Source organism: Paenibacillus sp. D2_2 (assembly GCF_031199965.1).
Classification (GTDB): Bacteria; Bacillota; Bacilli; order Paenibacillales; family Paenibacillaceae; genus Fontibacillus.
Genome location: NZ_CP133605.1, coordinates 4,192,109 through 4,249,779 on the forward strand (window position 1 = coordinate 4,192,109; position 57,671 = coordinate 4,249,779).

The window sequence follows — 57,671 nt, forward strand, 5'->3', positions numbered from 1 at the left end:
TCAAGGGAAGCTCTACGGATATAAGTACTCGCACTCTCAGCTTCGAGGCTTATATAAATTTTGTTATTCTGAACGCCATCAATATCTTGAACCCCAGAGTCTTCCTGAAGCGTAACATCCACTTTTTCTGCATTTCCAATTACTTTAAACTTGACATTCAGTACTTGCTTATCCTCGCTAACGGAAGATCCCTCAGGTCTGAGTACCTTAAATTTAAGGACTCCAGGTTCATCATCACTCAATTCTAAAGTTGCTAATCCACCTGCATTAAAATCACTGGCTACGGAAGCATCTACAACCTCGAGTGTAGTTGGATCATAGGCCAAGCTTCCAAAGGCGGTCTCTACATCAATCCCACGGGTGAGCAATATCTTAGCTTCAATAAGCTGGTTTGCTAAGATCCCGGTTGGCATTTGCAAATGCAGAGTGCCTGGCGCCTTTTCTTCCTGTGGCGAGGTTAAAGTAAAGTCATCGTAAAACGCACCGGACTCAGCCGTAAAATAGTTGGATATCGAAGCGGCTACCCTTGCATATGCCGCAGTAGCTGGGGCAACACCGGTCACTGTTACTCTAGTCCATACCCCAACTTGTCTTAAATGCACAATGTTCTCGCCATCTTTATCTGTATTTACCTGCTTGCCAGTGGCATCATAGAAGCGCAGCACCAAGCTTGCACCAGCTGCATTTCCCGCATTTGGAGCAATATACATCATAGCTGATCCGTTATACGTATATCCGGGTGTGACGGATCGCTCATTACTCTGCAGATAGATTGGCAATGAATTTGATTTGTCTACCAGCTTCAGACTGGAATTGCCATAATAGCGTACATCCTGCGTTATCTCATAGGATGTTCCGTCATTAGGCGCAAAGAACATGCTCCACCCCGGAATCGTCCCATTTGCATTCACCGGCAATTCAAAGCCATTGTTAAAAAGAGGTTCAACAGTATACACCGTCTGGGTCACCGACTCAGCTAATAGATCTACCTCACCGTCTTCCGCAGCCTGCGTATCATCTTGCTCATCCACATTCTCTTCAGGTTCAACCCCCTCAGATTCTCCAGTAGGCGCCTCTACGTCATCCCCAGCGTTCCCATCAGTCATACTGTCAACTCCACCAATCGGTTCCTCTGAGGTACCAAGTTGCGAACTTCCCGCCTGATCATTCTGTCGATCCGCAATCATGTCCATCTCCCCTGCAGAAGCCTGAATCGGAGCGGGTACAACCATAAAGGACGGCAGTACAAGCAGTAATGATAATGCTGCAATGCTTCCCATTCTCCCAAGTTGCTTAAATTTGGAGTTTATCATTCGCACTTTTCCCCCTTAGTTCAATTGCTGAAGCATTTTCCAGATGAATACCGCGGTATCTGCGCGATTTGTCGGTTGTTTCGGCATAAAGCGGTTCTGTCCAGTACCTGATGCAAGCTGCATCTCTCTGGCCATATTCACGGAATCCCTTGCCCAACTGCTAATCGTCTCATCGTCCGAAAACTTCTCAGTAGAAACGCCACTGTTGTTCGGGATCAGTTCCAGACTACGCAAGGCATTCATGACGATCACAACCATCTGTTCACGGGTCACCGAATCGTTCGGTCTGAAGGTGCCATCGTTGAAGCCGTTAATAATGCCGAGCTTATTTAATATAGCTACATCATTGGAATACCACGCCTCTGCTCCTACATCAGAATAAGCGGTTTTAGCTTGATTAGCGGAATCAAGCAAATCAAGATTAAGTGCTCTCACGATCATCGAAGAAAATTCAGCGCGGGTCACTTGTTTGCTAGGAGAAAATAACGTATCTGATGTGCCATTCAAAATATGTCTTGCTGTCAATATCTCAACCGCATATTTGGCTTCTGCATAGATTCCTGCGGTATCCATATACAGCTTGGAGTATTCCATGATGCGATAAGTGCCCGCCTGCTTCGCGGCAATTGTAAATTTCCCGGCACTAGTCTGATGCACAGCTCCACGTACATAATCCCAGGTTCCAGAAGTCTCGTTATAATGGTATACGCCTAGCTTGTTAGCATCCCGTCCAGACAACGTATATTCCATCACCGCTATTAGCTGTGCGTTAACAATTTGAGGAGAATCTATGTTCCATTTATGCAGTGAAGCTACAACGCTCTGAAGCAATGAATCGCATTGAGACAAGTCGGTAGCGGAAATGACGAAGATGGTATCTACACCTGTTCCCTCTTTACTCACTGGAACTTCGGAAAGCCTTGCAACCGTTGTCTCAGCCGCCTGCAGTAAAGCCTCCTTCTCCACTGCTGATGGCGCGGATTTCAATCCGTTAAGTAGTGCTTGCAGCTTCTCCGCAGCCTTGGCCGGGTCCTTCTCATTCAAGATATCCTTCGTCGCATCGATAGTATTAGTCGATGGAGTTACTGGCTTATCACTTGAACCCGTCTGTCCACTACCATAATCCGGCGCCTTATTGTCCTGCTTCGCGATCTTAATAGTTATTGCTTCGCCACCCCCTGATGTAAGCCCTTTCAAGTCTTTGTATCCTTGTTGATTTGTCCAGCTTTCACTGCTTACTGCTTTAACATTCTGTATTTGAACCGCTACGCTCTGATCCTTCAGTGCTCTAAAAGTGACATCCGCCAGATGTACTGAAGCTTGTGGGTTAGGCTGCAACTGCTTCCTTGCTAATGGCAAGTAAAGCTCTCCTTTTGCAGCGTCAATCTGATAAGCATCAAAGGAATCATATTCCTTCCCAGCATTGACACCCTGCACCTGCAAAGCTTGTGCATCATAAGTTAGCACAACCTCAGCAGCAAATAGATCCTCGAACTGCTCCCGTTAATCTGCAGTTTGAACGTATCTCCGACATGAATATTGCTTACATTGCCGCTGATTGTAATCTTTGAGCTTTCTGCTGCCCGTACACCAGTACTCCCATAAGTAAATACGGTTGAGCTAAGTAAGATCAGGCATAGGGCAAACATCATTTTTTTCATCCCAACTTCCCCTCTCTTCGGTTTGAGCTTGGAATCCATAATCATGAATCTATCAATTCACCCGGTCTATCACCTCCCTTCCCAGCCTCGCAAACAGCTTACATTCAACGAAACTTCAGCTATTGCGAGGCACTAAGGAGATAATCAAATCAAATTAATTATTCATTCGGATTTTGCTTACGATATTCACTCGGAGAAATACCGTAATATTTCTTGAAGGTCGTTGTGAAAGTGGAAGAATTTAAGTACCCCGTCTTCTCCCCAATTTCACCGATCGTCAAGGAACTGTCCTTTAGTAACTCTTTGGCATGTGACAGCCTTACTTTGTTGAGATATTCCACGTAGTTGACCCCAAATGTCTTCTTGAAATAGCTCGAAAAATACTTTGGTGAAGTTTCCACGATTTCTGCGATATGATCCAGATATAAGTTCTCCATATAGTGCAGCTCGATGTACTGCGAGATAAAGCTAGGATTAAGCCGATTCGTATCCTCGGGCTTACTATGCTTAGCAATATGCTTCGCCGCTTCTATAAGGGCATTCTCTATATCCAGATAATCATGAGCAAAATCGATTCTCTGCAGAAATTGCTGCTCTAGATTATGCAAATCATCATCTGTGCCCGCTGTCTTATTAGCGTGCCTGAGCATGTATAGGAACATCGTCTTCGCGATATGCGCCATCTGATGGTGATGAACATTCCGATTCGCGTTCTCCCCGAGCGTCTCGGAAATGATCTCCTTCGCTTCCTGCAGTCTGCCGTTTGACATATAGTTCGAGAGCTTCTCGATTTTATCGAAAGGAAAATACAAGCTCCATCCGAATTGAATCTTCTCGGCATCCTGTACATGCGACGACTCATTCACAGCTCTGTACAGCAGGCCATCCATGGCGCAGCGATAAGCAAGCTTATAATTTTTCAGCTCGGTCGCATACGACTTACTCACACTTGCCCATACGGAATAACCCTGCAGTTCATTCTGTTCGAGATTTGCGCACAACCTCTTGAGCTGCTTCAATAGAACCGCCCGATCACCGGGTTGTTCAAGACCAATTAACACTACGAAATGCAGATTCTTGTCATAGAATACCAGGACATCATTGCTCACCTCGCGCAGAGCCGCAGTCAACATCACTGTAATGCTCTCCACCGCCATAGACGACGACTGATCCTTGATCTTCTGATCCAAATGCATCATAGTCAATACAAAATACTTGCTGCATACCATATCACTATATCCGCTATGCTGAAGCGAATCCTGATTACTAGAGTAAGCGTGTTCATCGATCGCCTGAAGAAGACGCTACGCCGTGCTTCCGACTCGGCCTGCTTCAATTGTTCCTTAGAGGAGTCGATCTCCATTTGCATTTTAACAACACCGCTTAGAATTTTACGGAAATCATTGCCCGACTCGTGCCTCCAAGCTGACGGATGATTTTCTTGACCGGGCGATTTAAATAGAGGCTCAAGAGCACGGACAGAAGAACCGCGCAAATAATCGCCGACATCATAATCATCTCGTTAGCTTCGACTACGGAATCAATATTCTGGAATTTATACGGTACTTTATTGATATAAATAAAATCGTTAAACTCCGATTTATAGAAATTGTATTGATAATCTTCTTTCTTCAAGGAAGCTTCCTGTGACGAATTGAAATAGACCTCGTCAAGCACCCCCGATAGATCAGAGTCTGCATCTGTGCTCAGTACTACGCTGCGGTCCTGATCAAGTACAATTAGCGAAGCCCCCGGGATCATCAGCTTCTGGTTCACATGCTTCAACAGAGCGGCTTCATCGATAAGAACAATGATATTCTTATTCGAGATACGGATCTTATTCCCGCCAACGGCGACCATCAACTTCTTCCGCTGCCACGATGAATTCGTTGCCACTTTGAAATATTGTCCAGGCATCAGTTTAAAGCTGTTTTTACCCCGGATATACGAACGCCAATAGTTCTCGTTATACATGTCATGCTTGTATTTGTTCTCGAACAACTGACTTAGGCTGCTCGTGCCAGCCGAGGTAATGGCCAGATCCATATCATCGTAGAACACGATTACATCCTCAATGAAATCCACGGAAGATGCCAGTGAAGCGATGCTGTCCTGCATCGTATACACCTTAGCCATATCAATACCCCCATCCTCCTCCGATTCCAGACTACTGTAAGGAAGACCATGAATCGTATGGATGATGTTGTTGACCGAGCGGAAGCTGTTATCGAAGGACTGAATCATCGTTCTTACCGCCAGCGTATTGTTCTGTGCAACCTTCTCATAAATGCCTGAGATCGAATTCTTGAATACAAAATAATTGGATACATACATGATGCCGATGACTAAGAGCAGCGAACAAAAAATTTGCACGATACCCAGATTAGTAAAAAAACGCTTCAAGTCATAGTCATCCTTTCTCCTAGTTGTTTATCCAATTAATTATACATGAAATCGACTCATCCCTTCTCGGCACCGATCATAACACCCGAAGCAAAATATTTCTGAGCAAACGGATAGATCATCAAGACAGGGATCATGGACAGGATAATCGTGGCATTCTTCTTCGCCTGAGGCGCAAGTGCTGCCGCATCGACCAAGCTAGAACGATTACCTTCATCAAAGATGAGCATATCTCGAAGCACAACCTGAAGTGGATACAAAGTTGCATCATTCAAATAGATCATCGGCAGGAAGTAGCTGTTCCAGTGCCCCATGAAATAAAAGAGTGCGATCGACGCCAGCGCTGGTTTGGATAAAGGAATTACGATATTGAACAGTATCCGATACTCGGATGCACCGTCAATGAGTGCCGCTTCACGGACCTGATCAGACATGCCCTCATAGAAACTTTTCAGAATAATTAGCTCCATCGTCCAAATCGCATTCGGAATAACGAGCGCCCAAACCGAATTAGTAAGACCAAGCCCATTTACTATCAAATAATTCGGAATGATACCCGGATTGAGGAACATCGTTAGTACAATACCAAACATCCAATATTTGCGCCAAATAAAATTAGGACGGGACAGCGGATATGCCGCTATCGCAGTTAATGCTAGATTAATGAAAGTACCAAAGAAAGTATAGAAAATAGTATTCAGATACGCTCTCGGTATTCGTTTGTCTTTTAAAACATCCACGTAGGCATCAAAGTTAATGCCTTTAGGAAATAAAGTGATTTTACCCTGAACAACGGAGGCCGTATCACTTATCGATATCGAGAAAATATAAAAGATCGGATAGACTGTAATAATGCCAACGCAGATTAGGAGCAGGGCGTTGATGACTCCGAACAGATTAAACTTTGATTCTCCTACCATAGCCCCTTACCTCCTGCCCTTTTGCTTATGAAGTTGGCCGACAACAGCATGATCATAGCGATTAACGCCTCAAACATACCAACGGCGGCAGCATAACTGTAATTGGATTCAATCAGACCTTTTCTGTATACATAAGTTGAGAATACATCCGCTACCTCGTACGTATTCGAATTGTAGAGAAGTAATACTTTCTCGTATCCGATTTGCAGCATTTTACCTGTTTTCAAAATGAACATAATAAGAATCGTTGGCATCAAGCTAGGAAACGTAATATTCCACAGACTCTTCCACCTGCTGCATCCATCCACCTTGGCTGCTTCATACAGCGTCGGGCTAATTCCTGCGACAGCAGCGAGATAGATGATGGCGTCATAACCGGCGGTAGCCCAAATATCCGACGCGACGTAAATGGTACGGAACCACTCAGGTGCAATCATAAAGTAAATTTTCTCAAATCCAAGCGCGGCCATCATCTTGTTGATCAAGCCTGTGCTAGGTGATAAAAAGTCGATGACCATACTACAAATAATGACGATAGACAAAAATGCCGGCAAATAGGTAAGTGTCTGAATCGATTTCTTTAACCACTTCACTCGAAGTTCATTAAGCGAAATTGCCAAAAGAATCGGAATCGGAAACCCGAATATTAACGTAAAAAAACCTAATGTCAGCGTATTTTTGAATAGTAGAAGAAAATCATCACCTGAGAAAAATTTGACGAAATGCTTGAGACCGACCCATTTGCTGCCGAAGATGCCTTCAAATACGTTATAATCCTTGAACGCAATCGTTAATCCGAACAACGGACCGTATCGGAAAATAATATAAAATACAAGGCATGGTAGAAAGAGAACCAATAGCTGTCTGTCCCGTTTGATGTGATCCCACGTCGAACTAAGCGATGTAGAGAACCGGGAGCCTCGCGGTGGCTTATTCAGTGTAAGGACCTTCTCCGTGTTAGGGTTTGGCACGTTTCTTCTCCTCCTGGATGTTGGCGAATGGCACTTGGAACATAAATGTCCTTCGTGCCATTTCACCATCCTAATTATCCTGTTTGTTCTATTTATTTACTGGCGTCAAAACGCTTTTGGGCCTGATTGTATACATCAGCATATTTGCTTGCGCCCATCTTCTCAGCCGTTGTCAGCCAATCATTCCATTCCTTATCTCCATAGTTCTTGTTAAGGATGTACTTCGCGTTAAACTCATTCATCGATTTAATAATCGAGGTTTGCAGCTCTGCAATCGTAGCGATCTCATCCTCAGTTAGATTAAGGACAGGATCAAGTGGTTCAAATTTGTTGCCTGTTAGTATCTTATCCTGAGCCTCTTGTTCTTTCTCTGTGTAGTTGTAGTATACAGAGCGATGATCTGGATTCAGGTACATACCTTCAACCCACATACCATAATGATCTTCCAATGCTTTAATATCTACATTAGCAAGGTCAGCAAGTTCTGGATATACCGGCTTACCGTCCGCATCAAAGTTAAAGTTAACACCCTCAACACCAAGCGTAATCAACTCAGAACCAGATGGGCTCGTTAAGTAGTCAAGCAATTTAAGTGCAGCTTCTTTATTCGAATTATTGGCAACTGCCATCCCGAAATCCGCATCGATTCTAGGCAGTGTCCGGACGTGGCCCGTAGGTCCGATCGGATTGCCGTAACGCAGATCATACTCTGGATTTTGTGAGCTGACTTGGTTATAGAACAGATCCATACGTCCGATCCAGTCCCATGTGACGAACGATTTGTCAGTCGTCATCTTGGCTGTCCAGGATTCCGGCGTATCAGTCAAAAATTCTTGATCCAGCAAACCTTCGTTATACAGTTTTTTCAGAAAATCAAGCATAGCTTTATGCTCTGGCTGTGTGCCTGCGAATTTCCAGGTACTAGCTGATTCATCATAATAAGCAGGATAGCTCAAGCCGCCGATCCCCCACCCGTAAGAAAGATCACTAAAGATATTTTCTTTCGTTTTGGAAGCCATCGGATAGGAATCCGGGTAAATTTCTTTTAGTTTTTTGAGCGCTTGATAGAATTCTTCATCATTCGTCCACTCCGGAATGTTGTTCTTTTCAAAGATATCTTTTCTATACATCATACCGTGGTTAACGTCGCGGTTCATGTTATAAAGCGGCCATGTATAGAGTTTGTTGTTCTCATCACCGTAGGAGCTAGCTACCCATGGGTTCTCATCGATGTACAGTTTTTTGAAGTTCGGTAGCATATCCGCATAGTCGTTAATAGCTACAACCGCTTTTTGCTGCCCGATTTTCTTCAATTCATCCGGTCTAAGTCCGCTAAAAATATCAGGCAGTTTACCGGATGCGACGACTAAACGAAGTTTGTCTTGGTAAGTAGTTGCAGAATAGCTTTGGAAATCTACTGTTATCCCCGTGCGTTTCTCAATTTCCTTGGCAATCAGCTTATCGTTAAGTTGGAAATCACTAACGAGCATCCATGTAACCGTTGTCGGCTTATCTACCAAAGGAAGCTTTAATCCACCAGTATCACCATATTGATTGCTAGTGTCTTCCACTACCGCGTTGCCTGGAGTGTTACTTGCTCCTCCATTCTTATCTCCGTTTGAAGCGCTCCCATTTTTGCCGCCGCCAGAACCGCATGCAGCCAGCAATGCACTTGCCATAATCAGAACAAGCACCATACTGAGAATTCTCTTTGACATTTTTTTGCCTCCCCTTGTGATAAGTGATGATTCACTGTGTCCGAGTCATCTGTATCGGACAATTCAAATTGTAGGATAGGGGTTAACACCCCGTAAATAAAGCGTTTTCAACGACCGCAATTTTTTCGCTGCAAATAATCATCTAAAATCGTAAAAACCTTGATATATCAAGCAATTTCGAGTGTGGAAAATGCTAAATAGGTGGAAAATGCTATATATTCGTTTTCGTTTTTTTGTTTTTTTCGCTTTTTCCGGATTTCTCCCCCTTAACAATCGAAGAAATAACAAGTAGGGGGTGGTAATTTCTTACAACATAACGGATTCTCCTGACCTTCTGCTCTCCTCTGCAGCCTCAACAAAGCGAATAACCTCTAGTGTCTCCGGCCATCTAAGTGGAGAAATACGAGTCTGGAACAGTACCATAATCTGTTCGAGCAGACTGGCATAGAAGGGCTTGGCTGCAAAATCGATCTCAATCGATGAGGTTTGTGCCTGTCGGTGGATATCTGCACTAAACGGAGTTCCTGGCTGGCGGCTAAGTCTGACCGTTCCCTCACGTCCATCTCTCCAGACAGCTGATATATACTCTACCTCTTCCACTCTCGTTACATTTACTTCCACGCAGCCACTGCCCATAATGCCATACAGAAGCTCCACTGAATGTATTCCGTACCAGTAATAATAAGATTGCGTTGGCTCGATATCCAAAGGTCCGCCGACATCCGCACGAATCACAGATGTGGAACCATGCAGTGCCAGATCATCGGTAATTTGCTGGGCATATCTTAGAGTAGAGCTGCTCATCAGCGGAACCTGATGCTCCCGTGCGATTCGGAAGATCTCCTCCGCTTCTGCGCTGCATAAGGCCAACGGTTTATCGATAAAGACCGGCTTGCCGAAGGGAGCGATCCTCTTGAATTGCTCCATATGTACCCGCCCATCCGCTGATGTAAGCAGAATAGCATCACAACTTGCTGCTATCTCCTCAGGACTATTCATTCGGCGTACGCCGAATTCAGTTTCGAGTGTAGTCATAAAGCCCTGGACCCGATCTGCACTAAGTGCAAAATCCCGGACCCGCCTAAAAAAGCTGCTACAACCTTCCCGCCCGTAATGTGATTCGCATCGGACGGGTCGTTGAGCAGCCTGGTGAATGCAACGGAATGGGAGGAATCTGTACCTACAATGCCTATATTTAAAAGTTCCACACTTGTTCTCCCCTTTCTAAGACACATCTGCTATTCAGTAGCTAGCTTCTGCCAAGCTATGGCCGCAAGTAAAGATGCGCCAAGCGAAATACAATCTTCATTTAACTCATACCTCGGATGGTGAAGCCCATAGGCACTGCTCGCGTCTATGGTAGGACCTGATCCTATCCAGAAGAAGCAGCCCGGCACATGCTGCAGATAGACAGAGAAGTCCTCGCCAGCCAAAGTCGGAGGGGCCTCAATTCTGCGTTCAGCGCCAATAGTATAGTCTATCACCTGTTCGACATGACGGTTGCAGTCCTCATGATTGATCAAGACAGGAGTCTGCTCAATATATTTCAGCTCCGCCTTGCATTTATAGCCTTCGGCGATTTGCTTAACGATCCTCTCTATTCTCTCTGGCATCTGCTTCTGAACCTTGGCATCGAAAGTACGAATCGTTCCGGTCATTTTTGCATAATGCGGTATGACGTTGTTCGCTTCGCCTGACTTAATGCTACCAATTGTAACGACAACGGGATCAAATGGCGATACCTCCCGACTGACAATACTTTGCAGAGCCATAACGATATTCGAAGCACATACAACTGGATCTATGGATTGATCGGGAATCGCTCCATGTCCGCCACGTCCTTCCAGATGAATCTCGATGCGATCTACCGAGCCCATCAAGGAACCGTACCGTGTAGCCGTCAGCCCCGCTGATAATGTTGGAAGGTTATGCCATCCGTAGATTTCATCGACCCCATCGAGAGCGCCCTGTTCAATCATCGCCTTTGCTCCCGCATTAATCTCCTCAGCCCCTTGGAACAGAAATCGAACGGTACCCTTTATTTTTTGGCTCACTAGTAGCTCTGCAGCACCTAGCAAGATGGATGTATGCGCATCATGTCCACAGGCGTGCATAATCCCCGGACGTGTCGAAGCGAACTCCAGCCCCGATTCCTCATGAATTGGCAGAGCATCCATATCAGCCCGTAGCGCAATCGTCGGCCCCGACTGCTCACCCTTTAGCTCTGCGACGATGCCATATCCGCCGATCCCGCTGCGAAATTCAATTCCGAGCTGGCTAAGCCGCTTCGCTACTTTCTCAGCCGTCTCCGACTCCTGCAAGCTTAACTCGGGATAACGGTGCAAATCCCTACGAAATGCGATTAGCTCCGCTTCAAGCTGCTTGCCTGCTTGAACGAATGATGACAAGATCATCTTCATCCCTCCTCTTTCTCATACAGTTCTTTCATAATCTTCTTGCCCGTAGGGGTCTGCGCTAGCCCTCCCAATGCTGTCTCGCGATGCTTCTCGGGCATCATACTGCCGACCTCCAGCATCACATCAATGACCTCATCTGATGGAATAACACTTCTTATACCGGCTAATGCCATATCTGCCGCGGCCATCGCCGTAACTGCGCCGAAGCCATTCCTCACGATGCACGGAATTTCTACCAAACCAGCTACCGGATCGCAAATAAGGCCGAGCGTATTTTTCAGCGCCAGACCTACCGCATGCACCGCCTGTTCAGGCGTCCCGCCGCGCAGCTCCACCAGAGCTCCGGCAGCCATGCCGATTGCCGAGCCTACCTCAGCCTGACATCCACCTTCAGCCCCCGATACGAAGGAGTTATTAGCAATAACGTAACCGATTGCCCCCGCACTGAACAGACCTTGAACTAGATGTTCATCGCTCCAGCCAAACCGTTCCTGTGAGCTGACGAACACTCCTGGTATGATACCACAGGAGCCTGCCGTTGGAGTGGCAATAATTCTCCCCATTGAAGCATTCACCTCGGACACCGCCAGAGCATAAGCCATTGCTGTGCAGGTTTCCTCTCCTAGTGATGGGACGCCTTGCTGCATATAAGTATGAACCCGCTTAGCATCTCCACCGGTTAATCCGCTGCGGGGCTGCATCTCGCTCTCAATCCCTTTATGAACCGCCTCTTTCATAACTTCATAGTATTCGGTCATCTGCTGGATGACTTGCTGATCTGTTTTCCCCGTCTCAGTAGCCTGCTCTGTAATCATCAGCTGCCCGATCGTAACTGCTTCTTTCTCACAGAGCCGAATCAATTGCTCTAAATTCGCGAACCTCATCCCCTATCCCCCTTAGCGCCAAGATGAATAAGACGAACCCTGTGAACATCCGGCAAGCCGGAAATTGTCTTAATAAATCCGCTATCTAATATCTCATCGCACTCAATCACGGTCAGAGCATCTCCGCTTCTCGATTTCCGGTCCACTTCCATATAACCGATATTGGTGTTGGCATGCTTGAATATATCAGTCATCTCAGCCAAAATACCGCGCTGGTCAGCATGAAAGATCAGCAGGGTCGGATAGATCGCCGTAAATTTAACGTCGAAATCATCAATGCTCACGACCTCTATATTTCCGCCACCGATCGAGCTGCCCGTTACAACGATCCGCTGATCTCCCCGCTCTAGGATCATTGTTGCGGTATTGGGATGGACCCGGCCTTCTGCGCAGTGCGGATCCTCACCTTCATCCCGGCTTCTTCGGCCCGTGCAAAGGCTTCTCGGATTCGTAGATCATCTGTATCATAATCGAGTAGTCCGGCGATCATGGCCAAATCTGTACCGTGGCCGCGATGCGTTGTCGCAAAAGAACCATAGAAGATGATCTCCACCTGCTCCGGCAGCTCCCCAAGAACATGACGGGCTGTTCTCCCCAGTCTTACAGCGCCTGCGGTATGAGAGCTGGAAGGGCCCACCATGCTCGGACCGATAATGGAGAATACATCCTTGAATCGCATGTTTGAGCCCTCCTTAATTATTGATCTTCAAGCCATTCGGTCAGGTGCGCAGCCACAAATTCATCATCGTGCAAATGCGGATAATTGCGATACATACGATCGATTTCTTCCATCTGACCCGGAGACAGCGTCTCATGTGGGTTCAGACACCAGATGCCCTGCAACAGGCCTTGGCGGCGCAGTACTTCATGAATACCTGGTATACAGCCTGGCAAATTGATGCGCAGGATCAAAAAATGCTGCATTGGTATCTGTCACCTGTATATTGCGAGTTAACCATTCTTTTGCGATTTCGCCATGAACGCGGGCAAGCTTGATTTCTTCCAGGAGTTCAACGGCTTTTTTCGTCCAGACTGCCCAATGGCCAAGCAAGCCACCAACAACCGTCTTTTCCACAAGTTCACCATCGACTTCAAAACGGTAGGTAGTTAGCAAGTCATTGATGATATTGTCATCATTGCCTGTGTAAAGTGCGATTTCATCCCGTCTGCTGGAATAGCAAATGGCGCGTGCAACATCGATCGACTGGTAGCGGTTGAACGGCGCCATCTTGATCGCAACCACATTCTCAATTTCAGCAAACTTACACCAGAAATCGAAGCTGAAGATTCGTCCGCCAACAGACGGTTGCAAATAGAAGCCGATCACAGGCATCAAGTTGGCTACCTGCTTCGTTCTCTCCAGAATATCCTCTTCACTCCAGTTAACCAGACCGCCCATACTGAGTAGAACAGCGTCGTAGCCCAGAGATTGTGCCAGCCGCGTCTCATTCAACACCTGCTCTGTAGGTCCGCATACGCCAGCTACTTTAATAAACGGACGATCTATATTGGCTTTAGCGATTTCCTCGGCGGCCATTCTAAGTACAGGCTCAAGCAGATCATGCTCTGGATCACGAATTTCAAATTGTGTGGAATGAACACCGATCGCAATCCCACCGGCCCCGATGCGGCATAATAACGGGTTAATGCCCGTTGATGTTTCTCGTCCAATTGACGGTTTTCATCAAGCGCCAGAGGGTGGGCAGGGATGACTAGGCCCTCGTGCAGCGCTTTCAGAAGTTCAGGTGAAAGTGTTGTAGTAGCCACTAAAATTTCCCCTTTCTTTCCTGGAAGTGAGTCGGTTTATTCCATGTTGCTCCGCCTGCTTCAACCCATTCGGCCATCCAATCGATCATTTGTAGCAGGGATACCGCCGGGTAGCCAAAACGCTGATGCGATTTCGATGCATTGTTCAGCAGTGCTAGCTCGGCTTCTGTACCTTCGAAGATCGCTTCTTTACCGAGGCGCTTGGCGAATTCCTCAGCAGCCCAACGGATCGACATCGTCTCCGGTCCGGTAATGTTCATAATGCTTGGCGGACTCGTGCATTCCGTCAGACAGCGCAGAGCCATCTGATTGGCATCCCCTTGCCAAATGACGTTGGCATGGCCCATCGTCAGATTGATCGCCCGCTGCTCATTGACGGACTTGGCGATCTCGAGCAGTACACCATAGCGCATATCAATCGCATAATTCAATCGATAGAACAGCATTGGCGTTCCGTTCTTGTGCGAGTGGTATTCAAAGATGCGCTCCCGTCCCAAAGTCGATTGAGCATATTCGCCAAGTGGCTCCGGTGTGATCGATTCGCTGGCTCCGCCGCTGCCAACCGGCATGAAAGGATAGATGTTCCCCGATGAGAATACGACGATCCGAGAATCCTTATATTTCTCAGCCACTCTGCCCGGTAAATAAGTATTCATGCCCCAAGTGAAATGCTCTCGGCCTGTTGTCCCAAATTTATTTCCCGCCATATAGATGATGTTGTCCGCATGTGGCAACTTCATTAGCTCCTCGTCATTCAACAGATCACAGGAAATCGTCTCGATCCCTGAATCCTCCAGCTCGCGTCTTGCCTCTTCATTGGAGAACCGTGATACGCCGATGATACGCTTATTCAAACCGCCCTCGCGGACCGCATTTTGCGCCAGTCGAGCTAGACTAGGGCCCATTTTTCCGCCTACACCTAGAATCAGGATATCTCCCTCAATGGTAGATAAGTCTTTGACCAATGCCTCGGATGGCTCAGCCAATTTTGCTTCCAATTCCTCGATTGTTTTCAAAGCATTTTCCCCTTTCATCCGTGGATCTGTCTCCATCATAACGACAAGGGATATATAAAGACAAATCTTTAAATCGTCTTTAAATAGTTGAAAAATTTAAATCATCGTCTTATCCTTCAAAAAAGAAAAACGGTAAATTTGCCGCGGCCGCCCCTTGGGTACCTTCTCCATCCCGGCAATATCAACGAGTCCATTATCGATCCAGAGTAACAGCAACCGGTGAGTGCTCTTACAGTAATATCAAGCAGAGCAGCAAGCTCATGTACCGAGTATTCAAATTTACCGGATTTCGCAGTATGGGATAACAGTTTGCTTAAATAGGCGCTTGTCATTCCCGCCTCCTCCGCTCGTCTGATCAGTCCCGTATATGTTGGCGACAGTACGGTCTGTATTGGATCCGACATTTCCAGTGGCCCGATCAGCGTCTGATCCTCACGGATAATAAAGCAGGTATTCCCGCCAGCTTCCCTCGATTTACGCAGCGCAGCCCGCGCATTGGTTCCCGCTTCATTGGCTGAGGTTCCGAACCCGACTCCGAAGCTTAAGGAAATTCCGAACGACTGGCTAGCATCCTTGGCCAACGGAATCGTCTTATAACCGCCAGTTCTCTCTCGAAGATGCCCCGCGTCGTAAAGAATAAATACTCCTCGCCGCCGATTGGCGTCAGGTAGCCGTCCAGCGACTCGACATAGTCCAATACCATCCGATGGATGTCCAGCTTCAGCTTCTGCACTTCATGCTCACTACCGCGCTTCATGACAAGCTTCCCGAAGTCGTCAACCTTGATCATACCCACAACAATTTGCGATTCCTTAATCCGCCGTGATTCCGTGGACAGCAGTGCACGCTCCAAGGTCACGCTCATATCCTGATCCGATGGAATCAGCCATTCATTGGCAGCACCAACGACAGCTAGTCTACGAGCGACCGATTCTACTCCAGTAATCGCAAGTGAGCAAGCTCCCGTATTCAGCTGCTGCTGGTGAAAAGCAAACAGCTTGTCCGCCGAGGCATGAGCAGGACCATTATAAAGGACAATCTTCGTGTGCTCGATGCTAAGATCCTGCAGCGCGTTCATGACCATCGTCTTTGTCAACGAATCGATCGAGATGCCGCCATCCAGGTGTCCAGTCTGCTGGGCTCGGAATAATGTTCTATATAGTCCTGCACCTGTCAGTGGAACATAGTGGACCGGAATCGTAATATTTACCTTCTCCTTCACCTTACGATGCGATTGCGCGCCGAATAGAATAAGCGCCTCCACCTCTGTCATCAACAGCTCAGCTGCCGCAGGAATTTCACCTTCATCCTGCACGATCTTCACAATAGGCATGAACGTGGGGAATGCCTTGATCACCTTGAGTAGTTTGTCTACAACCGGCTGAATTCCAATAATGCCAATCTTGATTTGCATCTGATTCGATTCCTCCTCTCTAAGAAGTTGTTCTAAGTCCGTTCAATCTCTAACGAAACTACGGATCGTTATTTCCTCCAAAACAGCAATAAATTATTTCTAACGAAACTACAAATCGTTATTAGGGTGAAAAACAAACTTTTAGCCACTCTTTTGCCGAAATAGCGGTACCCAGTTTCGTTACGATTTTTAGCAGCCCTTTTTCAGCTTAAATAGAGTTGCTCAGTTTCGTTAGAAATAGTCTTAATCGTCTACAGATAAGTTTAGGAATTTTCCTTTTGAATTTTAGCAGGGTTGTTGATTTTATATGCGACCGGGTGCTTCGTCAGCTTTTTGGCAACAATTTTGGCTTCAAAAGTAATCGTATCCCCAATGGCGAGCTCAAGCTTTTTGAGTGTCGCGCTGTGACTTGACCATGCTTCACCGATTTCGGTCTCCGGTTCAAGAATCGCAACCGACTCATAGATAACCACTTCATCGTCATTATCGGAGAAATGATTCGGCACCGTTGTGAACTCCTGTACAGTTGCCGTCATTTTCACTTTGCCCTCAGGCAGTTCAATCTTTGGCTTCTTCGCTTTTTTCACTTTACTCTGCGGTGCAGGCGCATAATCTGGATCCGAAATATCAACGATTGGCGATTCAACTGCTTCTATTTTCTTGGAGGACTCTTCTTCCAGCTGTGTTCCGATCGTTTCCGTTTCAGGAGAAGTTACTGCCTTAGACGTTTCTAGTCCCGAATTTTCTGGATCGGCTACAGTCGCCTCATCTGCAACTGGCTTCTGTCCATAGCTCGCTGCCTGCATCTCCTTCAAATACGAAGGATGAATACAGTGCAATTGCTTATTTTCCAATTCAATGACTGCCGTAATCTTATCAACCATTCCAACGATATTGCAGGGCAGATTCTGGCCATACCCCTTGTAGAAGAACGCTTTTGTCTTGGTAGCTTTGCCGGACAATAATCCCCATTCTTTGCACTGCTCCAGCTGCGCCGTCTCGTCTTCGAAGGCGATATAGCTTAGAGGTTCGATCACAAATTCATATTCCATTGCCCCTCCACCTTTCAAAATCCATAAATTTATATTATCATTTCTTACCATCCACAAGCTGCTGATACTAGGCGTTAGGGATAACTCTGTTATCTCGTTCCTGAACATATCTATTTAAAAACTTCACATTGCACACTTTTGGCAATCTTGTTTAGATCCAATGCCATCCACCATTCACCCAGAACGCAATCAGCATTCCAAGCAAGACCGCCGTATTCGCTGCAAAAAACATCAATCCGACCGTAGAAGGAATATCTTCTCCATTAAGCTCGCGAGTTTTCTCTCCCATATGGGCACGGACCGATACAACGCCATGATATGAATTTTCTCCGCCAAGCTGAATACCGAGCGCACCTGCAACTGCAGCTTCCGGGTAACCACTGTTCGGACTGGGGTGCTTCGGAGCATCGCGCCTTACGGCCCGCACTGCCCCTTTCACATCAAGCCTCATTAGCCAAGCTCCAAGGAACAACATCAGGGCCGTTATACGTGCCGGAATATAATTCGCGACGTCATCCAGCCGGGCCGAAGCCCAGCCCAGATCGATATATTTGTCGTTCTTGTAGCCGACCATCGAATCTAGTGTATTCACGGCCCGGTATGCGATCGCTAGCGGGGCACCGCCGAGCAGAGCGAAGAACAGCGGCGACACGATTGCGTCGACGATGTTCTCGGCGACCGTCTCTACGGCGCCGCGGGCGATCTCCGGCTCGGCGAGATGGCCCGTGTCGCGGCCGACGATCATGCCAAGCGATCGTCTGGCTGCAGGGAGGTCGCCCTTGCACAGCTGGGCGCACACCTCCATCCCGGCGTCCCGCAAGCCCTTGGAAGCGATCGTCGTCCAGATGACGATCGCCTCCGCGGCTGCGGACAGCCACGGGCTCACCTGGGCCAACAAATACAGCATGGCCCAGGTGAGAGTGAAGCTGCCGCCGACAACGATCAGCGGCAGCAGCAGCCCCGCCGCCCGGTAGTGGCGGGGCCTGAACAGGCGGCGCAGCAGCGCCTCGACTGCGGCGATCGCCTTCCCCATCCCGATAACCGGGTGGGGAAGCCATCTTGGATCGCCGAGCAGCCGGTCGAGGGCATACGCCGCCGGCAGCACCCACCACGCCGCCATCATCGGCGCTCACCCGCTGCGGCGCGCAGCGATTCGCTCACGGCGGCGTACACCAGGCGGCCTATCGTGCCACCCAGATCGGTCGCGGTCCCGGCATAGGCGTGCAGCAGCGGCCAATCGGCCCGCTGACTGGCGCCGAGCACGACCGCGTCCGTTGTTGTGCCAGTGGCCGCCAGTCCATTCTCGGCGTCAAGCACGCCGAGGTCCTGCAGCGCTGCGGTCTTGGCCTCCGTCGCCGTGATGACGGCGTTCACCAGCGCTGCATCCGTCATCCTGCCGTCCACCACCAGCAGGATGTTGATCGTCCCGGCGTCCATACCGCCGGGAATGTCGTCCTCTGAACTCCCGCTCGCGCGGAGTTCGAAGCCCCCGCCGTTGCGCAGCAGAATACGGCGTAGTCATTGCAGCGCTCCTCGGCAACCGCCGCGTAGCGCAACCTCACCGCCGTCAGCAGTCCGGCGGTCTCCTGCTCCGAGATATCCCACTCTTGCAGCAATCGCCGAATATCGCTCTCCGGTTCATCGCAGCGATAATGCTTGTCCACATATATATTCACGATTTGGTGCAGCTTGCGCATACCACCTCCGTAGACAGCGCTGCTGACTCCTTGGAGTGGGGTCGGTGGTGTAAGCAGCAGATGGCGCTCACTCCGCAACAGCTTCAGCCCCGCCCAGGCTTCCGATTCATAAAGCCCCTTCTCCGCTCCATCTATAAATGGCATTGTCATTGGGTTTGACCTCCCAGCACAGCGCTCAATTCCGCGAGCAGTCTCCGGCTCTCGCGTTCTCCCTTAACCGCTATCCGGATATCGCGCTCACCAAGCCCTGCGTACATCGCACAACTGCGAATTAGCACCCCACGGCTTCCGAGCTCCGCTTGAACCCTAGCTGCTGTCCAACCCTCAGCTAGACGGACGAGCATGAAGTTCGCCTCTCCTGGCCACGTCTCACAACCAAGCTCCCGTAAGGCAGCATGCAATAGACCGCGCTGTTCTGCAATTATAGCCATTGTCTCCTGCTCGTAGGCATCATCTGCCTGCAAGCACACCTCTCCGGCGGCCAAAGCCAACGAATTGACGCTCCAGGTTACCTGCTTGCCGCGCATCCTGGCTGCAAGCTCCGGTGAAGCAATCGCAAACCCGAGTCTCAGCCCGGGAATCGCATAAAATTTCGTCATCGAGCGGATGAGCACCAGATGACTATACTTGGTTAGCTCTGGCAGAAGCGACTGTCTCTGATGCTCGGGAATGAAGTCGACAAAAGCTTCATCAACAATCAAGTACGTACCGCTCCGCTCGGCGGTCTCCGCAAATCTACGCAGCTCATCGAGCGGATATTGTACGCCGTTCGGATTGTTGGGTTGTCCTAGAAATACTAGATCCGTCTCCATTATCAAGCGTTCAATGTCCTGCGGTGCCGCCCTGAACGCTCTCTCCTCTTTACCGAACACTGAGCTAACCTGTGCTCCGAACTGCTCAGCCAGCGTTCGATATTCAGAGAAGCAAGGCTCAATAATGCCCACTTTTGATGGAGACAGAGCTAAGAGGGCTAGTGCCATATTCTCCGCAGCTCCATTCCCAATCACAAGACATTCCGGTTCCACGGTATAGCGACGGCTTAACAAAGATACCAACCGGCGGTGGCCTGGATCCGGATATTTCACAATTTCCGGCAGAACTTCCCGTAATTTATCCAATAAACCGGGCGGTGGACCAAGCGGGTTAATATTGGCGCTCAAATCCATCATCTGCTCCGGAGCAATCCCATAACGTTCTGCAGCGGTTTGCAAATCCCCGCCATGTCCGTACACTTCCAGCAACATATTACGACTCTCTTCCTCTCTATCAGAAAGGTTCAACAGATTTGAACTGCTCTCAGGTATGATTAAATATGATTATACCATTATGAAGATAGGCTCCGATTCTCGTCAATCGCCTGCGAGAAAATACCTCCGATCCCCCCTATTCCAGCCTCGACACAATACGCGGCATAACGATTCCCCTCATGCGGCGTGGGAGACACTCTTCCTGCTGACAGGTACATAGATGATTACATGCATTTTTCATGAATAAATGACGACGATACTTTGGTTTGACTAATAATTAGTTTACAATAGATAAGGAATATACAAAGAACAAATCTCATAGGCAATGGAGGCTGAAACATATGCTGTTTATTGACAATCAAGGGATTAACGATCCAACGGTTAACCTCGCTATTGAAGAATATACATTAAGGCATCTTCCGCTCGAGGATGACAGTTATTTGTTGTTCTATATTAACGCTCCTTCGATCATCATCGGCAAGCATCAGAACACGATCGAAGAGATCAATCAGGAATATTGCAAGGAGAACGGAGTACAAGTCGTTCGCCGACTATCAGGAGGCGGTGCAGTCTACCATGATCTCGGCAACCTGAATTTCAGCTTCATTACGAAGGATGACGGCAACTCATTCCACAATTTCCGTAAATTCACACAGCCTGTTGTCGAAGCTCTGAAATCACTGGGCGTTAATGCCGAGCTATCAGGACGCAATGATCTACAGGTCGGCGAGCAGAAAATATCCGGTAACGCCCAATTTTCCACACGTGGTCGGATGTTTAGCCACGGCACACTGATGTTCAACTCCGATTTAGATAATGTCCAGGCCTCCCTTAAGGCCAATCCGGAGAAATTCAAATCCAAGAGCACCAAATCGGTTCGCAGCCGTGTTGCTAATATTAGCGACTTCATGGATCAGAAGATGACGGTTGAAGACTTCCGAGCTGAATTGCTTCGTCATATTTTCGGAATGGAAGCGGAACAAGTACCACAGTACAAACTGACCGAAGCCGATTGGGCTAAAATCAACGAAATTTCGCAGCAACGCTACAAGAACTGGGATTGGAACTATGGTCTGTCCCCAGCCAGCAATGTGAAGCATGCCAAGAAATTCCCTGCGGGTATTATTGACTTGCGTATGGACATTGAAGAGGGACATATCCGTAACATTAAAATTTACGGTGACTTCTTCGGCGTCGGAGATGTTGTGGATATCGAAGACAAACTTAGAGGAATCCGTTACGAAGAAAACGCGGTTCGTGAAGCGCTTGCTGACATTGATGTGAAATACTATTTCGGCAACATTGACAAGGATGAATTTATCGGTCTGGTGTTCCTAGAAGAATAGTATCTGGAAAGAAACCACATATGTATACGCCCGGAGTACGAGAACCCTTCAACAGGCTCTCGTACTCCGGGCTTTTTATTTCTACTCGCAATCCCCAATTCTTCAATTCATTGCTACACTTAGATAATTTGAGCTCGAAGGTGTTATTTTGCATGTTTCTAGCCAAGCAAGAGATAAGCCCAAGAACGATATTTCCTCGCTTACGCTCCCTCATATAATTCCTTAATGATACGCTCAATCGGCAGAGCATTCAGCGCCATGTCCCGTATCGTATACCGCTCGTTCACCAAAGAGATGAACCCCCGAAGCGGCATAATATCCGTATCCAGCTCCAGTTCAGCTTCTGTAGGAGAGTCCTGCTTCAGCACGCTTACTCCTTCGATTCCGCTCCAATCTGCGGCCAATTCTGTCGAGAGATGAACCGTCTTCTTCGCTCCCAGAAATCCGCGCAGTGCCTGGATAGAATCGTCGAATACGATCTCGCCGTGATTCACAACGATAACTCGCCTAGCCAATTGCTCAATATCCTCCAGATCATGCGTTGTCAGAATGAAGGTTACACCTCGCCGGTTCATTTCCTGCACAAAAGAGCGAATTCTCTCCTTAGCAATCACATCCAGTCCGATCGTCGGCTCATCGAGGAAGACGACATCCGGACGATGCAGCATCGCCATAATGAACTCGCATTTCACCCGCTCTCCGAGAGACAACTGCCGAGTCGGCTTGCGGATAATCTCCGCTACGTCCAGTAACCGGACTAATTGATCCAGTGTCTCTTGGAAGGCCTCATCCTCCAGGCTATAAATTGCCTTATTCATATAAAACGCATCGATCGGCGGAATATCCCATAGCAGCTGTGACTTCTGTCCAAATACCGCTCCGATTCCGCGGACATATTTCTTCCGATGCTTCCATGGGGTGAAGCCAAGGATATCCACCTCGCCCGAAGTAGGGTGTAACACTCCAGTCAGCATCTTGATCGTCGTAGATTTACCCGCTCCATTCGGACCGAGGAAACCAACAATCTCCCCTTTTCTACACTGAAAGTGATCCCTTTTACCGCTTCTACCACCAGCGTCTTGCGTCGGAACATACTTGCTACCGTCTCTCTGAACGAAGCACCGCGCTGATAGGTAGTATAGTTCTTACTCAGCTCTTTAACTTGAATGATCAACCGTGTCATCCTCCTGCGCTTGTATAGTTCTTGAGCATGTAATTCCAGTACGTAAGACCGGCGGTCAGGAACACTAGACATACTAACGCAGCGACCCATGAGCCCTGAACAGGCCTGCCTAGCAAAGAGGCTGCTGGCAGGAAGCCAATCATCGTCACCGGCAGCAAATAAGTTAATATATTTTGAAACGTCTTGGAGAATATCGTCCGCGGATACATCCCAAACATCGATACAGAGTCGAATACATCGTATACCCGGCTGCTTCCAACCCATTTGAATAACATGCCGGACAGAAACAACGAAATCGCAAACAATACAATGAGCGAGCAGACAAACAGTGCCGCAAACAGCATCCATTCGTGAGCCCCCGGCATGCCTAACTTTGACAATGCCCAACCGGTTAATATTCCACCGCTGATAACTCTACCGAAGTCATCAATCGAGAAGGAATTCACCGCAGTAATGAACAGCACAGAACGCGGCTTTAGCAGAAAAATATCAAACGATCCTTCGCGTACATGATAGAGTGTGGTCGAGACAATTCCGAAGAAAAACGGGAAGGCAATGCCCTTGGCCAGTGTGAATATGCCTTGAATCAACAGTGCTTCGTGTAACGTCCAGCCGGGAAAAGAAGCCCCGGTGCTATATAGCAGCACCATGAAGAACGGAATCAGCAAATCCCCGATCAGCATCATTAATAGCGTAATCAAAAAATCCGCGCGATACGCCATCCGCTCCGACAGCTTTGTCTTCATCATGACACGATAGCAGGCCAGAATCGACCTCATACGCCCACCCCCGTAAACTTACGAATGCCTAGTCGAATCAGCAGCGCGGTGATTCCCCACATAGCAACAACGGCAATCCCCTGAAGACCGACGATCTGCGGTACGGTCAAAGCGATACCCGCCAGTTCATAATCACCAAAGACAACCCTCGCAGGAACATACTGCATAAATTGAAAGGGCAAAAAGAATAAGACACGCTGGATAGCATCCGGGAAAAAGGTTAGTGGAACTAGCGTTCCTGCAGATATGCTGCCGATCAGATGAAACATGTTTCTGACCCCGTCCGCATTGGTCAGCCAGAAAGCGGTCAAGCCGATGCAGTAATTGACCAGAAAGGTCATTAGAAATCCGAATACGACTGATATGAGTGCCCAGAGTGGTCTCTGTGGCAATATATCAATACGGAATATGAACAAGTAGATTAGAAAAACAGGTAGAAACTCCATCCAGAAGCCAAGAAATCGATGACCGATCTTCTGGGACAGTGCGAAGAACAGGTGTGAAACTGGACGGAGCACAAAAGTGACATATTTACCGGTGCGAATTAGCATCTGTAAATTCCAGTCGGCAAAATCAAAGGTTAGATAATTAATGCAGGACATCACCCCGTAATACGCCAGCATCTGCGTCAGGGTTAGCCCTCCCAATGTATCGCGGGTAGTAAATACGGCGGTCCAGATAAAATATTGCACAAGAAAATAGACGGGTCCGATCAAAATCGAGACCGCCATATGGGAGCGGAAGGCCGCCCACTCTTTATAAGTGGCCAAGCCCACCGCCTTAATCACGTTCATTGTTCGATTCATTGTAACCCCGACCAGATGATATTCTTAACATTGATGATCGATTCGGTACCCAGCCAACATCTGATGGTACAAAGAAGCTCACGATCAAATCCTCATCCGGATCAACCATCAACGCACAGCGTCCTGCCCCTTCATGATAAATCGTATGCGGCTTGAAGGGCTCGTCCTCCTTGCCCAAGTAGGTGCTCAATCCGAACTTGTTCGCCTTGCTGCGTTCTCCCCACCCGAACGCAGGCAGTCCTTTCGGATATTGAGCTCTCGACAGTCTCTCTACCGATTTGCGGCTCAGAATACGCACGCCGTTATAGGTCCCTTGATTCAGCAGCATCTGACCAAAGATATGCAGATCATCTAGGGTAGAATACAGACCGCCACCAGACCTCGGAGGCGCCCAGTCCGGCTCCGGTTCGGCTTGCAGCCGCTTCTCTTCCCATTCATTGGTCAAGCATACTTCGCCATGAAGATGCTCTGGAACGGTGAAGAATGTCCTCGTCATCCCAAGCGGCTCCAAAATCGTATGCTGGATATAATGCTCATACTTCATACCCGTGATTCGCTGAATAATCTCTCCAAGTAGAACAAAACCGATGCTGCAGTAATCCCACTGTTCTCCTGGTGAGCATACCGGTGGGCCAGCCAGCATCGCCTTGATCCATTTGGATTTGCGATATTCGATCTCCTCCGCAGGGCTACGCTGCGGCCTGTCTTCATTCCACTCATCCCCGTAGGCAAATTCGATCTCCCATCGTCCAAACGGATACGGCTCCAGAAAATATCCGGAATCAGGCGACAATCCAGAGGTATGCGTCAGCAGATGAAACACATTGATCTGCTCATAGGCACGTTGGTCGAATTCCGGAATCCAGTCCTTAACAGGCTGGGTCAAATACAACTTCCCTTCCTCCATGAGCCGCAGCACAGCGGTTAAAGTAAACCATTTCGTTAGAGAGGCTACTCTACGAATAGAATCCGATTTCAGTGGCACCAGTGGATCATTATATTTAAGACTCCCCATCGCTTTGCAGGCAAAGGTTCTGCACCCCTTGGAGAGTAAATAAGAGGCTCCCTGCAATCGATGGTCACAGATAAGCTGCTGGAGCATCGCATCCAGCCTCTCAACAGCCGCCTCGCGAAACCCCGCTTCCCCCGGCGTCATATCCAGTCGTCCCTGATGAATAACAGTACTCATGTACCCATCATTCCTTTCCCACTATGAATTAGCTAGAAATTCAAATAGTTAGTTTTTCAGCACCGAGAAGGTTGAATTACCTTTACTTTATACAAGTGATGACCATACGATTGCACGGGGATTAATAACCGCTTCAGCAACCCAGCCTGTCTGACTAGGTACAAAAAATACGTATATCAATCTTTCTTTCGGATCTATATACAGACCGCAATGACCTGCCCCTTCATGCGAGTAAGTTCCCGGCGAGCAAATGTCTTGATGGTTCAGGCTCCAGCCCAGGGACATTTGATAGTCCTTATTGTTATCCCCCAGCATTTGGAGGGCACACCGCTTAACTGATTGGACACCATGTTCTCGACTGTTCTTCTGCCCAGTAGAGTATGTCCATTAAAGGTTCCTCCGTCTAACAGACATTGACCGAATTTCCATAAGTCATGCAGTGTAGAAAATAAGCCGTTCCCTGCAGCTGGTGGCATTTCATCTACTGCGGTGTTTCCCACATCCGCCCTGACTTCCGTGTGTTCTGCCGATTCTTTAAGCCCGTTCTCCTCCCATGGGTTGACATAGCAAACCTTGGAGTGAAGCTGCTTCGGAACATCCATGAAGGTATGCTCCATTCCCAGCGGCTCCGTAATGTACTCTCTGATGTATTGCTCATACGACATGCCACTGACTCTGGCGATCACCTCTCCCAGAATCGCATAGCCTGCCGTACAATAGTTCCACTGCTCTCCCGGTCGTGCGGCCATCCTTCCCCCAAGAATCAGCTTGATCCATTCGCTTGCGCTCCATTGGTCCGATTTGTCCCTCTTCTCATGAACCCACCAACCATACCAAGGGAAGGGATATGGTTCCTGTAGACATCCTGGATCCGGCATCAGCCCCGAGGTATGCGTTAACAAATGCCACAGTGTAATATCCCGATGGTAGTCAGTATCAAACTCTTTAATCCATGTGCATACCTGCTGTTTATAATACAGTTTGCCTTCCTCAACTAGGCGGGCAATCGCAACGGATGTGAACGCTTTCGTAATCGAGTACACCTGACGGATCGAATCCAGCTGTAGATCAGCACTGTTATTATGGTAAGTTAGCTTTCCCAAAGATTGATGGGCAACGATTTTTCCGTCCTTTGCTACTAAATAACTGGCTCCCTGGAGCTTCCCTGCCTCAATGAGACTGGAAAAATGCCGGTTAGTTCTGTAAGCCGGTTCTGATCCAGGCCAAGCGTTTCTGGCTGTGCATCGATTACCCCGCTATGGATGGATACTGTATCTAGCATACTTCGTCCCTCCTTGATTTGGTTTATTTTGTCATGAGTGTCTATTCCATTCTAACCAGGAACATACATTCCCGTAAATAGAAAAGTTGATTATATTTCTTTTTTCTGGATTGGAATTGAATTATACAGTCTGAAAGGTACAATAGAGGTAGTCAAGCTATCGATAGATAAAGATATCACCAAAGGAGAGGGACCATGTACAAGCTGATTGCCATAGACATTGACGATACTCTAATTAACGACAGCAAGGAAGTCACCCCAGCCACCCAGCAGGCACTGGAGCAAGCGATTGCTAAGGGGGTCATCGTAACGCTGGCCACCGGACGTGCCTACTCTTCGGCACAAGCGATTGCCCGCCAGATAGGAATGAATGTACCGATTATCACCTATCAGGGATCCCTAGTTAAAAACCTTATCGATGAGAAAGTATTATATGAACGTTACGTGCCTATGGATGCGGTCCGTAAGGTGTTCGATTACTGTATTCAACATCAGTTGCATTTGCAGACCTATATTGATGACAAGCTCTTCGCCCGGGAAGAAAATCAGAAGCTGATTGATTACACGAACCTTAACCGGACGGAGTATTTTATTGAAGCGAATGTCGATAAGCTGGCTTCTCATCCTACACCAAAGCTACTCATCATTGATGAACCTGACTATTTGGATGAAATCGCTCCTCAGCTACGCGAGCTTCTTGGAAAGGATGTCCATATTACGAAGTCGAAGCCGAATTTCCTTGAGATTATGCACCGCGAAGGTACTAAAGGCCATGCCCTGAAGTTCCTGGCTGCTCATTTTGGCTGCGATATGTCTCAGACCATGGCGATTGGCGATTCATGGAATGATCATGAAATGCTTGAAGCCGCCGGTCTGGGTGTAGCGATGGGCAATGCGATTCCAGCCCTGAAAGAACTCGCTGGTTATGTAACGCTTAGCAATAATGAAGATGGAGTTAAAGCAGCCATCGAAAAATTTGTGTTGAATCCGCAGTAATATTGAGGATCTTTGGAAAATATAAAAGGCCCCATCTCCACTTCACCGTGGATTTGGAGCCTTTTTCTATTTTTTCTATTAAATCGTCGAGCGTTAAGCATCTAATCCCTACCAAGCAGCAAGGCCATTCCTGTCCTAGCATAGGATACACCCTCAGGCAAAGAATAACCCTTGCGATGATCGATATCATGAGACATATGAGTAAATATCGTACGCTTCGGTTTAATTTCCTGCAGTAGATCCAGTGCCTCTGTTACATCATAGACAGAACGCGTAGAGAATTCGGCCAGCTCTTTGTAAAAGCTTGTTCCAAGGATCAACAGATCAAGCCCTTGGAGTGGCCTTTTTTGCTCTGGCGGCAGATCGATGGAGTCCGAACAGTACGCCCAAGCATAATTCGGCTTATCAAACCTATAGGCATAGGAGTAGCCGTTCTTACCGTGATTTACTTTCCAGCCATATATCTTCCATCCGGCCAATACAATTCCCTCATCCACAAAATGTATGTCGAGATTCCGTTCCAGCCAAGGATATTGGCGTAGAATGATGTCACAACTTCACGCGGAGCGTACATTGCCCTTTTCGCCCCAGCCAACGGCAGGCATCAGCCCATTCCGGCAATCCGCCGATATGATCGAAATGAGCGTGGGTAATCAGCATGTGCTCTATAAATCGTTGGTCGCGCTGCTCCATACTGGCCCGGAAATCTGGTCCACAATCGATCATGAATTGCTCCCCAGCCCCACATTCTACCGCCACTGCAGATCGATACCTCCGGTTCTTTCCGCCGCTTCTTGCTTCCGTACATACTTCACAATCGCAATATAGTCTTGGTACACCCATTGCATCACCTGTACCAAGAAACACAAGTTGATCCATCTTCGTACTCTCCATTTCGATAATTATTCCTTATCTAAATAGCCAGCGCCCCGCACTCAGCATTCCTTCATTTGCAGATCTATGTTCCTTCCTTCCGCAATTTTCTCCACTTCCTTCATATCTCCCGTTTTATCAAAAAGCTAAGCTTTTGAAAACCCCCTTAGTTGGGAGTTCTAAAAAATTGGAACGTGATAGATCAAAACCTGAATATCATTCTCGATTGGATATTACGTCCTAATCAAGACATACACACGAAGGACCTGGCAATTCTGCCAGGTCCTTCGCTTATTTGCTTATATCATAGCGCTCATTGGATCACGCTTTAACGGATTTTCCACTATCCAACTGCGCTCTTCATTGTATAAATAGGCGCGATGTATAAGAACGCGAATCTCCTGCCCGATCTGAAGTGTCTCCTTCTCCAGCGAACGGAAGGTCGTCAGCACATTTCCTCCTACTTCGACCTCAACCAGCCATTCACTTCCCCTGAAATGCACATGCTTCACCACTCCAGCAGCCGTAGCAGATAGCAAAGTAAAATCCCGTTCGTAACCAATCTCAATGTATTCAGGACGGATTAACGCCTTTGCCTGCGAACCCGCTACCTCGGCCTCGAAGCCTCTCAACTCGGACGGATGATCGACCAGCGTCGATTGCCCGATAAAGGAGGCGACAAATGGCGTACTTGGCTCGCGGTAAATGTCCCACGGCGATCCTTTTTGCTCCAGCCGCCCTTCGCTAATAATCATAATCTCATCAGCGACTTCAATCGCTTCATCTTGATCATGAGTAACGAAGATCGATGTGATGCCAACACGCTCGATTAGCTCGCGCAACCAAGCTCTCAGCTCTTGGCGAATCTTCGCATCAATCGCAGCGAAGGGCTCATCGAGTAATAGAAGCTGCGGCTCCGGTGCAAGCGCCCGAGCGAAAGCGACTCGCTGGCGTTGCCCGCCGGAGAGCTGATGGGGATAACGGCCCTCGAAGCCTTTAAGTCCAGTAAGCTCAACTAGCTCCATAACCCTCTCTTTAATTGCACTCTTGGGCACTTTTTTAACCTGAAGTCCAAAAGCAATATTATCGAACACCGTCATATGTTTAAACAACGCATAACTCTGGAATACGAAGCCGATTCCACGCTCTTGCGGCGCAAGCTCATTCACACGCTTCCCATGAAACAGAATCTCTCCCGAATCCGGTTGCTCCAACCCGGCCAGCATGCGAAGAATCGATGTCTTGCCTCCTCCACTTGGTCCGAGCAATCCAATCAACTGCCCTTTTTCAATATCGAAGCTCACATCTTTAACGGCATGGAAATTACCAAAGTGCTTATCTAGATTTCGTACTTCTATATGCATCGGAAGAGGCCACATCCTTTCATCAATTCCGGCAGCGGATGATTGAACCAGGCCGCCAGATATGTAAAAACACCATTCCATAATTTCATATGTAATTACTTGGTTTTTCTTATAAAACACTTTATCAAACCACTGGACCTCCGTCAATCCAAATATTTCTAGTCCAAAAAAGCAAAAATAAAGGGCCTTATCCTTCCTGGATTCAGGCCCTTTATAACTTGTCATAAGTACACATGTATGAAATAACTCCAGTAATATATAACACTCGCATCATTACCCTATTTAATTAATGTAATACAGAAGTACAGCGATGATGATGTAAATGGATAAAGTCCAAATGTAAAACAAAAACGCCCTATGACGTTAAACGGTAACTGCTCTGGCTTAACATTTTGACATGGCCGACCGCAGCGGGCATGATCTCATCAAAGGTAAGACGGTCCTGGATGTAGAACGAAATGAACCCGTGTATTCCCAAAAACATAGTAAGCGGAAAGGAAGGATTCTGCTGCAGCGGATGCTGCTCCTCCTTCAAGAAGCGCTGAACAATCGTCTTGAACTTATCGAAGCATTTGGACTGTTCCGCACGACAGTAGGTCAATATCTCCTCATCCCGGAGCATGAACATAATCTCGTATTGATGTGGATGGTCAAGACCAAACTTAATAAACTCCAACATCAGTTCCTCTGTCTTCGTGAGTCCGTCCACCATCGGGCGCTTCGTTACCTGCTCACAGAGCAGGGTCAAATGGTTGAAGTCCTGCACCACGATCGCGTAGAACAGCTCCGCCTTCTCCTTGAAGTGGTAATAGAGTGACCCGTGACTGTAACCTAAATGCTGACCAATGCTTCTCATGGAAATGCCCCGATAACCTTTAGTTATAAATAAATGTCTCGCGGCATCCATAATTCTTTCCCTTGATAACTCCTGCTCTACTGCTCTTCTTGCCATAGGCATTATTCCCCTTCAATAAAATAAACCTTGTCACCTGCCATCATCTCTGCCTGCCCTTGAGTCATATCTGTCATCCAGCTTATAAATTGCTCCGCCTCACCTGCTAGCGGCAAGCAATGCAATGTGACTTTGTCGGTGAATTCGGTCTGCCCATGCGGACTCCACGATTGTGAAGCTCATTCTCCGCCTTGCCCAGCCAGGTATAGTCGAGCTCAACTAGAACTTCCTGATGAAGTACCTGGGTAATCGCTTCCCCAGCTTCAATTGCTGCAACGGCACCATCCGTATAAGCCCTGATTAGACCACCCGCACCAAGTAGAATACCGCCAAAATAACGTGTTACAACGATCGCCACATTTTTTAAATTTTGATTCTTAATCACTTCCAGTATCGGCTTACCTGCAGTCCCGCTGGGCTCCCCGTCATCGGATTGCTTCTGGATCTCATCTCTCTCACCAATCATATAAGCCGAGCAATTATGAGTAGCGTTCCAATGCTTCTTCTTGATCTCTTCAATGAAAGCGACCGCTTCCTCCTCGCTCTCCACTGGCTTGATGTGGCCGATAAAACGCGATTTGCGAATGACGATTTCCTTCTCGCCTGCTTGCCTAACTGTTCTGTAACGTTCCAACATTGATATCCTCATCCTTATGAATGTGCCAAAAAGCAGCCCATCCGGATTTTCCGAAGAACTGCTTTCTGGCGTTTTGTCCTCTGGTGATTGAACTAAGTCGTAAAATTATTCGGACAGTCTTGCTTCCAGAGCTGCTTTTTCTTTCTCATAGCCCGGTTTGCCAAGAAGCGCGAACATATTTTTCTTGTAAGCTTCAACGCCTGGTTGGTCGAATGGATTCACGCCCGACAGGTAACCGCTGATGCCGCAAGCTTTTTCAAAGAAGTATACGAGATAGCCGAAAGAGTACGGAGTCATATCCGGTACATTAACGACCAGGTTAGGCACTTGACCATCTGTATGCGCAAGCAAGGTTCCTTGGAATGCCTTCTTGTTCACGAAGTCCATCGTCTTGCCTTCCAGGAAGTTCAATCCATCAAGATCGTCCGGATCGGATTCGATCGTAATATGGCTTGGTACTTCAGTCACTTGAATAACCGTCTCAAAGATGTTGCGGTTGCCCTCTTGAATGAATTGACCCATGGAGTGTAGATCTGTCGAGAAATCAACTGCTGCTGGGAAGATGCCTTTATAATCTTTGCCTTCGCTCTCGCCGAAGAGCTGCTTCCACCATTCGGATACATAGTGCAGAGATGGCTCATAGTTAACGAGAATTTCAGTTGCTTTGCCTTTACGATACAATGCGTTGCGCACAGCAGCGTATTGGTAGCTCTCATTCTCTGCTACATTTGGATTGCTGTATTCCTTCGCAGCATCAGCTGCGCCTTGCATCATTGCATCGATGTCAATACCAGCAACAGCAATTGGAAGCAAGCCAACCGGAGTAAGAACGGAATAACGTCCGCCTACATCATCCGGAATGACGAAGGACTCGTAACCTTCTTCGTTCGAGAGCTTCTTGAGAGCGCCCTTCTCACGGTCTGTTGTTGCGTAGATGCGCTTGCGAGCTTCTTCCTTGCCGTATTTCTTCTCCAGTGCTGCACGGAAAATACGGAAAGCAATCGCTGGTTCCGTCGTTGTTCCGGACTTAGAAATAACATTCACGGAGAAATCCTTGCCTTCGATCAGGTCAAGCAAGTGATTCACATAAGTGGAGCTGATATTGTTACCTGCAAAATAGATCTCAGGAGTTTTGCGTTTATCTTTAGGAAGCAAATTATAGAACGAATGCGACAAGGATTCAATTGCAGCGCGTGCGCCGAGATAAGAACCACCGATGCCGATTACGATCAATACTTCAGAATCGTTTTGGATTTTGGCAGCCGCCTTCTTAATGCGGGCAAATTCCTCTTTATCAAATTCGGTAGGAAGGTCAATCCAGCCAAGATAGTCGGATCCTGCACCTGTACCTTTATGTAGCTGCTCATGGGCAAGACGAATTGGCTCAGCGAAATAATCAATCTCATGCTGTCCTACGAATTCAAGAGCATTGCTGTAATCAAACGTTACTTTTTTACTCATTTGAAACAAACCTCCATCTGTATATTTATCGCACAGCCTATCCACAAGAGGTAATAGTAGTCAATTCTCCTCTTAAATAGAAGTTCAAAAAGGTCTTTTTTCAGCACCGAGAAGGTTGAATGAAGCTAGGGACCGAGGAGCGGAACGTAGGCAAAACCTACGTGAGCACCTGAGATGTTTCCGGAGGAAACATTACTTCGTAAGCATCCTCTTAGCCCGGCTGAATTCAAGATTCGATGCCGAGCCCACTTCCTGATTCACTTCGTGATCAAAAGCGGACTTTTTGAACATCCTCTTAAAACAACTTAAAAATAGGATACTGTAAAACCAATATGAACACAAGGGCACAATATACACCCTTCCTGCCAACATGTTAAAATATAAATATGTTTGCAGATACTTTAAAAGAGGTGGACAATCATGAAAAAAATAGGATTTATCGGCCTGGGTACGATGGGCGCTCCGATGGCTGCAAACTTGCTGAAAGCAGGTTATGAAGTTACCGTGTATAACCGCACCGCTTCAAAGTGCGCTTCCCTAGTAAACCAAGGTGCCAAACAAGCAGCATCACCTAAAGAAGCAACAGCAGCAACCGACATTGTCATTACAATGGTAAGCAATGACCAATCGATAGAAGCTGTATTTGACGGTTCAGAAGGTGTTCTCGCTGGCCTGAAGCCTAACACAATCGTCATCGACTGCAGTACAATCTCCCCTGCGCTTGTGAAGCAGACGGCAGCAAAGGTGCAAGAACGTGGAGGAGATTTCCTCGATGCCCCTGTAACTGGTAGCTCACCAGCCGCGATCGACGGAACACTCGTCTTCATGGTAGGCGGTAATGCCAACACTGTTGAGACATGCCGTGACCTCTTCGATGTAATGGGTAAGAAGCTACTGTACATGGGTCCTAACGGAAGCGGCGCCGTAGCGAAAATCGCTCACAATACAATCGTAGGCATCAATAATCTGGCTCTAATCGAAGGCTTCTCCATCGCCGCAAAATCCGGCCTGCCTGTGGACAGATTCCTTGAACTCGTACAGCTTGGTTCAGCAGGAAGCAAAGCGGCGGAGCTCAAAGGCCGTAAAATCATCGAGCATGATTTCACGAACCAGTTCTCGCTGGCTCTCATGCTGAAGGATTTGAAGCTGGCTTCGTCTCTGACGGACACTTCTGGAATTCCCGCGCCTATGCTGAATCTGGCCAAGAGCCTGTTCCAGGCAGGTCAGACCGAAGGTTATGGCGATGAGGACTTATCCTCTGTGGTGAAAATTTATGAAGCATGGATCGGCCAGAAGATCGGCGATACGCAGTCCTAATCCATTTTTCGATCGATTCCTATCCAACCATCATTGTCAAAAGGCAGGTTCAGCGTACAAGCTGTTCCTGCCTTTCATTATTTACTTGTTCTCACAAGCTGCTGATCCGTAAGAGCAGCAGTAATCCGTTACACTATGAATTTTCACCTTGAACGAAGAATGAGCAGAGACGGAGAACGTACCCGGCCGCTAATTTCCCGCCACAAAGTCTCCCCAGAAAGAAGGAACTCCATCTCACCGGAAATGACATTGATGACTTCAATAGAATCTGTCTCGAATTCATATTCACCAGGAAGCATGATCCCAAGCGTGATTTTGCTACCGTCCTGAAGCCAAACAGTTCGACTCGTTACTCGGCCGTCAAAGAATATGTTGGCTGCCTTCTCAACTGTTGCATTCTTCCACTCCTGCGTCACACTTCCCGCTCCTCTCACTATGTTTCAAAAAGTATATCAAGAAACACGCTGCTTGGACTTTATTTCAATTGTTCCTTCACATGCTTAACTACGTTCTTACAGTGAAGCCATACTCGGCCATAACCTTGTCGCCAGGAGCAGATGCACCGAAAGTATCGATGCCGATGATTGTTCCTTGCTCACCTACATAACGTTCCCAACCGAATGGATGTGCCATTTCAACAGCGACACGAGCTTTAACATCTGGAAGAATAACCGAGTCTTTATATGCTTTGTCTTGTTTATCGAACAGATCCCAGCTTGGCAAGCTAACGACGCGTACATGAATGCCTTCCTCTGCGAGTGCTGCTTGAGCCTTCACAGCCAGCTGTACTTCAGATCCTGTTGCAATAATTTGTGCCACTGGTTTGCCGTCCTTCGCATCGGATACGACATAACCGCCGCGTTTGATGCCTTCACGAGCAAGCTCAGCACTCTTCTCCAGAATAGGCAGGTTCTGACGAGTCAGTACGAGCGCTACTGGATTTTCTTTGTTCTCTACAGCATATGCCCATGCAGCGGAAGTCTCGTTGCCGTCAGCCGGACGGAGTACAGTCAGACCAGGAATGATGCGCAAGGAAGCTAATTGTTCAATCGGTTCATGCGTAGGTCCGTCTTCACCAACTGCAATACTATCATGTGTCAGTACATAAGTTACCGGCAATTTCATCAATGCAGCCAGACGTACTGCAGGACGGAGGTAATCCGTAAATACGAAGAATGTACCGCCAAATACCTTCAATCCGCTGTGCAACATAATTCCGTTCATCGCTGCTGCCATCCCGAACTCGCGTACGCCGAAGTACAGGTTACGTCCAGCACGATTGTCTGTAGTATAGTTGTCGATTCCATTCAAGTGAGTCATCGTCGAGCTCTCCAGGTCAGCGGAACCGCCCAACAATTGTGGTACACGATTTACAAGACCGTTCAAGGCGTTACCGGAAGCAACGCGAGTAGAGACTGCTTTGTCTTCAACATTATATTTAGGAAGGTCAGCATCCCAACCTTGAGGTAGATCGCCTGCTACAGCCGTCTCGAACTGAGCAGCCAGCTCAGGATATTGCGCTTTGTATTTAGCAAAAGCTTCATCCCATGCTTGGTTTGCAGCAATTCCGTGCGCCTTCACTTTAGCGAAATGCTCGCGTACTTCTTCAGGAACATAGAAGTCCTCTTCATAAACCCATTTATAGAATTCCTTAGTCAGCTTCGCTTCTTCAGTACCAAGTGGAGAACCATGTGTACCGCCGTGGCCACCTTTACCTTGCTTGTTCGGGCTACCGTAGCCAATAACCGTCTTCACTTCGATCAGGGTAGGACGATCAGTGTCAGCTTTCGCTTCTTCGATAGCTGCTGCCAGCGCGTTAAGATCGTTGCCATCCTCAACAAGCAATGTCTGCCAGCCATAAGCATCGAAGCGTTGTCTTACATTTTCAGAGAAACTAAGGTTCAACGTGCCATCCAGCGTAATGTCGTTCGAGTCATACAGGAAGATGAGCTTGCCCAGCTTCAAATGGCCTGCCATGGAAGCAGCCTCGCTGGCTACGCCTTCCATCAGGTCGCCGTCACCGCAGATTCCGTAAGTATAGTGATCGACAACTTTGAAGTCATCCTTATTGTAGGTTGCAGCCATTTGAGTCTCAGCCATTGCCATGCCGACTGCCATCGAGATACCTTGACCCAGCGGACCAGTTGTAGCGTCAACACCAGCTGTGTGTCCCCATTCTGGGTGACCAGGCGTCTTACTTCCCCATTGACGGAATTGCTTGAGATCCTCAAGGGAAAGATCATAACCACTCAAATGAAGCAAGCTATAGAGTAGCATTGAGCCATGACCTGCGGACAGCACGAAGCGGTCGCGGTTTACCCAAGTTGGATTCTCTGGGTTATGATTCATTGTCTTGGCGAACAATTGATACCCCATTGGAGCGGAACCCATTGGCATTCCCGGATGACCGGATTTTGCTTTCTCGATCGCGTCGATCGCAAGCGTACGAATCGTCGTAATTGACAGATTCTCAATCGTATTGTTGTTGTCTGACACTGGCATTTTGTTTCCTCCTTAGTTAAATGAAGAGATATAACTGAAAGTTAGGCGTAACCATTTTCACAAAACATTCAATTTGAAAAGATCATTTTGACTTTATTCATTATATCACTTCAAGCATACCTTTTCCATACCATTATTTCCATTCCTTGCCCCAGAATTACGCAATTTGCGAAAGAACGGTATCTCTTGTCATGAATGGCCCTGCAAGGTACACGATACTGGGCAAACGATTCACATTTAGCTTCGTACTATACTCTTCTATTATTTTGAGCTACGCATTAATCATGTACTCGAAAAGAAATATCATTCGCATTAATATGACGATAACTATAGTGCGAACTGGAACCTTAATATTTCCCCATATAAACGAAGCTACTTCATACTCTAACGAAACTACCAATCGTTATTTAAGCTAAATTCGGCCCCTGCAAATTCTAACGAAACTGGGTATCGCTATTTAACTAAAAATGAAGCTAAACAGCCTTATTCCTATTCAATAGCGATATGGTGTTTCGTTAGATTTGTATTACCCTCATTTTTGCGAATATAAGGTGTCACAGTTTCGTTATAGTGTGCTACTGTTTTCTCTATCCCCTCCCATTGCAACTATATCGGCTCGCTAAAACTTGAACATTATGTACTTTGGCGTTCATAGTGTCGTATGATGAGCAGCAGCATGGGTGTCTATGGTAATCTCCGCATATGAAGCTAATGTCGTGTTCATTAAAGCAACGCAAACAGCGGTGGGACCATGGTCCCACCGCTGTTCTGTTATCTGCTGCGGCTGTATGCTCGCCGCTGCGCTAGCGCTTGCCACGCTGCTTGGCTGCAAGCAGCCGGCCAAGCGCGTCCCCTCTGGCGCGGCTTCGTCTGCGCCAGCCTGCGACCTCCCGGCCTCCTCCGCAGGAGGAGAGGCCGGGGCCGCCTCTGCCCGCTCGCTCGGCGCTGCGGGCGAAGGCCCGCCCCGCTTCGCGTGGGGCGGGGCCGCGGGCGCGGCGGCGGGGCGATCCTCGCCGCCCGCGCCATAAAAGGCGGCTGCGCGCGACTTGCGCGCCGCCAGCCGGGCGAGCCCGGCGTCCGGCACCGCCTCAGGCGGGCCGGACTGTGCCGCTGCCGCGCGCGTTCCAGCGCGGCGCCCCCATGGCCGCAGGCGCTCCGCGATGCGGCCCCAGGGCAGCGACATCCGCCGCACGGCGATGTCGGCGAGCCAGAGCAGGAGCGCCGCGATCAGCAGCGGGCGCTCCCAATCATGCGGCTCGGCGTAGCCCGCCGCATGATACTTCAGCGCTTCGCCTGGTTTATCCCAGCTCAGCACCCGCCCGCCGGACAGCTCGGCCAGAGCGGCGAGCTTGTCCGGCGGGTTCCCGGATGCAAGCGAATATTCGGGAGAATACGGAACAACAAAGCCGCTCCCCGAACCATAGCTTGGCCGGAGCCCATCCTCATTCTCTTCCCCTGTAGCTGCACCAGAAAAGAACCCGGATCACTCACCTCTATCGAACCCGTATAAATCCCTGGAGAAGTCTGAAGAAGCGGCACCCGCTGCTCAGGTACGGCTTCCGAACTGATTACAGCATCAAGCTTCCCAGGCAGAACCTCTTCGTCTGCTCTGACTTCGAAACGAACCTGATTGCCTTCAACCGTTGTCTGCACAGCATAATCCGAAGCCGTGAACTGCGGCAATGTCCACTTCACCATCTCCGCAAAAATCTCGGCAAAGCGCGGCCATCCCACCCAATCCCGCGACCATTTGCCGGTCATATCACTAGTCCAGGCTACAGTACGCCCTGAACCATACTGCCAGCGTGCTAGCAATGGATCAGGTTCCGGGCTGGACAGAACCGTCTGCGCCGTCGCTTTTGGCGTAGCGGCCACATAGCCATAAATCTGCGGTAGCCCGTCAGCAAACAAAGACTGCCAATCACCAGGCTGTACCAAGGCCGGAACGAAAGGTTTGTTCACTACATACGTTCTGGATATCATCGCTGCCTCACGGCTAAAGATAGCCGGTAGTGTCGTCGCATCCTGAACATAATAGTAGCGCCCCTTGGCCCCATCTGCCAGCGACTGCAGCAGATTCACATCCGCGTCCTCGCCTACTGCCACGGTGGACATCGTAATTTTCTCTTCTAGCATCGTATTCAGCAGATCGTTGTAACCTGAACTACCTGCCGACTGGCCATCTGTTAGAAGAATAATATGCTTGCGCTGTGCCTGAACATCAAGCATCTTCTTCGTCGCATCAGCAACCGCAGGATAAATATCCGTACCGCCAGCGCTCGGAATGCTATTGATCTGCGATAGAACAAAATCTTTATCACTGAGGACCTGTGGTTCAACTACCCACCAAGGTTGATCATCGAATGCTACTACGCCCACGGTATCCTTAGCCCTGAGCAGTTCAACCGTGCGCATCGCCGATTCCTTGGCCAGCTTGAGCTTATCGCCCTCCATACTTCCGGAACGGTCAATCACCAGAATCAGACCGAGCGACGGGACCTCCCGCTTGCCCTCCAGCTCCATTGATACAGGCAGCAGCTTCTCAATCGGCGTCTTGAAATAACCGCCCATTCCAAAGCTGTCTTCTCCGCCTACCATCATAAATCCGATGCCGTAAGAACGCACCGCTTGCTCAATCAGCCCCATCTGCTTGCCACCGACCTGCTCACCGGACACATTATTGAAGATTATACTGTCATATCCAGCATACTTCGCTAGCTCAAGCGGCAGCATTCCGGGGGCAGTGACCTCATAGTTGATCAAGCTGGATTTCAGTGAATTTTCCAAATTGGTGCTCGTATTCGCTTCACCTTCCACGATCAGCACCTTCGGGCTCCCTGTTACTCTCGTAAAAGCGTAGGACACATTATTCGCCGCCTGCTCGTCTCCAGAGGCGAACACCTCTGCCCGATAGCGATGCATCCCCGTTTTTCGAGCCAAGCCCTGCAAAGCCACACGGTTTTCTCCGCGCTCCAAGGTCAGCTTCGTACGGCCGATCTCCTCATTATCCTCATAGAGCCTTAGTTCCCCTTCACCGGCAAAAGTGCTCTGCACTGTAACCTCGAAGTTGAATGACTCGGCTTGATACAGCTTGTCCGGCATCTTCAGTGACTCTATCGCCACATCCTGGATCGGCTTACGATCATTCGGCAGCACATCAAGTGTTATTCCACGTTCCCGCAACAACAGAGCAGCGGAGCGTACATCGCCCACATTCTCTTCCCCATCTGAAATGAGAACGATCCGGCCGCCACCATGCCCGCTGAACATGCTACCAGCTAACTGAAGCCCCTTTTCAAGATTTGTATATTGCGGGTTTATCGCCGCTTTCGAGCCAGTATTTTCCGACCATCCAGTATCAAGACTTTTCTCCACGGCCGCATCAAGTCCCGACCCGACAATGCCCAGTTTGTCCCGGGGGTTTTTGCCTTGAACCGCTTCATTCATCCACCCCAATGCTGGCTCGCCCTCCGGCATACTTGCCGAACGGTCAAGGACAAACACCATTTCCTTGTCGTACACCATTCTGAATGTATGGAAGCCTGACATCACCAGGATGAGCAGTATCGCTACCATGATTCTGAGGCCGATCGCCCACTTTCTCCTCGCTCCGCTTAAGCGGAAGTCACTGCGGAAGGCATACACAGTAAAGGCCACGACCGCAATGAATAGCAATAAGAATAAGGGATGCTCAAATTGAACGCCCACGCTGATACACCCCCCACTCGGCAAAAATAACGATAAAAGCGAGCAGTGCGATCAGGTAAGCAAGCGAGTACCTGCTCGAAAAATCTCCGCGCCCTTCTCCCGCTCTGGCTGTCTGCCCAGACTCACTGTCCTGTACTGCTGGGCTATTCCCTGTACCGTCAGTTACTTCATTTCCAGACTGTTCCATCTGCTCACCGCCCTGCGCTGCAGCGGCCGGCTGCAACGGCCACACTGCTTGAGTGGACGATTCCAGCGGACTGGCCGTTGTCTGTAAATAGTAACTGGCCAACTCATTCCCATCCACATCGCGCTGCACGAACCGCCACAACCCGGGAATCGCCGGTGCTGTCTGCTCAACTAATATACTTCCGCCCTTCGCTTCTGCGGGAATATCAGCAGCTTTGCTTGACAGCGCATACCCGCTGACCGGAGTCCATCTCCCCTGCTTGGCGTCGGGATTCACTGGAATGGCGACCTTTGCTTCAACCATAGCCCTACCAAGGCCAGTCGCCCTTCCGGATTGCAACCACTCCACCGCATTATGCACCAGTATCGGAAATTCGGAACGTAACGGTAGATCACTGTCTTCAAGCGCAAACAGAAATCCAAGTCTTGCCGTTCCAGCTTCGCTCCCCGCATAGATCGCCGGCAATCGATCGATTTTCATAATTGTCTTGGCCCATTCAGGTACCTGCGCTTGATAAAGAAAGCCTGTTGGTGAATCCTTTAACGTAAAATAACGAGTCAGAGGATGATCCTCTATTTTTAGTTCTCCGCTTGATAATTGAAGCTTGTCGCCAGCTCCCCCAATGGTCCAAAGCGGAGTTCGAGACACCAGTTCCGCCCAAGCTCCATGTTGCATGTAATCCGGCATACTGCCATCAGCAACAATGATTTCCGGTGTTTGCTCAGGTAGTGTAGGCTCTTCCACCTCTCCATTTCCATCCTTGTCAGCTGGAGTCATACGGATTACGCTTGCTCCGGCGAGTTGTAACGCTTTTTCCAGAAATAGATTGCCTCGGGAGACTAGTAGCACATTAGGAGCAGCATGTTGCTCCCGAAATGCAAAGGCCTCATTATCCAATAGATAAGAATCACCCGGACTCAGCGTAAGCCGATAAACCTCCGCCGCAGGTAGCTCGGCAAAAGATTCCGTCACAGCTTGTCTCGCGCTAATCACAACTTGACGCGAAGCCAATAGTCGGTCGTCTCCGTATAGATGCAGTTCGGCCTCCAGTTCATCGCTTCCATCATTGCGAACGATGGCAACCCCATCTACCGTCCCAGACGCCTCCTTATTTCGCACCCCAAACTGTTCAATGGTAGCATTACCAATCTTCGTATCACCAATCGTCATAATACTGACAGGAACATCAAATAGAATATCGTCAGAACGCTCCATCCAACGCCCATCGGTAAAAATAACGACCTGCGCCTCTGGATCGTCCTTCGTCATGGCCGCAGCCAGGGACAGCGTCTCACGGTACGCGGATGCCCCATAGTCTACAGCTAACGACGATATCGCTTGCTTCCATTTACCACGATCATTCTCGTGTGACAGAAGCACCTCCGGCTTACTACCCAATTTAAGCAGCGTCAGTTCACTCTTCTTGCTCAGAGAAGCGGTGAATTCGCTTAGCTCGCCTTTTAGCCATTCCATTCGACTAATCGTTCCGATCTGCCTTACGTCTTTTCCACCCAAACTGATCGTCACGGACTTTTCAGCTTCCTGTCGAACGGTTTCATTCCCGAGCTGCGTGCCCGAACTCCCTGCTTCCCGACCGAGCTTACCGTTCCCGGTAGCTGTATCACCAGCCCGATCAGCCCCCTGCTCCGCCTGCTCGTCCAATAGTGTACTCATGCTCGCTGAGGCATCAACAATCACAACCGTATGCTTACTTCCGCCCTGGACCCATAAATATGGAGCCATAAGCGCAAATACAAGCAGCGCAGCCACAAGCAACTGCAGCCATAATAGCAGACGGTTCTGCAGCTTCTGCCAAGGACGGTTCGCCTCAATGTTGCGGAGAACATGATTCCATAGCAGATGGCTCGATACCGTCGTATCTATGTATTTTCGCTTGAACAAATACATGAGCAGAATGACCGGAATGGCCAAACCGAACCATAGGCCGGACCACAACGCTATCCCCATGCTGCTCCCCTCCTTAAGGTAGTTCAACTAGTCCGCGTTTCGATAAGAAAGCCCTCTAAATCAAGGCCAGTTCAAGGGCGAGCGGCCACACCTCTGCTAATCCATAAGCTGCTGGTCAGCAGGATGACTCCAATCTGAGAGATACAATGCCGCTTCCCTCTTTTACCCACCAAGTTACCTTGACGGAATAAAAAACTGCAAGTCTGCATCTTTTTATTCGCCAAACTCACTCTTTTTAAGAAAAAGATGCAAATCTGCAGACTTTTGTCCTCATTTTTCGAGAGTCAGGGCCAAATCGTATAGAAAACCTGCACTTTTGCAGGTTTTTTTCTCCTCAAGGGCATCTCACCGCAAAAAAGATGTATTTTTGCAGGTATTTTCGTTATTTTCGGTATTTTCGCTATTTCCGCTCCACAGCATATGAACCAATGTTACTAGACCCCAATAGCCCCCGTCTTGCGCAGCGTTTCAAAAATCCCCGTCTCCAAGGACTGGTCGCAAGGGGCTATAACATAACGGATTCCACGTTCATTACAGTAACGGGAGATTCCTTCTGTATAACGCTCCAGGGCCGCCATATATTTCTCGAGTATCTTGCCGGTGATAGCTACCTCCTTGCCTGTCCCTAGCTCAATGTCGATCAGGCGCAGGTCCCCACTAAGCCGAGGATTAAGCTCTTCCCTGGAAAGGACATGAACCAGAACAATTTCTTGTCTTGCCGCCTGTAGCATTTCCAAGCTTTGCTTCAGCTCTTCAAGCCCGCCCTCCAGCCATAGATCGGAGAAAATCCAGGCCATTCCTGGTTGCCGGGCATGGACAGTGCGCTGCTCAGCGCCGAAGCCATATTTCCCGCCCCACCCGCATTCACCGACTGTATAAATGAAAACAGCTTTACCGCAGACGCCTTGCTGCGCAGCGGAGGAAGCGTGGCTTCCACCTTGGAGTTAAACAAATAGGTCTGCACCCGGTCAGAGCCTGCGAAGGCAATATAACCGACAGCGGCTGCCAGCTGCTTGGCATAATGCAACTTCGAATCTTCGTTATTTCTCGGTTCTTGCGAGAAGATCCCGCCGAGCGAACTCCCATTCGTCGAACCCTCAGCTGCCGACGGTTCACGATGCGATCCCGCAGCCTGTCCAGACACTGTAGCTCCTCCTGCTCCGCGGTGATCCATAGAGGCAGACACGTCAAGGTACAGGCTGATGGGAAGCTCCTGCTCATCCCAATATTGGCGTACGAAGGGACGCCCCGTCCGGGAATAGACGCTCCAATCAAAGCGGCGAATATCGTCGCCGGGAGAATATTGCCTATAATCGGCAAATTCCAGCGATGCTCCAAAGCTGCCGGAACGACGTTTGCCCTGTGCCGTCCCCGGACTCGCCTGCCTGATATCAGCGATAGCCTTTCCAGACGTGGCAAGAGAGCCGGAGGTAACAAAGGGACTGTCATCGTGAGCTCTCCAGCTTCGCGATAATCTCTTCAATCAGTGAATCCGTCGATATGCCCATCGCCTGGCCTTCGAAATTCAAGAATAAGCGATGGCGTAAGGTTGGAACAGCAACTGCAGCCAGATCTCCCGTTGAGACATGCCAGCGTCCCTTGCAGAGTGCTCTTACCTTAGCGATCGCGACCATGGACTGAATTCCGCGTGGACCCGAACCGAAGCTAACGTATTTACGGACCGACTCCGGAGCCGATGCTTCCTGAGGATGGGTCATCATCAACAGAGAAATGCCATAGTCCAGCACTTCATCGGCTAACAGAATTTCCTTGGCGGCCTGCCGGATCTCCAGCAATTGCTCCGCGGTCGCCTGACGAACCGCATGCGGTTGCTCCGCCGCCGTCGTTCTGTGCACGATCTGCTTCAACTCATCCGGTGTAGGATAATCGACATTGATCTTCAACATGAAGCGATCAAGCTGGGCTTCAGGCAACGGATACGTTCCTTCGTTCTCCAACGGATTTTGAGTTGCCAGCACGAAGAAGGGCTGCGGCAAACGCCGGGTCTCTCCGCTGACAGTAACCGTCTGCTCCTGCATCGCCTCAAGCATGGCACTCTGTGTCTTTGGAGTAGCCCGGTTAATCTCATCCGCGAGCACAATCTGGCTGAACACCGGTCCTGGCTGAAACACCATCTCATTCGTCCCCTGCGGACCGAAGCGAATGACATTCGTTCCGGTAATATCGCTGGGCATTAAATCCGGCGTAAATTGGATTCGTGAGAAGGACAACTCCAGCGTGTCCGCGATCGTACGGACGAGCATCGTCTTCCCAAGTCCGGGAATCCCCTCCAGCAGAGCGTGTCCCCGGAAAAAATACACCACAGCAACTGCTCGACGACCTTCTCCTGACCGACAATCACCTTGCCGATTTCCTCCCTAACGGTAGAAATCGTCTCTCTGCAGGCCGGGGCCTGCTCCTTCGTATCCGGCATAATTTATTCCTCCCTCTCGCTCATTTAACTGCCCGGATCTATCTCCATGAAATAACGCTCTACAAGTCCCTGCATACTCTGCGGCAATTCGCTCCGCTCCAGCGAGCGCTTGGCCTCAGAGGCGTAATCACTATAAACCTCATTATATGGGCGGCTAACTCCCTCAAAAACAGGCGATTTCCCGCCTTTTTGCACTTGGCCACCAGTAGTCGGGCCTCCATCGTTCTGAACATTTCCACTGCCTTTATAATCGCGGGGCGCGGTGATCAGATTGCGACCTCCACTGCCTAGCCCTGCTCCAGAGCCTCCACTACCAGCTCCGTTCCCACCGCTGCCAGTCCCGCTGCCACTACCACTTCCGCTACCAGCGCCATTGCCATTGCCATTGCTATTTCCGTTCCCAGTCCCCGCACCGCTTGAACCACTGCCTGTGGAGGAACCATTTCCCTGAGTAGGGCCAGATCCACCCGATCCACTGCCGGATTGAGAACCGGAAGAGCCAGTAGAAGCTGAACCTTCGTCGTCAGAACCGTCTGAACCGGTCTCTCCACCAGCACTGCCAGTTCCTGCAGAAGCCAGCTGCTCAGCAAGGCCACCCATACTCCAGCTATCAGCGACCGTCATCCCAGAAGCGGCCATATCCTGAGCCAGGCCGAGTCCTTGCTTAGCCAAGGCCGAAGCGAGCTGAGAGGCCTCCGCGAGCTGCTGGGCACGGTCTGCAGAAGCCCCAGCATTCTCTTGCACCAACTGCTTCAATTGCTCCATCGCCAGTTCCATCTCGTGCATTACCCTCGCCTAGCGCCTCAGCTGCTTTGTTTAGTGCTTCAGCAAGTCGCTTCGCTTCCTCATCATTCTGCGGCGCTTCCGTGGCTAACCCCTGCAGCTCGTCCGCCAGCTTCTTCCGTTCCGCTGGTGAAAGCTTAGGCAGATCTGATTTTAGCTTGTCGATCTCTTTTCCTGCTTGCTCTTTGTCATTCTGCTGCAATCCGTTACCCAGCCCTCCGGCAGACGGACTTGCCTTCCATTTGTCTAACCATGCGCTTCTTTCCTTCTGCTGAAGCTCAAGTCGATCAGACATCTCCTGCAATTTCTTCATCGTATTTTCTAGCGCTTCAAGAGACTGCTCCCCGGCTCGGCTCTCCTTCAGTGACTGCCGCAATGCCTGCAGTTCTGCATTCAGAGCCTGCTTAACCAAAGGATCCAATGACTTACTCTCAAGCTGCTCAATCATTTGATCCGCTTCTTTCACCTGCGCTTTGACCCATTGCCGCTCCTGCTTATGTTTATCGATTACGTCATTCATCGGATTCGGCATCACAATAAGCGCAGCAGCTAGGGCGAGGCCGAATCCAATACAAATCCACCATTTCGGTCTATGTATGAGAGGAAGATTGCTCTTCAGCCCGGAAATAAACGCTGCGCCATACCCTTCGGCCTGCAAACGCTGTTGTCCAGCCAACTGGCTATCTGATTCCGCAAAGGCTAGCGCCGTAACCATTAAATCCTCGGCTTCACCGCTTCCGTTTAAGCGATCCATTGTCCTAGCAGACTCCTTGTCGGAAGTATAGGCAAACCAACCCCAGAGTCCACCTACAGTTGGTGCAAGCAGCAAGCAGGCCGTAGCATATGCCCATATCGCTTCAATCGGCCACAACCTCCCGGCAATGAGACAGACCAGAGCACAGGTAATGCCGGCCAATAGACCGATCCTTGCTTGATCTATCGCGCGCAGCCATTTCAGCCGCTTGCGGACGATCTCCAGCTGGCGGTATATCTTTTCCAAGCCAATCCCCCCTCTCTACAAACCATACTCTATAAAACTCTTATTGCTGAGGCTCCATCTTCTCTCCATTACCGGTGCCTTCGCCTGAATAGCTCTCTTCCATCATATCGGAGTCCTTGCTGCGCCGTCTCACCGGACGGATATAGCGGATGGCTAGCCACAGCATCAACACAATCACTATGCTGTAGACGATAATAAATTCCAGCCACAGCTCAATCGGTGCACTCGTCCCCATATTCCCTCCACGTGACATGAAGGCAGTCTTGGAGAATGAGGGTTCAAAAATACTAATCAGCGCTCCGCCCGGGTTTAGTCCAAGAATATAACCGATCCAGGAAAACTCCGGAGTATTCACAGAAGAATTGTAATTCATTTGCGTCATCGCCATGGCGAACAGGTAGATGAGTCCGGTGCCCAGAAAAATCACTAAGCCAACACCGTAAGTCACAATGACCGCAATGATCGTCCGTTTGAACAAGGTAGAGAAGAAAATACCGATTGAACCTAGCAACAGCATAATGAACAAGTAAAATAGAAAAACAACAACAAGTTGCTTCGGCGATACCCCACCATATAAGAAAACAATACAATATACCGGTATCGTCGCCACGATTAACAGCGTCATGAAGCTAAGCGAGGACAGTAATTTGCTCAGTATAATCGTAGCTGAACTCTGCTGCGTCGTTAGCAGCATACTAAGCGTTTGCTTCTCGCGCTCTCCACTGATTACACCTGCCGTTAACGCCGGCGTCATGAATGCGATCATGACTAATTGGGCAAAGCTTAATGCGTAGAAAATAAGACGACTGATCGTAGGATCAAAGCGACCTGACCCTCCCATCCCGCCAGAAGTCAGCACATAGATGATGCCCATCGCCAGCAGCCCCATCACCAGCACATAAGTAAGCAACGAAATCGCCGAGCGAGGGGTTCTCATTCTTAGCCGAAATTCTTTATCCAGCACAGGATTGATCAATATACTTCGCCAATTCATTCGCCGCTTCCCCCTTTCGTTATTTCAAGGAATACATCTTCAAGATTCGTCTGAGCCTCATTAAAGGAGATAATCTTAAAGCCCGCTGAGACCATTCTGACTAGCAGCTCCGACTGCTCCAGATCACCGCCATTAAAATGAATATGAACACCAGTAGCATCGATGAGCACCTGGCTGACAAAGGCCTCGTCCCGTAGCCAGCCACCCAGATTCTCCTCTTGTCCCAGCGTGCGGATATGAAGGACTCTTTTGACTCTTAAGCGGTTCTGGATCTCGGCGACTTTCCCCTGGGCAACCATTCTGCCATGCTCGATGACGCCAATCTCGTCAACCATCTCCGCCAGTTCCGGCAAAATATGCGAAGAAATGATGATCGTCTTGCCCATCAGTTTCAATTCTTTGATGATCTCTCGCATCTCGATACGCGCCCGTGGATCAAGCCCAGAGGCTGGCTCATCGAGAATTAGCACCTCAGGATCATGCACGAGACAACGTGCCAGACAGAGGCGCTGCTTCATCCCCCGAGACAAGCTGTCTACATAACTGTCCCTCTTATCACTCAGATTCACCAGCTCAAGGAGCTGCGGAATGAGCTTATCCCGTTCTCCTCTCGGAATGCCATAACTGGCACCATAAAAATGCAGATATTCTGTCGTTTTAAACTGGTCGTACACACCGAAGAAATCCGGCATGTAGCCAATTCTTTTACGCACCTCATGCGGGTGCAGGACAACATCATAGCCGCCTACCTTGGCTGTCCCTGAGGTAGGGAGCAGCAATGTTGCCAGAATGGACATCGTGGTTGTCTTGCCAGCCCCGTTAGGGCCGACAAAACCGAACACCGTTCCCTTATCAATATTTATATTGACGGATTCCAAAGCATGGAAGCTGCCATATATCTTCGTCAAATTATTAATTTCGATCATGGGCTCACCTGGCCTTTCAACGAGATCTTCGGAATGTCAAAGCTGGACCACTCTTCAGCATTCACGGCGACCCTCACCACTGTGCCGTTCAGTATATAATTAGAGACAGGCTCAGGGATTTGCACTTCACCATTGTTCCATATCAGATCTTCCCACTTGGCTTCAGTAAAATTCCAGATCATCGTCTTCGTTCGCTGGCCAGGATCATTTTGCTGCAGCTTCAAAGAAGTGTAATCGATCTTGCCTGGCATTGGCAGAGCAAATTCAAACTGCATTTCACCCTTATCCATACTCAATCTATCTGAGCCGTAGTCCGTCCCCACCCCATCGTGGATACACTTGTAATTTGAGCAGGGATATAGCCGTATGGCACATCAATTTCATTTGCTTTGGATGGCGTGAACTGTACTGTTACAGGCTGTACCCACATGTTAAGCTGGTCTGTAGCTGGATTCTTCCCATTCACGGTATATCCACCAAATGAATCCTTACTCCAGGCGATCAACATATTTCTCATTGAGCCTGTGTTCTGCTCAAGTAAGCTATTCATCATGCCACGTTCTCTATTCTTCTCATCCTCTGGACCGCTAGGGTACGGGAACAATATCGAACTGTAGCTGCCATTTGTGCTAGAGGTATAATTCGCGGGAATCTGCACCGTTTGATCCTTTGCAAGCTCCCCTAAGACGAATATGTTTCCACCCAAAATTAACGCTGCATCACTAAGATCACGATCCAAGCGATTGGTTACATTCCCTTGTGGGACTCCTTTCGTATCCAGCGCAATCTCAATATCCAGCGAGCCGAAGCTTCCTGTCTGCTGCTCAATCCACAGCTTCGCCATCGAGCGATGGGTCATATCCTTGAGATAGACCGTCGTGTTGCCAACCTGCTCACGAATCAATTGGCGGCTGATTCCTTCCTCTCCTCCTCCGGAAATATAACCGTCCTCTCTTTTGCTAGTTACGTGGGTTGCCCCAGGAATTTCAAACTCATAATTCCCCCCGCGGGGAACGAACAAAGCCGAGGCTGTCAGCTGCTCGCCCTGTCCCTGACCATCCAACTCCACGACATTGAGCATATGTGCCTGTAGAGAGGATTTACCAGAAGTACCCGTCACATAGATGCTTACGCTAGTGATAATAGCAATCAGTGGAATCAGGAACCAAGCCCACTCGCGCCGATCAAATCTCTTAAGTACATAATAGAGCACCGGGGCAACGAGCACAGCATAACCGACCAACAGCCAGAAGAAAAGAGAGAAAGGCGGTAGAGCAAGCGATGGAAAGTAGCTCAGATAATTATCCAGACTATTCTTCATACCTTGAGTACCATTGTTCCTATCCATAACTGAACCCGACACTTTGCTCTGGAGCAGACTATTCCAAAAATCAGCATGACCGCCCCAACTATGAACAGGCTCAGCAGCCAGATCATAAGCGGCATAAAAAACCTTCCCTTTACCAAGTGACCAGGAAGCAATTAACGGTTCGCCCTGAGCATTAATGACACTATCAGCTCCACTCTTCAGCTGTGCCGTTGATATAGAAATCGTGTGATCCAGCTTCAGCTCCTTGTTCGCAAGCTTCTCCATCTCAGGCAGTGAACTGATATCCATGGTTCCTGAATATTCAACAGGCGATAAGCTCTCAAGACCTTTGACCGTCTTCAGGTAACTAGGCCCTCCAGCTAATACAAGGGTCCCTCCCTGATGTACCCAGGTTGAAATAGCCTGCTTCTTCCCTTCCTCCAGCGTATCGGAGGCAAAATTGTTAAGAAACAGAACATCTAAAGAAGACAACATAGCTGCATCCTCAGGCATTTGCTCTGGAGCTAATGCGAGGACGTTAATCGGATTATTTCGATTATTCAGCAAATTTATAAAATTCAGGCTGTCCGGATCGGACGCTAACTGCCCGATAACCGCTCCGCCCAGCGGAGCGGTTTGCAGATAGGCCTCTCCTGAAGCAAAAGCTATATTTTTTCCTGCTTCCGCCGATCCCTTATAAAAACGAATTGAATTGTTATTCTTGTTAAAAGAGTTGCCTATGATGCCAAAAGTGACCTGCTTAGCAGTTCCTGCCGGGAGATCAACCTTCTTCACATAAGTCTGGCTGCTACCTGAATAGGGAATCTCGACCTGGACGACAACTTCCCCGCTAATATCTTCATCACTTTTTAAAGTAATCGTCAGAGGCGTCCATTTGTTCATTTTATAGCTGCCGTTATAGCCGATCTCACTCTCTACGCTAATTCTCGGACCTGCTGCATGAGCAGGTTGCGTAGTCCCCACGACAACAGTAGCAATGACGAGCATACATAAGATTAGCGCGTACATTCCTCGCTTTACTGATATATACAAATGATTCTCCCCTCTCAACCTTTGTTACTTCTTATTCCTATCAATGACCATTCAATATATTAACGCGATGCCAGAACATAAAGTTACTGAGCAACCTTAGCAGGAAATATAAACCACCCCCCCTCTCAAAAAAACAACCGCCATGACAAGTCATTAAAGGTTTGCCATAGCGGTTGTTATAGAAAAATATTTAATTAAATACGACTGTCTTATTCTGATGAACCAAAATACGATCCTCGATATGCCATTTTACCGCTCTGGCCAGCACGACACGTTCAATAGTCCGTCCGATTCGCTTCAGCTCCGCCACATCGTCGCGGTGGCTGACGCGCTGTACGTCCTGCTCAATGATTGGGCCGCCGTCCAATTCTTCAGTCACATAGTGAGCTGTCGCCCCGATAATCTTAACACCGCGGTCATAAGCCTGGGCATATGGCTTTCCACCCACGAAAGCCGGGAGGAAGGAGTGATGGATATTGATGATCCGGTTACGGTAGGGTCCGATCAAGGCCGGTGACACGATCTGCATATATCTGGCCAAGACGATTAAATCTACCTTCCCGTTCACGATCTCCAGTTGCTTCTGTTCCGCTTCACGCTTCGTCTCCGGAGTAACCGGAATGTGATAATATGGGATCCCGAAGGATTCCACATATTCTTTCATATCAGGATGATTACTTACAACCATCGAAATATCCGCATCCAGATCACCAGCCTGCCACTGCCACAGCAATTCTACAAGGCAATGATCTTCCTTGGATACGAAGATAGCCAACTTCTTCTTGTGGCTTAATTGGAAAATGTTCCACTCCATTTGGAACTTATCGGCGATATCGGCAAAATCCCGTTTCAAGCTGTCTATACGCGTCTCAAGCTGATCCAGATCGAACTCGATTCGCATGAAGAACATTCCGCCTTCGGGATCCATCGTATACTGGTCAGATTGTACGATATTTGCTCCGTGCTCATACAGAAACCGGGATACTGTTGCTACAATCCCAGGGCCATCCGGGCAAGAGATCAGCATCCGAGCCCGATTGTGCTCATACGGTTTGACTTGTCCACTTATTTTCGCATGTTTGTCCATTGATTTCTCTTATCCTCCTGGCACACTATTAGAGGTAGTTCAAAAAGTCCAATTTTGATCACGAAGTAACACTGAAAGCTTAATCGACATCGAATCTTGAATTCAGCCGGGCCTTCCGGTGCTCACGTACCCAAAACGTACGCTCCGCTCCTCTGTCCCTAGCTTCATCCAACCTTCTCGGTGCTGAAAACCGGACTTTTTGAACACACACTATTATTCTATGTTGAGATCCAAATCTTAGTTTCTTCCTGCGAGCCAAGCGATCAAGCGATGATTGATTTGCTCTTCCGAGTAATCTGGGAATAGATTCGCGGCAATCACCATATCGTACAAACGCTCTAAAGGTTCGCGAGGGTCTGCCTTCTTCGCCTTCGCGTCATTCTTCAGTAAATTCCATGTATCGAGAACGAAGGAACGGTAGTGAACATCCTGTTTGCTGAAGAAGTCATGCAGTCCGGCTACATCGGTGAGGAATTCTGCACCGAAGCGCTGTTCCACATCACCACGTAGTAAGGCGATTTCCACTTCATACATCGGACGCTGGGTCTTGGCATCTTTACCTACCCAAGGTGTCTCAAGGATGAATGGCCGCCCCTGCAATGCCTCATGATGAACAACACGATTGATCGCTTCAAAGCCGATCCAGCCTGTACCGATTGGCGTATGACGGTCCTTGCCAGCGCCGACTGGATTCTTGCTGTCGTTAATATGAACTACGGCGATGCGATCAAGACCGACTGTCTGATCGAACTTTTGCAGTACGCCATCAAGATCATTCACGATATCATAACCTGCATCATGAATATGGCAAGTATCCAGGCAGATCGTCAGCCGTTCATTATGCTCGACCTTATCGATAATCGCCGCGATCTCCTCGAAGCTGCGTCCAACCTCGGTTCCTTTGCCAGCCATTGTCTCTAGAGCGATATTTACTTCAGTCTCGTCTGTTCCATTTAATACTTCATTCAAGCCTTCGGCGATCCGCGCTACACCGTATTCCGCATCCTTGTCCGTAAATGCACCGGGATGGAGCACGATATTGCGTACACCGATCGCATGAGTACGGCGTATTTCCTCCTGCAAGAATTCGACCGCCAACTGATACGTATTAGGTTTATAGGAACCTAAATTGACGATGTATGGGGCATGGACAACGATCTCCTCAATCCCCGCTGCTTCCATCGCTTCCTTACCTTCCGGCAAATACATCGCATCCATCGGTTTGCGCCGCGTATTTTGTGGAGCACCTGTATATATCATGAAAGAGCTTGAGCCATAGGACATAGCTTCCCCAGTTGCGCTTAGTAGACCTTTATCTGAGAATGACACGTGTGAGCCTATTTTCAGCATTATATTTCCCCTTTTAGACAGTAAACCGCTAAACTCCCCTTATTTTAGCTTGATTATACAAATAAATAAAGTCGTGCGGACAAATACAAATCATTTCTTCATAATAATACACTACAAAAAAGAGTCTACACTCTCGATAAAATTTGGAAAATAAGTTATACTTCATGTCAAGGAAAAGACGCAATTGTACTAAAATAGACATAGTCAGCATCTGTACGGTTATCTTTATCATATCGACGAAGGGAAGTTTCTTGCAACTCTATCTACCCACCGTGGTATGAGTCATATTCCAAACTGAGGTGATCATTCAAATGATACATACATCGTTTCAATTTTTAGCCGCAGGCCAGCCCAATCGCTGGTTCATGAATTCTATCGCATTCTGGGGATTCATATTGTTAGGGATGATGTGCATCGGCGGATTTTTCATGTTCCGCAAGTTCCTGAAAGTGCTGCCCAAGGCAGACGGCAAGTCCAAGCTGGACTGGCAGAACCATTGGGTAGAGACGAGCCGCCATTTATGGGGTGAGGATAGCAAAGCATTCTTGGATATGCTGGTTCAACCCGTTCCAAGTCCATTCCGTGATATTGCCAAACATTCCATCGCTGCGGAGATTGGTAGAATCGCACTAGAGGAGAATGCGGACGCTGTTACACAAGCACACTGCATCAAAGGCTATATCTCGGCGACCCCGAAGAGAGATAATAAATTTCTCATCTCTTTTCTAGAGAAGAATAAGATTGATTATAAGCCCTACCAACATCTAATAAATAAATAATGTGATAGAGGATGTTCAAATAACAGCAACCCTTAGCTATACTTCAGGCTTATCGGGATGCTGTTTTTATTATCTCAGAAAAGGGGGAAGTAAGTTGAAGTATGCAATCCTTGGCGGAAGCGGATTTATTGGCAGCGCTCTTACTCGATATTGGCTTAAGCAAAGGCATGAGGTCATAATTGTTACTCGTCGTAACCCGCAGCAACAAGTTCCTCGCAGAGAATCCACGCCGCGACATTTATCCTACTACTCATGGAACAATATAGATCAGGACCCTCTCCTGCTCCGGGGGCTGGATGGCATCGTTAATCTGGCTGGCGCGACGATTAGTCAGCGCTGGACCCGAAGAGCAAAGCAGCAGATTATGGATTCACGCTTACATACAACCCAGGCTTTGGGCCGATGGATCAATATATTGGGGAATGAGGCTCCGAAGGTCATCGTGCAAGGCTCTGCGGTCGGTAGATACGGCACTTCGCTCACCGAGGAATTTACGGAGCATTCCCCTGGCTCTGCTGCAGACTTCCTTGCTAATGTAACAACCTCATGGGAAGAGACGGCGCTGAAGAGCATTCCACACTCGGCCAGTGACCCCCATACGAATCTGGAGATTACGGATAGTACAGGACCACGCCTTGTCCTGCTGCGAACCGGCGTAGTGTTGGGCAATCGGGGCGGAGCATACCCAATGATGCGGCTCCCTTTCCTGCTCGGAGCCGGCGGTTGAATCGGTACGGGCAAGCAATGGGTTCCCTGGATTCATATCGATGATATTGTCTCACTTATCGATTACTGTATGACCCATCCGGAAATATCAGGTCCCGTCAATGCAGTAAGTCCAAATTCGGTAACGAATGAGCAATTTGGACGTACCATCGGTCGTGTTTATCATCGGCCTTTCTGGTTCCCGCTGCCGGCCTTTGTACTTAGAGCCGTGCTAGGTGAAATGTCACTACTGCTGCTCGAAGGACAGCGGGTCATTCCACAGACCACTATTTCATCCGGCTTCACATACATCTATCCTTATTTAGAGGAAGCCATCCTAAATCTCAAAGACCATACTGCTCATAACATTTAATAATCTAGCATCACTGTTTGTTTAGGAATCATTCTCTATAAAAAAACAAAAAGATGACCCCTGTTCAGGTTCAGACAGGAATCATCTTTTGTTAGTCGCTAGCTCTTTTTATAGTCTTCTTTAATTCTCAATTGTATACAACCTCTTATAACGCGTTTCCCATGCATAACTTGTAGGTGCTGTCAGCGATCAGAAAGACATCCCCGGTTCTAATGGATATTCCTTATACGGGGCAATAAGCTCCCCTTAAGCAATGTGCCGTTGCGTGAGCCAAGATCCTTAATACTGCAGCCCTCTTCGCGCACCATCAGCTCGACGTGTGCTCGCGATACGCCTACCGCCCGCTCGACATACCCGGCGACCTCTTCAGAACGACCAATCACAAAGCTGCCTCGCTTGAGAGTTATAGTTTCAGGTCTATTCTCCTGCTCTCCCTCCGCGCCATATCTCTCGAGACGATAAGCCTCTGTTGGGGATGGTATTATGGATGGAGCATTCATACGACTTAGCAGCACCGTTGCAGGCTGGGAAATCGGCTCCTCTGCTGCAGTCGACGGGTTTTCTGGGCCGACAGATACTCTATTCTGTTCCATGGATCGGCCTTGGACCTGCGCTGAAGATCTTGAATTGGACAGGGCTGAAGATTGTTCTGGCTCATCCCTTTGTTGCCCTAGGTCCATAATTTCCGACCATACCGGCATCTGTCTAAATGTATTCTGATTCGTATCTTGTTTCCGCGAATCGGTAATGTCCTGCCTCACCCATCCTCCATTCCAAGGCTCCTTCCAGTCTTCTGGTTCACCCTCATCCAGATCTTCATCCCCAGAAGAACGCAGGCTTATGCGACCGATTACTTCAGATACACTTCCAGTTACCATATCGAATCCGCCCTTGCGAATAAGCAAAAGTGCAACAGCTAGAACAAGAGTTATGCCAATACAAGTATAGAGTCCCCATGAGCTGGGAGCGTCAAGATACAAGAACTTCCAGCAGAACGCGACGGCCAGCACAACTCCGAGTATATAGTATGTAAATTTGCTGTTTTTTTTCACCAGTTCGCTATCGTCATCCATATCGGCAGCAGTGTCGGCAACAGGCGTATTCCACAACCCCGCAGATGGCTGCTCCAGATCGAGATCAGACCGCGCTTTATCATTCCCCCTTCGATTCATCCCTCCTGCCTTTACAGGATCATGTTGCTGCTTTATAGAGTTTTGTCTATCTAGAGACTTAATCGACGCGGGCCGCTCCGGTGACTGAACGTACTCCCTAATCATGACCGACGAATCAGACCACTCCCGTCTGGCGCCATTTCCATTAACCAGTTCTATATGTATAGCTTCTGATCTATGTCCGCCCAACAGATCAAGCAGCATCGTTTTCAGAGTTGATGTGGAAAATAGCTCATCCCCGCAGAAGCTGACAATTCTCTGGATTCCGCTGCCTTCGACAACGGTTACACTGCTCAAGATACGGGTAATCAAGGTCAACAGTGAAAGACCTAACCGCTCCTGACCAGCCACCGATTCACGTGTAGGAACATAGGTCAGGTACAACATCGCTGAAGCGAGCGGCTCTTCAACAAATATAAAATCCTCATTAATGATGAAATTATATGGAGACAACATGTACTGATGGCTATCGTCCAATATCACTACAATTTGTAGCAGCAGACTATAGAACTCCTGCGCGCTCAGCTTGTCATTCTTCAGACATTGGGATAACATGCGCTTGCCGGTAATCTCATAATGAAGACTAACCTCAAAATCAATCTCACGAAGGTCTAGTGGAAGCAGACCGGGAACCTCCACCGTGGCCAGCATCGTATGCTGAACGCGATTAATATCC

General features: G+C 48.6%; 51 protein-coding genes and 7 pseudogenes (2 of these 58 running past the window's edge). 6 read left to right on the top strand and 52 right to left on the bottom strand.

Translation table 11 applies throughout. From position 1 onward, the window contains the following. The 22 genes and pseudogenes from RE628_RS21415 to cobD form a co-directional block, all read right to left on the bottom strand. On the bottom strand, positions 1-1,313 hold the 5' portion of the coding sequence (locus RE628_RS21415; RefSeq protein ID WP_309154931.1) for a dockerin type I domain-containing protein. Its footprint begins 196 nt before the window's first position; the window shows 1,313 of its 1,509 coding nt (coding positions 1-1,313); the start codon lies at positions 1,311-1,313; its stop codon lies off the left edge, out of view. A gap of 15 nt (positions 1,314-1,328) precedes the next feature. Continuing rightward, positions 1,329-2,780: an S-layer homology domain-containing protein gene (locus RE628_RS21420; protein WP_309154932.1), complete on the bottom strand. Its 1,452-nt coding sequence runs from the start codon at positions 2,778-2,780 to the stop codon at positions 1,329-1,331. Beyond that, the gene (locus RE628_RS21425) at positions 2,774-2,974 is read right to left on the bottom strand and encodes a hypothetical protein (RefSeq protein ID WP_309154933.1); all 201 of its coding nucleotides are present in this window, start codon (positions 2,972-2,974) and stop codon (positions 2,774-2,776) included. The genes RE628_RS21420 and RE628_RS21425 overlap by 7 nt, the downstream gene beginning before the upstream one ends. 158 nt (positions 2,975-3,132) lie before the next feature. After that, positions 3,133-4,173 (bottom strand): helix-turn-helix transcriptional regulator, encoded by a 1,041-nt coding sequence (locus RE628_RS21430; protein ID WP_309154934.1) that lies wholly within the window; start codon positions 4,171-4,173, stop codon positions 3,133-3,135. Positions 4,174-4,175: 2 nt separating this feature from the next. Next, positions 4,176-4,343 carry a hypothetical protein gene (locus tag RE628_RS21435; RefSeq protein ID WP_309154935.1) on the bottom strand — a complete coding sequence of 56 codons (168 nt, stop codon included), beginning with the start codon at positions 4,341-4,343 and terminating at the stop codon, positions 4,176-4,178. A 14-nt stretch (positions 4,344-4,357) separates the two neighbouring features. Next, complete coding sequence (locus RE628_RS21440; protein WP_309154937.1) at positions 4,358-5,377, bottom strand: hypothetical protein; 1,020 nt, start codon at positions 5,375-5,377, stop codon at positions 4,358-4,360. A gap of 56 nt (positions 5,378-5,433) precedes the next feature. Next, positions 5,434-6,297 carry a carbohydrate ABC transporter permease gene (locus RE628_RS21445; protein ID WP_309154939.1) on the bottom strand — a complete coding sequence of 288 codons (864 nt, stop codon included), beginning with the start codon at positions 6,295-6,297 and terminating at the stop codon, positions 5,434-5,436. Next, positions 6,291-7,235 carry an ABC transporter permease gene (locus tag RE628_RS21450; protein ID WP_309159525.1) on the bottom strand — a complete coding sequence of 315 codons (945 nt, stop codon included), beginning with the start codon at positions 7,233-7,235 and terminating at the stop codon, positions 6,291-6,293. The genes RE628_RS21445 and RE628_RS21450 overlap by 7 nt, the downstream gene beginning before the upstream one ends. A 125-nt stretch (positions 7,236-7,360) precedes the next feature. Next, positions 7,361-8,986 carry an extracellular solute-binding protein gene (locus tag RE628_RS21455; RefSeq protein ID WP_309154940.1) on the bottom strand — a complete coding sequence of 542 codons (1,626 nt, stop codon included), beginning with the start codon at positions 8,984-8,986 and terminating at the stop codon, positions 7,361-7,363. A gap of 306 nt (positions 8,987-9,292) precedes the next feature. Next, positions 9,293-10,021: a Gfo/Idh/MocA family protein gene (locus tag RE628_RS21460; RefSeq protein ID WP_309154941.1), complete on the bottom strand. Its 729-nt coding sequence runs from the start codon at positions 10,019-10,021 to the stop codon at positions 9,293-9,295. Positions 10,022-10,224: 203 nt separating this feature from the next. Then, positions 10,225-11,400, bottom strand: coding sequence for a M20 metallopeptidase family protein (locus tag RE628_RS21465; protein ID WP_309154942.1), 1,176 nt, complete (start codon positions 11,398-11,400; stop codon positions 10,225-10,227). 2 nt (positions 11,401-11,402) lie between these two features. Continuing rightward, a complete protein-coding gene (sdaAA, locus tag RE628_RS21470) occupies positions 11,403-12,287 on the bottom strand; it encodes an L-serine ammonia-lyase, iron-sulfur-dependent, subunit alpha (RefSeq protein WP_309154943.1) in 885 nt (294 codons plus the stop codon). Beyond that, positions 12,284-12,966: pseudogene (sdaAB, locus tag RE628_RS29775) on the bottom strand (L-serine ammonia-lyase, iron-sulfur-dependent subunit beta). The gene sdaAA and the pseudogene sdaAB overlap by 4 nt, the downstream one beginning before the upstream one ends. A 17-nt stretch (positions 12,967-12,983) precedes the next feature. After that, positions 12,984-14,054: pseudogene (locus tag RE628_RS21485) on the bottom strand (dihydrodipicolinate synthase family protein). Next, complete coding sequence (locus RE628_RS21490) at positions 14,054-15,070, bottom strand: NAD-dependent epimerase/dehydratase family protein (RefSeq protein ID WP_309154947.1); 1,017 nt, start codon at positions 15,068-15,070, stop codon at positions 14,054-14,056. Before RE628_RS21490 ends, RE628_RS21485 begins: the two are co-directional and overlap by 1 nt. A gap of 116 nt (positions 15,071-15,186) precedes the next feature. Beyond that, positions 15,187-15,651: a hypothetical protein gene (locus RE628_RS21495; protein ID WP_309154948.1), complete on the bottom strand. Its 465-nt coding sequence runs from the start codon at positions 15,649-15,651 to the stop codon at positions 15,187-15,189. Next, positions 15,612-16,484, bottom strand: a complete 873-nt coding sequence (locus RE628_RS21500) for a hypothetical protein (protein ID WP_309154949.1) — start codon at positions 16,482-16,484, stop codon at positions 15,612-15,614. The genes RE628_RS21495 and RE628_RS21500 overlap by 40 nt, the downstream gene beginning before the upstream one ends. Positions 16,485-16,747: 263 nt before the next feature. Further along, positions 16,748-17,536, bottom strand: coding sequence for a hypothetical protein (locus RE628_RS21505; protein ID WP_309154950.1), 789 nt, complete (start codon positions 17,534-17,536; stop codon positions 16,748-16,750). A gap of 151 nt (positions 17,537-17,687) precedes the next feature. Next, positions 17,688-18,656: an adenosylcobinamide-phosphate synthase CbiB gene (cbiB, locus tag RE628_RS21510; RefSeq protein WP_309159526.1), complete on the bottom strand. Its 969-nt coding sequence runs from the start codon at positions 18,654-18,656 to the stop codon at positions 17,688-17,690. Further along, positions 18,656-18,973, bottom strand: a complete 318-nt coding sequence (locus RE628_RS21515; RefSeq protein WP_309154951.1) for an adenosylcobinamide amidohydrolase — start codon at positions 18,971-18,973, stop codon at positions 18,656-18,658. The genes cbiB and RE628_RS21515 overlap by 1 nt, the downstream gene beginning before the upstream one ends. Next, positions 18,925-19,383, bottom strand: a complete 459-nt coding sequence (locus RE628_RS21520) for an adenosylcobinamide amidohydrolase (RefSeq protein ID WP_309154952.1) — start codon at positions 19,381-19,383, stop codon at positions 18,925-18,927. The genes RE628_RS21515 and RE628_RS21520 overlap by 49 nt, the downstream gene beginning before the upstream one ends. Beyond that, positions 19,380-20,477, bottom strand: coding sequence for a threonine-phosphate decarboxylase CobD (gene cobD, locus RE628_RS21525; RefSeq protein WP_309154953.1), 1,098 nt, complete (start codon positions 20,475-20,477; stop codon positions 19,380-19,382). The genes RE628_RS21520 and cobD overlap by 4 nt, the downstream gene beginning before the upstream one ends. A 344-nt stretch (positions 20,478-20,821) precedes the next feature. Between cobD and RE628_RS21530 the strand changes: the two genes are divergently transcribed. Further along, positions 20,822-21,826, top strand: coding sequence for a lipoate--protein ligase (locus RE628_RS21530; RefSeq protein WP_309154954.1), 1,005 nt, complete (start codon positions 20,822-20,824; stop codon positions 21,824-21,826). 200 nt (positions 21,827-22,026) lie between these two features. Here RE628_RS21530 and RE628_RS21535 read toward each other — a convergent pair whose 3' ends face one another. From RE628_RS21535 to RE628_RS21570, 8 genes are all read right to left on the bottom strand, one after another. After that, complete coding sequence (locus RE628_RS21535; RefSeq protein WP_309159527.1) at positions 22,027-22,851, bottom strand: ABC transporter ATP-binding protein; 825 nt, start codon at positions 22,849-22,851, stop codon at positions 22,027-22,029. Continuing rightward, the gene (locus RE628_RS21540) at positions 22,794-23,000 is read right to left on the bottom strand and encodes a hypothetical protein (protein WP_309154955.1); all 207 of its coding nucleotides are present in this window, start codon (positions 22,998-23,000) and stop codon (positions 22,794-22,796) included. Before RE628_RS21540 ends, RE628_RS21535 begins: the two co-directional genes overlap by 58 nt. Positions 23,001-23,005: 5 nt before the next feature. Further along, positions 23,006-23,788, bottom strand: a complete 783-nt coding sequence (locus RE628_RS21545; RefSeq protein WP_309154956.1) for an ABC transporter permease — start codon at positions 23,786-23,788, stop codon at positions 23,006-23,008. After that, positions 23,785-24,594, bottom strand: coding sequence for an ABC transporter permease (locus RE628_RS21550; protein ID WP_309154957.1), 810 nt, complete (start codon positions 24,592-24,594; stop codon positions 23,785-23,787). Before RE628_RS21550 ends, RE628_RS21545 begins: the two co-directional genes overlap by 4 nt. Further along, positions 24,569-25,783, bottom strand: a complete 1,215-nt coding sequence (locus RE628_RS21555; protein ID WP_309154958.1) for a serine hydrolase domain-containing protein — start codon at positions 25,781-25,783, stop codon at positions 24,569-24,571. The genes RE628_RS21550 and RE628_RS21555 overlap by 26 nt, the downstream gene beginning before the upstream one ends. A gap of 87 nt (positions 25,784-25,870) precedes the next feature. Beyond that, the gene (locus tag RE628_RS21560; protein WP_309154959.1) at positions 25,871-26,068 is read right to left on the bottom strand and encodes a hypothetical protein; all 198 of its coding nucleotides are present in this window, start codon (positions 26,066-26,068) and stop codon (positions 25,871-25,873) included. Continuing rightward, on the bottom strand, positions 26,047-26,958 hold the full coding sequence (locus RE628_RS21565) for a serine hydrolase domain-containing protein (protein WP_309159528.1): 912 nt from the start codon (positions 26,956-26,958) through the stop codon (positions 26,047-26,049). Before RE628_RS21565 ends, RE628_RS21560 begins: the two co-directional genes overlap by 22 nt. Beyond that, positions 26,922-27,065, bottom strand: coding sequence for a hypothetical protein (locus RE628_RS21570; RefSeq protein WP_309154961.1), 144 nt, complete (start codon positions 27,063-27,065; stop codon positions 26,922-26,924). The genes RE628_RS21565 and RE628_RS21570 overlap by 37 nt, the downstream gene beginning before the upstream one ends. A gap of 195 nt (positions 27,066-27,260) precedes the next feature. Between RE628_RS21570 and RE628_RS21575 the strand changes: the two genes are divergently transcribed. Beyond that, positions 27,261-28,061: a Cof-type HAD-IIB family hydrolase gene (locus RE628_RS21575; protein ID WP_309154963.1), complete on the top strand. Its 801-nt coding sequence runs from the start codon at positions 27,261-27,263 to the stop codon at positions 28,059-28,061. Between the two features lie 101 nt (positions 28,062-28,162). Here RE628_RS21575 and RE628_RS21580 read toward each other — a convergent pair. The 5 genes and pseudogenes from RE628_RS21580 to RE628_RS21600 form a co-directional block, all read right to left on the bottom strand. Continuing rightward, positions 28,163-28,940: pseudogene (locus tag RE628_RS21580) on the bottom strand (MBL fold metallo-hydrolase). A gap of 293 nt (positions 28,941-29,233) precedes the next feature. Further along, positions 29,234-30,298: a sulfate/molybdate ABC transporter ATP-binding protein gene (locus tag RE628_RS21585; protein ID WP_309159529.1), complete on the bottom strand. Its 1,065-nt coding sequence runs from the start codon at positions 30,296-30,298 to the stop codon at positions 29,234-29,236. A gap of 355 nt (positions 30,299-30,653) precedes the next feature. Beyond that, entirely contained in the window at positions 30,654-31,250 is a 597-nt protein-coding gene (locus RE628_RS21590) for a TetR/AcrR family transcriptional regulator (RefSeq protein ID WP_309154965.1), read from the bottom strand. Between the two features lie 5 nt (positions 31,251-31,255). After that, positions 31,256-31,887 (bottom strand): annotated as a pseudogene (locus RE628_RS21595) (YigZ family protein). 105 nt (positions 31,888-31,992) lie between these two features. After that, on the bottom strand, positions 31,993-33,348 hold the full coding sequence (locus RE628_RS21600; RefSeq protein WP_309154967.1) for a glucose-6-phosphate isomerase: 1,356 nt from the start codon (positions 33,346-33,348) through the stop codon (positions 31,993-31,995). A 420-nt stretch (positions 33,349-33,768) separates the two neighbouring features. On the opposite strand from RE628_RS21600, the gene RE628_RS21605 reads away from it, so the two are divergent. Further along, the gene (locus tag RE628_RS21605; RefSeq protein ID WP_309154969.1) at positions 33,769-34,665 is read left to right on the top strand and encodes an NAD(P)-dependent oxidoreductase; all 897 of its coding nucleotides are present in this window, start codon (positions 33,769-33,771) and stop codon (positions 34,663-34,665) included. An 81-nt stretch (positions 34,666-34,746) separates the two neighbouring features. Here the strand turns inward: RE628_RS21605 and RE628_RS21610 are convergent. The 16 genes and pseudogenes from RE628_RS21610 to RE628_RS21685 all read right to left on the bottom strand — a co-directional run bounded on the left by RE628_RS21610 (position 34,747) and on the right by RE628_RS21685 (position 53,966). Then, positions 34,747-35,081 (bottom strand): annotated as a pseudogene (locus RE628_RS21610) (pyrimidine/purine nucleoside phosphorylase). 59 nt (positions 35,082-35,140) lie between these two features. Next, positions 35,141-37,167 (bottom strand): annotated as a pseudogene (tkt, locus tag RE628_RS21615) (transketolase). Positions 37,168-37,816: 649 nt separating this feature from the next. After that, positions 37,817-38,011 (bottom strand): hypothetical protein, encoded by a 195-nt coding sequence (locus RE628_RS21620; protein WP_309154971.1) that lies wholly within the window; start codon positions 38,009-38,011, stop codon positions 37,817-37,819. Positions 38,012-38,475: 464 nt separating this feature from the next. After that, the gene (locus RE628_RS21625; RefSeq protein WP_309154973.1) at positions 38,476-40,875 is read right to left on the bottom strand and encodes a VWA domain-containing protein; all 2,400 of its coding nucleotides are present in this window, start codon (positions 40,873-40,875) and stop codon (positions 38,476-38,478) included. Continuing rightward, positions 40,859-43,030, bottom strand: a complete 2,172-nt coding sequence (locus tag RE628_RS21630; RefSeq protein WP_309154975.1) for a vWA domain-containing protein — start codon at positions 43,028-43,030, stop codon at positions 40,859-40,861. Before RE628_RS21630 ends, RE628_RS21625 begins: the two co-directional genes overlap by 17 nt. 434 nt (positions 43,031-43,464) lie before the next feature. After that, complete coding sequence (locus tag RE628_RS21635) at positions 43,465-43,827, bottom strand: hypothetical protein (RefSeq protein WP_309154978.1); 363 nt, start codon at positions 43,825-43,827, stop codon at positions 43,465-43,467. After that, positions 43,776-44,513, bottom strand: a complete 738-nt coding sequence (locus RE628_RS21640; protein WP_309154979.1) for a DUF58 domain-containing protein — start codon at positions 44,511-44,513, stop codon at positions 43,776-43,778. The genes RE628_RS21635 and RE628_RS21640 overlap by 52 nt, the downstream gene beginning before the upstream one ends. After that, positions 44,476-45,464 (bottom strand): annotated as a pseudogene (locus tag RE628_RS21645) (AAA family ATPase). Before RE628_RS21645 ends, RE628_RS21640 begins: the two are co-directional and overlap by 38 nt. Positions 45,465-45,488: 24 nt before the next feature. Then, on the bottom strand, positions 45,489-46,241 hold the full coding sequence (locus tag RE628_RS21650) for a DUF8809 domain-containing protein (protein WP_309154980.1): 753 nt from the start codon (positions 46,239-46,241) through the stop codon (positions 45,489-45,491). After that, complete coding sequence (locus tag RE628_RS21655; RefSeq protein WP_309154981.1) at positions 46,129-47,247, bottom strand: hypothetical protein; 1,119 nt, start codon at positions 47,245-47,247, stop codon at positions 46,129-46,131. The genes RE628_RS21650 and RE628_RS21655 overlap by 113 nt, the downstream gene beginning before the upstream one ends. Positions 47,248-47,287: 40 nt before the next feature. Then, positions 47,288-48,241 carry an ABC transporter permease gene (locus RE628_RS21660; protein ID WP_309154982.1) on the bottom strand — a complete coding sequence of 318 codons (954 nt, stop codon included), beginning with the start codon at positions 48,239-48,241 and terminating at the stop codon, positions 47,288-47,290. Further along, positions 48,238-49,167, bottom strand: coding sequence for an ABC transporter ATP-binding protein (locus RE628_RS21665; protein ID WP_309154984.1), 930 nt, complete (start codon positions 49,165-49,167; stop codon positions 48,238-48,240). The genes RE628_RS21660 and RE628_RS21665 overlap by 4 nt, the downstream gene beginning before the upstream one ends. Next, a complete protein-coding gene (locus RE628_RS21670) occupies positions 49,164-49,457 on the bottom strand; it encodes a DUF8815 domain-containing protein (protein ID WP_309154985.1) in 294 nt (97 codons plus the stop codon). The genes RE628_RS21665 and RE628_RS21670 overlap by 4 nt, the downstream gene beginning before the upstream one ends. A gap of 2 nt (positions 49,458-49,459) precedes the next feature. Continuing rightward, a complete protein-coding gene (locus tag RE628_RS21675) occupies positions 49,460-51,529 on the bottom strand; it encodes a DUF8725 domain-containing protein (RefSeq protein ID WP_309154986.1) in 2,070 nt (689 codons plus the stop codon). A gap of 190 nt (positions 51,530-51,719) precedes the next feature. Further along, positions 51,720-52,616: a formyltetrahydrofolate deformylase gene (purU, locus tag RE628_RS21680; RefSeq protein ID WP_309154987.1), complete on the bottom strand. Its 897-nt coding sequence runs from the start codon at positions 52,614-52,616 to the stop codon at positions 51,720-51,722. Positions 52,617-52,853: 237 nt separating this feature from the next. Further along, complete coding sequence (locus RE628_RS21685; RefSeq protein WP_309154988.1) at positions 52,854-53,966, bottom strand: deoxyribonuclease IV; 1,113 nt, start codon at positions 53,964-53,966, stop codon at positions 52,854-52,856. 311 nt (positions 53,967-54,277) lie between these two features. Between RE628_RS21685 and RE628_RS21690 the strand changes: the two genes are divergently transcribed. The 3 genes from RE628_RS21690 to RE628_RS21700 all read left to right on the top strand — a co-directional run bounded on the left by RE628_RS21690 (position 54,278) and on the right by RE628_RS21700 (position 55,823). Further along, entirely contained in the window at positions 54,278-54,745 is a 468-nt protein-coding gene (locus RE628_RS21690; protein WP_309154989.1) for a DUF2621 domain-containing protein, read from the top strand. A gap of 94 nt (positions 54,746-54,839) precedes the next feature. Continuing rightward, positions 54,840-55,472 carry an NAD-dependent epimerase/dehydratase family protein gene (locus RE628_RS21695; RefSeq protein ID WP_309154990.1) on the top strand — a complete coding sequence of 211 codons (633 nt, stop codon included), beginning with the start codon at positions 54,840-54,842 and terminating at the stop codon, positions 55,470-55,472. Positions 55,473-55,541: 69 nt separating this feature from the next. Next, positions 55,542-55,823, top strand: a complete 282-nt coding sequence (locus tag RE628_RS21700) for a DUF1731 domain-containing protein (protein ID WP_309154991.1) — start codon at positions 55,542-55,544, stop codon at positions 55,821-55,823. A gap of 209 nt (positions 55,824-56,032) precedes the next feature. On the opposite strand, the gene RE628_RS21705 is transcribed toward RE628_RS21700, so the two are convergent. Then, positions 56,033-57,671 carry the 3' portion of a DUF6382 domain-containing protein gene (locus RE628_RS21705; protein ID WP_309154992.1) on the bottom strand. 80 nt of this gene lie beyond the right edge of the window, so only the last 1,639 of its 1,719 coding nucleotides appear in the window; its start codon lies beyond the right edge, outside the window; the stop codon is at positions 56,033-56,035.

Coding starts and splice junctions, on each gene's coding strand:
- RE628_RS21555 (WP_309154958.1), bottom strand. CDS start 25,783: ATGAGTACTGTTATTCATCAGGGACGACTGGATATGACGCCGGGGGAA.
- RE628_RS21425 (WP_309154933.1), bottom strand. CDS start 2,974: ATGAAAAAAATGATGTTTGCCCTATGCCTGATCTTACTTAGCTCAACC.
- RE628_RS21605 (WP_309154969.1), top strand. CDS start 33,769: ATGAAAAAAATAGGATTTATCGGCCTGGGTACGATGGGCGCTCCGATG.
- RE628_RS21630 (WP_309154975.1), bottom strand. CDS start 43,030: ATGGGGATAGCGTTGTGGTCCGGCCTATGGTTCGGTTTGGCCATTCCG.
- RE628_RS21670 (WP_309154985.1), bottom strand. CDS start 49,457: ATGGATAAGGGTGAAATGCAGTTTGAATTTGCTCTGCCAATGCCAGGC.
- RE628_RS21650 (WP_309154980.1), bottom strand. CDS start 46,241: ATGGAACTGGCGATGGAGCAATTGAAGCAGTTGGTGCAAGAGAATGCT.
- RE628_RS21600 (WP_309154967.1), bottom strand. CDS start 33,348: ATGAGTAAAAAAGTAACGTTTGATTACAGCAATGCTCTTGAATTCGTA.
- RE628_RS21585 (WP_309159529.1), bottom strand. CDS start 30,298: ATGCATATAGAAGTACGAAATCTAGATAAGCACTTTGGTAATTTCCAT.
- RE628_RS21500 (WP_309154949.1), bottom strand. CDS start 16,484: ATGCAAATCAAGATTGGCATTATTGGAATTCAGCCGGTTGTAGACAAA.
- RE628_RS21635 (WP_309154978.1), bottom strand. CDS start 43,827: ATGGCCTGGATTTTCTCCGATCTATGGCTGGAGGGCGGGCTTGAAGAG.
- sdaAA (WP_309154943.1), bottom strand. CDS start 12,287: ATGAGGTTCGCGAATTTAGAGCAATTGATTCGGCTCTGTGAGAAAGAA.
- RE628_RS21560 (WP_309154959.1), bottom strand. CDS start 26,068: ATGTCCCTGGGCTGGAGCCTGAACCATCAAGACATTTGCTCGCCGGGA.
- RE628_RS21520 (WP_309154952.1), bottom strand. CDS start 19,383: ATGACAATGCCATTTATAGATGGAGCGGAGAAGGGGCTTTATGAATCG.
- RE628_RS21570 (WP_309154961.1), bottom strand. CDS start 27,065: ATGCTAGATACAGTATCCATCCATAGCGGGGTAATCGATGCACAGCCA.
- RE628_RS21465 (WP_309154942.1), bottom strand. CDS start 11,400: ATGATCTTGTCATCATTCGTTCAAGCAGGCAAGCAGCTTGAAGCGGAG.
- RE628_RS21575 (WP_309154963.1), top strand. CDS start 27,261: ATGTACAAGCTGATTGCCATAGACATTGACGATACTCTAATTAACGAC.
- purU (WP_309154987.1), bottom strand. CDS start 52,616: ATGGACAAACATGCGAAAATAAGTGGACAAGTCAAACCGTATGAGCAC.
- RE628_RS21435 (WP_309154935.1), bottom strand. CDS start 4,343: ATGCAAATGGAGATCGACTCCTCTAAGGAACAATTGAAGCAGGCCGAG.
- RE628_RS21430 (WP_309154934.1), bottom strand. CDS start 4,173: ATGATGCATTTGGATCAGAAGATCAAGGATCAGTCGTCGTCTATGGCG.
- RE628_RS21515 (WP_309154951.1), bottom strand. CDS start 18,973: ATGGACGCCGGGACGATCAACATCCTGCTGGTGGTGGACGGCAGGATG.
- RE628_RS21700 (WP_309154991.1), top strand. CDS start 55,542: ATGACCCATCCGGAAATATCAGGTCCCGTCAATGCAGTAAGTCCAAAT.
- RE628_RS21550 (WP_309154957.1), bottom strand. CDS start 24,594: ATGAATCGAACAATGAACGTGATTAAGGCGGTGGGCTTGGCCACTTAT.
- RE628_RS21460 (WP_309154941.1), bottom strand. CDS start 10,021: ATGACTACACTCGAAACTGAATTCGGCGTACGCCGAATGAATAGTCCT.
- RE628_RS21545 (WP_309154956.1), bottom strand. CDS start 23,788: ATGAGGTCGATTCTGGCCTGCTATCGTGTCATGATGAAGACAAAGCTG.
- RE628_RS21590 (WP_309154965.1), bottom strand. CDS start 31,250: ATGGCAAGAAGAGCAGTAGAGCAGGAGTTATCAAGGGAAAGAATTATG.
- RE628_RS21455 (WP_309154940.1), bottom strand. CDS start 8,986: ATGTCAAAGAGAATTCTCAGTATGGTGCTTGTTCTGATTATGGCAAGT.
- cbiB (WP_309159526.1), bottom strand. CDS start 18,656: ATGGCGGCGTGGTGGGTGCTGCCGGCGGCGTATGCCCTCGACCGGCTG.
- cobD (WP_309154953.1), bottom strand. CDS start 20,477: ATGTTGCTGGAAGTGTACGGACATGGCGGGGATTTGCAAACCGCTGCA.
- RE628_RS21665 (WP_309154984.1), bottom strand. CDS start 49,167: ATGATCGAAATTAATAATTTGACGAAGATATATGGCAGCTTCCATGCT.
- RE628_RS21685 (WP_309154988.1), bottom strand. CDS start 53,966: ATGCTGAAAATAGGCTCACACGTGTCATTCTCAGATAAAGGTCTACTA.
- RE628_RS21530 (WP_309154954.1), top strand. CDS start 20,822: ATGCTGTTTATTGACAATCAAGGGATTAACGATCCAACGGTTAACCTC.
- RE628_RS21505 (WP_309154950.1), bottom strand. CDS start 17,536: ATGGAATATGAATTTGTGATCGAACCTCTAAGCTATATCGCCTTCGAA.
- RE628_RS21445 (WP_309154939.1), bottom strand. CDS start 6,297: ATGGTAGGAGAATCAAAGTTTAATCTGTTCGGAGTCATCAACGCCCTG.
- RE628_RS21690 (WP_309154989.1), top strand. CDS start 54,278: ATGATACATACATCGTTTCAATTTTTAGCCGCAGGCCAGCCCAATCGC.
- RE628_RS21660 (WP_309154982.1), bottom strand. CDS start 48,241: ATGAATTGGCGAAGTATATTGATCAATCCTGTGCTGGATAAAGAATTT.